54 protein-coding genes (1 of these 54 running past the window's edge) are annotated in these 57671 nt (G+C 67.5%); 15 read left to right on the forward strand and 39 right to left on the reverse strand.

Features of this window, described 5'->3' with window-relative positions; all coding sequences use genetic code 11:
- Positions 1–406 precede the first annotated feature (406 nt).
- The 5 genes from ACFW3F_RS14170 to ACFW3F_RS14190 form a co-directional block, all read right to left on the reverse strand.
- Positions 407–1453, reverse strand: coding sequence for a zinc-binding dehydrogenase (locus ACFW3F_RS14170; RefSeq protein ID WP_388058335.1), 1047 nt, complete (start codon positions 1451–1453; stop codon positions 407–409).
- A 7-nt stretch (positions 1454–1460) separates the two neighbouring features.
- Entirely contained in the window at positions 1461–2438 is a 978-nt protein-coding gene (locus ACFW3F_RS14175; RefSeq protein WP_388058337.1) for a TIGR03621 family F420-dependent LLM class oxidoreductase, read from the reverse strand.
- Entirely contained in the window at positions 2435–3328 is an 894-nt protein-coding gene (locus ACFW3F_RS14180; protein WP_388058339.1) for a sugar phosphate isomerase/epimerase family protein, read from the reverse strand. The genes ACFW3F_RS14175 and ACFW3F_RS14180 overlap by 4 nt, the downstream gene beginning before the upstream one ends.
- A gap of 99 nt (positions 3329–3427) precedes the next feature.
- Positions 3428–3907, reverse strand: coding sequence for a nuclear transport factor 2 family protein (locus tag ACFW3F_RS14185; protein WP_388058341.1), 480 nt, complete (start codon positions 3905–3907; stop codon positions 3428–3430).
- Positions 3908–3954: 47 nt separating this feature from the next.
- Positions 3955–5454, reverse strand: coding sequence for an aldehyde dehydrogenase family protein (locus ACFW3F_RS14190; protein WP_388058342.1), 1500 nt, complete (start codon positions 5452–5454; stop codon positions 3955–3957).
- Between the two features lie 247 nt (positions 5455–5701).
- On the opposite strand from ACFW3F_RS14190, the gene ACFW3F_RS14195 reads away from it, so the two are divergent.
- The 3 genes from ACFW3F_RS14195 to ACFW3F_RS14205 are packed head-to-tail and all read left to right on the forward strand — an operon-like array spanning position 5702 to position 9946.
- Positions 5702–6328, forward strand: a complete 627-nt coding sequence (locus tag ACFW3F_RS14195; protein ID WP_388058344.1) for a hypothetical protein — start codon at positions 5702–5704, stop codon at positions 6326–6328.
- Positions 6325–8868, forward strand: coding sequence for a putative PEP-binding protein (locus tag ACFW3F_RS14200; protein WP_388058346.1), 2544 nt, complete (start codon positions 6325–6327; stop codon positions 8866–8868). The genes ACFW3F_RS14195 and ACFW3F_RS14200 overlap by 4 nt, the downstream gene beginning before the upstream one ends.
- A 10-nt stretch (positions 8869–8878) precedes the next feature.
- On the forward strand, positions 8879–9946 hold the full coding sequence (locus tag ACFW3F_RS14205) for an acyl-CoA dehydrogenase family protein (RefSeq protein WP_388058348.1): 1068 nt from the start codon (positions 8879–8881) through the stop codon (positions 9944–9946).
- A 437-nt stretch (positions 9947–10383) separates the two neighbouring features.
- Here the strand turns inward: ACFW3F_RS14205 and ACFW3F_RS14210 are convergent, their stop codons facing one another.
- From ACFW3F_RS14210 to ACFW3F_RS14235, 6 genes are read right to left on the reverse strand one after another with little or no spacing between them, the layout of a single operon-like run.
- Positions 10384–11646: an acyl-CoA dehydrogenase family protein gene (locus ACFW3F_RS14210; RefSeq protein WP_388058351.1), complete on the reverse strand. Its 1263-nt coding sequence runs from the start codon at positions 11644–11646 to the stop codon at positions 10384–10386.
- Between the two features lie 11 nt (positions 11647–11657).
- Complete coding sequence (locus ACFW3F_RS14215; RefSeq protein WP_388058353.1) at positions 11658–12809, reverse strand: thiolase family protein; 1152 nt, start codon at positions 12807–12809, stop codon at positions 11658–11660.
- Positions 12806–13198: a Zn-ribbon domain-containing OB-fold protein gene (locus tag ACFW3F_RS14220; RefSeq protein ID WP_388058355.1), complete on the reverse strand. Its 393-nt coding sequence runs from the start codon at positions 13196–13198 to the stop codon at positions 12806–12808. Before ACFW3F_RS14220 ends, ACFW3F_RS14215 begins: the two co-directional genes overlap by 4 nt.
- Before the next feature lie 2 nt (positions 13199–13200).
- Positions 13201–14643: a 2-oxo acid dehydrogenase subunit E2 gene (locus tag ACFW3F_RS14225; RefSeq protein WP_388058357.1), complete on the reverse strand. Its 1443-nt coding sequence runs from the start codon at positions 14641–14643 to the stop codon at positions 13201–13203.
- Between the two features lie 2 nt (positions 14644–14645).
- Positions 14646–15686, reverse strand: coding sequence for an alpha-ketoacid dehydrogenase subunit beta (locus tag ACFW3F_RS14230; protein ID WP_388058359.1), 1041 nt, complete (start codon positions 15684–15686; stop codon positions 14646–14648).
- A gap of 18 nt (positions 15687–15704) precedes the next feature.
- Positions 15705–16736: a thiamine pyrophosphate-dependent dehydrogenase E1 component subunit alpha gene (locus ACFW3F_RS14235; RefSeq protein WP_388058361.1), complete on the reverse strand. Its 1032-nt coding sequence runs from the start codon at positions 16734–16736 to the stop codon at positions 15705–15707.
- A gap of 227 nt (positions 16737–16963) precedes the next feature.
- Here ACFW3F_RS14235 and ACFW3F_RS14240 point away from each other — a divergent pair, with 227 nt between their 5' ends.
- The 4 genes from ACFW3F_RS14240 (at position 16964) to ACFW3F_RS14255 (ending at position 20736) form a co-directional block, all read left to right on the forward strand.
- The gene (locus ACFW3F_RS14240; protein WP_388058363.1) at positions 16964–18520 is read left to right on the forward strand and encodes an AMP-binding protein; all 1557 of its coding nucleotides are present in this window, start codon (positions 16964–16966) and stop codon (positions 18518–18520) included.
- An 18-nt stretch (positions 18521–18538) separates the two neighbouring features.
- The gene (locus ACFW3F_RS14245) at positions 18539–19189 is read left to right on the forward strand and encodes a histidine phosphatase family protein (protein ID WP_388058365.1); all 651 of its coding nucleotides are present in this window, start codon (positions 18539–18541) and stop codon (positions 19187–19189) included.
- Positions 19186–19851 (forward strand): histidine phosphatase family protein, encoded by a 666-nt coding sequence (locus ACFW3F_RS14250; protein ID WP_388058367.1) that lies wholly within the window; start codon positions 19186–19188, stop codon positions 19849–19851. Before ACFW3F_RS14245 ends, ACFW3F_RS14250 begins: the two co-directional genes overlap by 4 nt.
- 87 nt (positions 19852–19938) lie before the next feature.
- Positions 19939–20736, forward strand: a complete 798-nt coding sequence (locus ACFW3F_RS14255; protein ID WP_388058369.1) for a maleylpyruvate isomerase family mycothiol-dependent enzyme — start codon at positions 19939–19941, stop codon at positions 20734–20736.
- Between the two features lie 60 nt (positions 20737–20796).
- On the opposite strand, the gene ACFW3F_RS14260 is transcribed toward ACFW3F_RS14255, so the two are convergent.
- Positions 20797–21795, reverse strand: a complete 999-nt coding sequence (locus tag ACFW3F_RS14260; protein ID WP_388058371.1) for a zinc-binding dehydrogenase — start codon at positions 21793–21795, stop codon at positions 20797–20799.
- Positions 21796–21821: 26 nt separating this feature from the next.
- On the reverse strand, positions 21822–23564 hold the full coding sequence (locus ACFW3F_RS14265; protein WP_388058373.1) for a PEP-utilizing enzyme: 1743 nt from the start codon (positions 23562–23564) through the stop codon (positions 21822–21824).
- A 159-nt stretch (positions 23565–23723) separates the two neighbouring features.
- Between ACFW3F_RS14265 and ACFW3F_RS14270 the strand changes: the two genes are divergently transcribed.
- A complete protein-coding gene (locus ACFW3F_RS14270; RefSeq protein WP_388058375.1) occupies positions 23724–24500 on the forward strand; it encodes an SDR family NAD(P)-dependent oxidoreductase in 777 nt (258 codons plus the stop codon).
- A gap of 536 nt (positions 24501–25036) precedes the next feature.
- Here the strand turns inward: ACFW3F_RS14270 and ACFW3F_RS14275 are convergent.
- The 5 genes from ACFW3F_RS14275 to ACFW3F_RS14295 form a co-directional block, all read right to left on the reverse strand.
- A complete protein-coding gene (locus ACFW3F_RS14275) occupies positions 25037–25807 on the reverse strand; it encodes a ThuA domain-containing protein (RefSeq protein ID WP_388058377.1) in 771 nt (256 codons plus the stop codon).
- A 17-nt stretch (positions 25808–25824) separates the two neighbouring features.
- A complete protein-coding gene (gene lpdA, locus ACFW3F_RS14280; RefSeq protein WP_388058379.1) occupies positions 25825–27240 on the reverse strand; it encodes a dihydrolipoyl dehydrogenase in 1416 nt (471 codons plus the stop codon).
- A 1-nt stretch (position 27241) separates the two neighbouring features.
- The gene (locus ACFW3F_RS14285; RefSeq protein ID WP_388058381.1) at positions 27242–28003 is read right to left on the reverse strand and encodes an SDR family NAD(P)-dependent oxidoreductase; all 762 of its coding nucleotides are present in this window, start codon (positions 28001–28003) and stop codon (positions 27242–27244) included.
- 57 nt (positions 28004–28060) lie between these two features.
- Positions 28061–28768, reverse strand: coding sequence for a histidine phosphatase family protein (locus ACFW3F_RS14290; RefSeq protein WP_388058383.1), 708 nt, complete (start codon positions 28766–28768; stop codon positions 28061–28063).
- Between the two features lie 104 nt (positions 28769–28872).
- A complete protein-coding gene (locus ACFW3F_RS14295) occupies positions 28873–29559 on the reverse strand; it encodes a TetR/AcrR family transcriptional regulator (RefSeq protein ID WP_388058385.1) in 687 nt (228 codons plus the stop codon).
- A gap of 112 nt (positions 29560–29671) precedes the next feature.
- On the opposite strand from ACFW3F_RS14295, the gene ACFW3F_RS14300 reads away from it, so the two are divergent.
- The 5 genes from ACFW3F_RS14300 (at position 29672) to ACFW3F_RS14320 (ending at position 33489) form a co-directional block, all read left to right on the forward strand.
- Positions 29672–30514, forward strand: a complete 843-nt coding sequence (locus ACFW3F_RS14300) for a TetR/AcrR family transcriptional regulator (protein ID WP_388058386.1) — start codon at positions 29672–29674, stop codon at positions 30512–30514.
- Positions 30515–30583: 69 nt separating this feature from the next.
- The gene (locus tag ACFW3F_RS14305) at positions 30584–31330 is read left to right on the forward strand and encodes a ThuA domain-containing protein (RefSeq protein ID WP_388058388.1); all 747 of its coding nucleotides are present in this window, start codon (positions 30584–30586) and stop codon (positions 31328–31330) included.
- 108 nt (positions 31331–31438) lie between these two features.
- Positions 31439–31744 (forward strand): hypothetical protein, encoded by a 306-nt coding sequence (locus ACFW3F_RS14310; RefSeq protein ID WP_086536058.1) that lies wholly within the window; start codon positions 31439–31441, stop codon positions 31742–31744.
- Complete coding sequence (locus ACFW3F_RS14315) at positions 31741–33135, forward strand: SRPBCC family protein (protein WP_388058390.1); 1395 nt, start codon at positions 31741–31743, stop codon at positions 33133–33135. Before ACFW3F_RS14310 ends, ACFW3F_RS14315 begins: the two co-directional genes overlap by 4 nt.
- Before the next feature lie 150 nt (positions 33136–33285).
- On the forward strand, positions 33286–33489 hold the full coding sequence (locus ACFW3F_RS14320) for a hypothetical protein (protein WP_388058392.1): 204 nt from the start codon (positions 33286–33288) through the stop codon (positions 33487–33489).
- Positions 33490–33500: 11 nt separating this feature from the next.
- Here ACFW3F_RS14320 and ACFW3F_RS14325 read toward each other — a convergent pair whose 3' ends face one another.
- The 18 genes from ACFW3F_RS14325 to ACFW3F_RS14410 all read right to left on the reverse strand — a co-directional run bounded on the left by ACFW3F_RS14325 (position 33501) and on the right by ACFW3F_RS14410 (position 53151).
- Positions 33501–34376, reverse strand: coding sequence for an SMP-30/gluconolactonase/LRE family protein (locus ACFW3F_RS14325; RefSeq protein WP_388058394.1), 876 nt, complete (start codon positions 34374–34376; stop codon positions 33501–33503).
- A complete protein-coding gene (locus ACFW3F_RS14330; protein ID WP_388058396.1) occupies positions 34373–35335 on the reverse strand; it encodes a sugar kinase in 963 nt (320 codons plus the stop codon). Before ACFW3F_RS14330 ends, ACFW3F_RS14325 begins: the two co-directional genes overlap by 4 nt.
- Entirely contained in the window at positions 35332–35979 is a 648-nt protein-coding gene (locus ACFW3F_RS14335; protein ID WP_388058398.1) for a bifunctional 4-hydroxy-2-oxoglutarate aldolase/2-dehydro-3-deoxy-phosphogluconate aldolase, read from the reverse strand. Before ACFW3F_RS14335 ends, ACFW3F_RS14330 begins: the two co-directional genes overlap by 4 nt.
- Positions 35980–36016: 37 nt before the next feature.
- Positions 36017–37162, reverse strand: a complete 1146-nt coding sequence (dgoD, locus tag ACFW3F_RS14340) for a galactonate dehydratase (RefSeq protein ID WP_388058400.1) — start codon at positions 37160–37162, stop codon at positions 36017–36019.
- A complete protein-coding gene (locus ACFW3F_RS14345; RefSeq protein WP_388058402.1) occupies positions 37159–37893 on the reverse strand; it encodes a FadR/GntR family transcriptional regulator in 735 nt (244 codons plus the stop codon). The genes dgoD and ACFW3F_RS14345 overlap by 4 nt, the downstream gene beginning before the upstream one ends.
- A 36-nt stretch (positions 37894–37929) precedes the next feature.
- Positions 37930–38679 (reverse strand): SDR family NAD(P)-dependent oxidoreductase, encoded by a 750-nt coding sequence (locus tag ACFW3F_RS14350; protein WP_388058404.1) that lies wholly within the window; start codon positions 38677–38679, stop codon positions 37930–37932.
- A complete protein-coding gene (locus tag ACFW3F_RS14355; RefSeq protein WP_388058406.1) occupies positions 38676–39602 on the reverse strand; it encodes a DUF4380 domain-containing protein in 927 nt (308 codons plus the stop codon). Before ACFW3F_RS14355 ends, ACFW3F_RS14350 begins: the two co-directional genes overlap by 4 nt.
- A gap of 62 nt (positions 39603–39664) precedes the next feature.
- On the reverse strand, positions 39665–40735 hold the full coding sequence (locus ACFW3F_RS14360; RefSeq protein ID WP_388058408.1) for a zinc-binding dehydrogenase: 1071 nt from the start codon (positions 40733–40735) through the stop codon (positions 39665–39667).
- Between the two features lie 29 nt (positions 40736–40764).
- Complete coding sequence (locus ACFW3F_RS14365; protein ID WP_388058409.1) at positions 40765–41766, reverse strand: ABC transporter permease; 1002 nt, start codon at positions 41764–41766, stop codon at positions 40765–40767.
- A gap of 14 nt (positions 41767–41780) precedes the next feature.
- Entirely contained in the window at positions 41781–43289 is a 1509-nt protein-coding gene (locus ACFW3F_RS14370; RefSeq protein WP_388058411.1) for a sugar ABC transporter ATP-binding protein, read from the reverse strand.
- Between the two features lie 47 nt (positions 43290–43336).
- Positions 43337–44374 carry a substrate-binding domain-containing protein gene (locus ACFW3F_RS14375; protein WP_388058413.1) on the reverse strand — a complete coding sequence of 346 codons (1038 nt, stop codon included), beginning with the start codon at positions 44372–44374 and terminating at the stop codon, positions 43337–43339.
- Between the two features lie 180 nt (positions 44375–44554).
- Positions 44555–45748 (reverse strand): ABC transporter substrate-binding protein, encoded by a 1194-nt coding sequence (locus ACFW3F_RS14380; RefSeq protein ID WP_388058415.1) that lies wholly within the window; start codon positions 45746–45748, stop codon positions 44555–44557.
- A 49-nt stretch (positions 45749–45797) separates the two neighbouring features.
- The gene (locus tag ACFW3F_RS14385; protein ID WP_388058417.1) at positions 45798–46517 is read right to left on the reverse strand and encodes an ABC transporter ATP-binding protein; all 720 of its coding nucleotides are present in this window, start codon (positions 46515–46517) and stop codon (positions 45798–45800) included.
- Entirely contained in the window at positions 46514–47305 is a 792-nt protein-coding gene (locus ACFW3F_RS14390) for an ABC transporter ATP-binding protein (RefSeq protein WP_388058419.1), read from the reverse strand. Before ACFW3F_RS14390 ends, ACFW3F_RS14385 begins: the two co-directional genes overlap by 4 nt.
- Positions 47292–49232 carry an ABC transporter permease gene (locus ACFW3F_RS14395; RefSeq protein ID WP_388058421.1) on the reverse strand — a complete coding sequence of 647 codons (1941 nt, stop codon included), beginning with the start codon at positions 49230–49232 and terminating at the stop codon, positions 47292–47294. Before ACFW3F_RS14395 ends, ACFW3F_RS14390 begins: the two co-directional genes overlap by 14 nt.
- Positions 49229–50446, reverse strand: coding sequence for an acyl-CoA dehydrogenase family protein (locus ACFW3F_RS14400; protein ID WP_388058423.1), 1218 nt, complete (start codon positions 50444–50446; stop codon positions 49229–49231). Before ACFW3F_RS14400 ends, ACFW3F_RS14395 begins: the two co-directional genes overlap by 4 nt.
- Before the next feature lie 5 nt (positions 50447–50451).
- The gene (locus tag ACFW3F_RS14405) at positions 50452–51840 is read right to left on the reverse strand and encodes an NtaA/DmoA family FMN-dependent monooxygenase (protein WP_388058425.1); all 1389 of its coding nucleotides are present in this window, start codon (positions 51838–51840) and stop codon (positions 50452–50454) included.
- Between the two features lie 192 nt (positions 51841–52032).
- Complete coding sequence (locus ACFW3F_RS14410; protein ID WP_388058427.1) at positions 52033–53151, reverse strand: helix-turn-helix domain-containing protein; 1119 nt, start codon at positions 53149–53151, stop codon at positions 52033–52035.
- A 22-nt stretch (positions 53152–53173) separates the two neighbouring features.
- Between ACFW3F_RS14410 and ACFW3F_RS14415 the strand changes: the two genes are divergently transcribed.
- Positions 53174–53725: an OsmC family protein gene (locus ACFW3F_RS14415; protein ID WP_388058429.1), complete on the forward strand. Its 552-nt coding sequence runs from the start codon at positions 53174–53176 to the stop codon at positions 53723–53725.
- A gap of 150 nt (positions 53726–53875) precedes the next feature.
- On the forward strand, positions 53876–55276 hold the full coding sequence (locus ACFW3F_RS14420; protein WP_388058431.1) for an MFS transporter: 1401 nt from the start codon (positions 53876–53878) through the stop codon (positions 55274–55276).
- A gap of 9 nt (positions 55277–55285) precedes the next feature.
- Here ACFW3F_RS14420 and ACFW3F_RS14425 read toward each other — a convergent pair whose 3' ends face one another.
- The 3 genes from ACFW3F_RS14425 to dnaB form a co-directional block, all read right to left on the reverse strand.
- Positions 55286–56617, reverse strand: a complete 1332-nt coding sequence (locus tag ACFW3F_RS14425) for a nitrate/nitrite transporter (RefSeq protein ID WP_388058433.1) — start codon at positions 56615–56617, stop codon at positions 55286–55288.
- Positions 56618–56846: 229 nt separating this feature from the next.
- Complete coding sequence (locus tag ACFW3F_RS14430; protein WP_388058435.1) at positions 56847–57215, reverse strand: hypothetical protein; 369 nt, start codon at positions 57213–57215, stop codon at positions 56847–56849.
- A gap of 384 nt (positions 57216–57599) precedes the next feature.
- Positions 57600–57671, reverse strand: partial view of a replicative DNA helicase gene (gene dnaB / locus ACFW3F_RS14435; RefSeq protein WP_388058437.1) — the 3' portion only. The gene runs 2160 nt beyond the window's last position; only the last 72 of its 2232 coding nucleotides appear in the window; its start codon lies off the right edge, out of view — the gene reads right to left on this strand; it ends in the stop codon at positions 57600–57602.

Genomic DNA, 57671 nt, shown 5'->3' on the forward strand with positions numbered 1-57671 from the left:
TTCGCTCGCACCTCAGGGAGCATGGATTTCGGACACTCACGAGTGTTCTTTCGTGGTCCACGACGGCCGCTAGGCCGCAGATACTGAGGTGCGAGGAGCGACAAACGTTTTGTTCCCTGAGGAACGATAGCGACGAACGTTTTGCTCCCTGAGGTGCGAGGAGCGATAGCGACGAGCCTCGAAGGGTCTGGCGAGGTATCTCACCAGGACCCTTCGAGGCTCGCTTCGCTCGCACCTCAGGGAGCAGAACGTGCGCTTCGCTCGCACCTCAGGGAGCAGAACGTGCGCTTCGCTCACACCTCAGGGAGCGGGGGCGGGGCTACGCTCACACCTCAGGGAGCGGGGGCTTCGCTCACACCTCAGGGAGCGGGGGCTTCGCTCACACCTCAGGGCGGAGGGCGCGGAATCACCGCCGCGGGTCGACGAGCACCTTGGTGTGCGAGCTGCGCCCCGAATCGAGTTCGGCGAACATCGATTCCAGGTCGCTGAGACCGATGGTCCCGCTGTGCATCGACGCCACGTCGATGCGCCCTTCGGCGACCAGAGTCATCGCGCCGAGGAAGTCGGAGTGCGTGTACGCGAGCGAGCCGATGACGGTCAGCTCGCGGCTCTGCCAGTCCCCATAGCTCACCGACGAGTCGGTGCCGGGATACCCGAGCAGCGCCAATGTCCCACCGCGGCGGACCAGTTCAGCACTGGGTTGGAATAGCGAGGCCACCCCCGAACACTCGAACACAACGTCGGCGCCGAGTCCGGAGGTCAGCTCGTCGAGTCGCTGCTCGAGCTCGGTCGGGTCGACGACATCGGTGAAGCCGAGCGCCGTGGCGGCGTCCCGGCGGGCCTGGGACGGCTCGGACACGACGATGCGGCCGGCGCCCGCCGCTCGTGCGTGCTGCGCGGTGAGCAGGCCGATCGGTCCTGCGCCCTGGATCACCACGTTGGCACCCAGTGGAACTCGTGCTCGACGCACCGCGTGATAGGTGACGGTGGCGGGTTCCATCAGTGCCGCCTCGATGTCCGACAGGTTGTCGGGGACCGGGATCGCGCGGCGCGCGGAGACCCGCAATCGGTCGGCGAAGCCTCCGTGGGCGGCTGCGCCGGGGGAGATCCCGTTGGCCTCGGCGAACGCGAGATCGCAGTTGTCCGCGTGCCCGGCGCGGCATTGCGCACACACACCGCACGCCGGCCCGACACCCGCGACCACACGCTGGCCGATCCGCAGGTGCGAAACCCCCTCGCCCACTGCGGAGACCGTGCCCATCCACTCGTGGCCGAACACCGCGGGAGGAAGACCGGCCGACTGATAACCGTGGGTGTCGGTCGCACAGATGCCGCAATATCCGATGTCGATGATCACCTCGCCTGCACCGGGCGTCGTGTCCGGATCGGTGGTGGTCTCGATCACTCCCGGCTCGGCCACTCGGACATATCGGGGCGCGGTCGTCGTGCTCATCGGTTCCTCATTTCCCTGTCATGCGGGCAACGACCGGGGCGAACTGTTCCAGAGCCCGGTCGCCGATGGTGAAGTAGGAGAACCCGAACTCCTCGCGCCGTTGCTCGAGCTGTTCGCAGATGTCGTCGACCGATCCGACGAGGGCGTGCGGGAACGACCGGAGCTCGGTGGAGGTGAAACCCGTTCGTTCACAGAGTGATTCCTCGGTGACGTCGGTGGCGCCGTCGATCGCGACGAAGTACGCCCCGGTCTCCAGTTCGATGTCGGCCATCCGGTCGCCGGCACCGGCGCGGACCCAGTCGAGCTTCTTGCGGGTCTCGGCGACCGTGGACGTCGCCACGCTGTCGGAGCCGAGCTTGCCCGACCGGTTGTTGAAGTTGATGCTCACGATGTCGGCGGTGGCACCGGCGAGCGTGAGTACGCGTCGGGCGCCGCCACCGATCATGATGGGCGGAGCCGTCTCCGGTACGGGGAGGGGCGCGAACCCGGTGGCGCGCACGCCTCCGCGGTCGACGTCGATCGGTGTACCGAGGAACTGCTGCTGACACAACTCGACGGTCGCAGCCAGACGATCGACGCGGTCACCCGCAGGCGGGAACGGTACGCCCATCGCCTCGTATTCGGCACCGAGCCAACCGGCGCCCAATCCGACCTCGATGCGCCCGGGAGCGAACATCGCGAGCGTCGCAGCCTCTTTCGCCAGAACGACGGGCTCGTGATAGCTGGTGCAGAACATCCGGCACCCGATCACCAGCTCGTCGGTGACCTCCGCGGCGACGGCCATGCTGGTGATCGGCGCCAGGGTGACCGGCCGGTGGGCGGTCGGGTCCAACGCGGGGCCGGGGCCGATGTAGTGATCGGACACGTGCAGCGCCGAGTAGCCGAGGTCCTCGACCATGCGAGCTGTCTCCCGCCACTGCGCACCGGTCTCGGATCGGTACACCTGAGCAGCAAAGCGAAACGGGCGCTTGGGGTGTGAGGTCATGACGGTACTTTCGAATCGTGGTTCCCGGGAGCCGGGTACCGGTGGGACGCGGCGGCGTCGGGGTTCTCGGGCAAGGCGGGTACGCGGGCCAGCAAGCGGCGGGTGGCGGTGCCCAGTTCGATCGCCCAGCGGCGCGGGTCGGCGGCACCGCGGGCCGACGGGACCTCGACACTGACCGACGCGGACGGCCCGATGGCAGCAGCCAGTCGACGCAATGGCAGAGCGCCCGCGCCTGGTGGCAGCCGATTGCCCCGGGCCTCGGTCATCGCCGCAGTGTCGTCGCGCGCCGGACCGGCCATGCGGGCGTCACACAGCTGCCAGTACGGAATCCGCCCGTGCGCGACCTCGGTGTCGAGTCCGTCGACGGTGCCGCCGGCACGCGACCAGTGCAGGGCATCGAGCAGAAGCCCGGCTCCGGTGGCCTCCGATTCGTCGAGCAGTATGCGGCCTGCCCGGAGGTCGCGGACAGCGGTGAAGACCATCGGTTCCAGACAGCAGCGCAGTCCGTACTGCGCGGCCGCCTGCGTCAGTGCGGCGAGATTGTCGCCGGCACGGTCACGATCGTCGTCGAGGACGGTGGCGATCAGATACCGGGCGCCCAGCGCGGCGCCTGCGAACAGGACCGGCTCCCAGTCGGATCGGGACGAACCGGGGTGGATCTTCACGACCTCGACGTCGAGTACGTCCAGACCGTGGTCGTCCAAGGCGAGCAGGGTGTCGGCGAGCAGACGCGATCCCTCGCCGAGCAGGTGTCCGCGTTCCCCCGGTCGATCGGACACCCGAACTCCGACCGCGTCGAATCCACCGGCCGCCGCGTACTCGATGAATCGCGGTGGTGGTACCGCCAACGCGGACAACGACGCGAGCGAGACGAGGCGCGTCGACGACATCTTCCCACCCTCTCCTGTAGTTGCTCGATCCTCTGGCTCTGAACGAAGGTCGCCGCGGCCGCCGATCGATGGGCCGAATGCCGTCGGCGTGCGCGAACTCTAGACTGTCGCGCCGAGCAGTTCGGCCGCCCGCTCACGTGCGAGCGAGAGCACCTGCGGATTGCCCGAATTCCACAGCACGGTCAGCCGTTTCGCACAGATTCGCCACTCCCCGTCCACCAGCGCCACGTCGTCGGTGTAATAACCGCCGATCGTGAACATCGCGTCGCCTCCCGCATTCGGCAGCACATGCTCGGCCCGGACATAGGTGACCACGCGGCCCGTGCCGGTCTCCGAATCGACGGTGATGTCGTGGTTCGACAGGAAGTGCTGGGAAGCCGCAAGTCCGGGGAAGAGCATCCGACCGCGCTGTACCCAGTCGTCGGCGCGGAAGCGGCCGGCGTGGCCCGCCCGGTAGCTCGAGTAGTCGATGTCGATCTCGTCGGTGAAGACCGAACGATAGAGGTCCCAGTCGCGCAGGTCGATCCCGCGCGCGAAGCGAGCCATCAGCGACACGATCGCCTCGTGATCGGTGGTCATAGATCGTTCTCCTCTCGGTGCCCCGGATCCCCTGTGCCCGGTCCCACTCACGCCGGCATCTGCAGCGAGATCTTCTCGAAGTACTCCTCGAGACCGTCGGGCCCGAGTTCACGACCGATGCCCGACTTCTTCATGCCCCCGAACGGGGCCATCGGGTTGAAGCGTCCACCGTTGATCGCGACCTGACCCGTGCGCAACCGTCGCGCGATCGCGACCGCCGCGTCGTCGTCGGCGGCGAAGACCGCTCCGGAGAGCCCATAATCCGAGTCGTTCGCGATCGACACCGCCTCGTCGACATCGGAATACGCCAAGATGGTCAGAACCGGACCGAACACTTCCTCACGGGCTATCTGCGTCGAGTTGTCGACCCCGCTCACGACGGTGGGCCGGACGAAGTATCCCCCGGCCAGCCGGGGCTCGAGGCCCGGTACCGGGCCGGCGCCGCCGGCGAGGACGCGCGCGGCGCCCGGAAGGGACTCGAGGAACCCGAGTACGACGCGTCGCTGGCCGGCCGAGGCCATCGGCCCGACGTCGATCGACGGGTCGAGCGGATCGCCGACCGTCATCGCGTGCACGAGCTCGGCCACCCGTTCCTCCACTCGGGCCAGATCCTCCCGCGACACCAGCAGACGCGTGGTCGCCGCGCAGGTCTGACCGTTGTTGACGAAGCAGCCGCGTACCGCTGCCGCTACGGCGGACTCCAGATCCGCGCCGGGAGCCAGGATGAAGGCCGACTTACCGCCTAGTTCCAGGGCGACTTTCTTGATTCCCGATGCAGCAAGTTCGGCGACTGTGGCACCGGCCGAGGTGGACCCGGTGAGACTCACCAGATCGACACCCGGATTGGTTGCGAGTCGCTGGCCGACTTCGCGGCCCGGACCCGACACCACATTGAGCACGCCGGCCGGGAGTCCGATGAGGTCGGCGATGTCAGCCACGGCGAAGGCCGCCAGCGGCGCGACGCTGCTGGGTTTGACCACCGCGGTGCACCCCGCCGCCAGCGCGGGGGCCACCTTCGCGGCCAGCTGGTACAGCGGATAGTTCCACGGCGTGATGGCGCCGACGACGCCGGCTGGCACCCGCAGGATGCGCGAGTTGCCGCGACGCTCTTCGAGCGGCAAGGCCTCCAGTGCATCGGCCATCGTCCGGAAGACCGCGACTCCGAGACCCACCTGCACGGTGCGCGAACGACTGATCGGGGTACCGACCTCGCGCGTCATGATCCTCGCGAGGTCGTCCTCGCGGGCGGCGAGTTCGTCGGCGAAGCGCCGGAGCACGGCCACCCGGTCCGCCACCGGCACCTGCGACCAGGACTGGAAGGCGACCGATGCCGCCTCGACCGCGGCGTCGCAGTCCGCGGCGTCCCCGTCGGGCACGCGCGCGAGAACCTCACCGGTCGCTGCCTCCCGTACCTCGATCCGGGCGTCGGACGACGACGGCACCCACCGCCCGCCGATGTAGTGCGCGTCGCGATCCAGCGCCCCGACGGCTTCCGGTGTGCCGCCGGTGGCGACCCCCGGGGTCGATCCGGTTGCTGTCCTCGTCATGTCGCGCCTCTCTGCCCGTCGTCCGCGCAGTGGCGGCCGTCACAGGTCAACACTAGCCGTCAATGAGCACTCGCTGTCAAGTAAGTGCGCCTAGCGTCAAACTCTGTTCACAGTTTCGCCAACTTTCTTGACATGCACTACTATTTGGGTAGTTTATGAGCAGCGTCACAGCTGTCCGACCGGCCACTCGCCGGCCGGCACACACCACGCCCCGACCTGGGGCCCGACCATCGCCTGCAGGAGCATCATGAACGACCTAGCGATCAACACCTCGGCGCCGACCACCGCAGCAGACGAGCTGGTCGGACTCGTGATGAAGGGCATGTACCGCGGACCGGTCAGCGCGGAGCTACAGGCTGTCGTCGATGCCGGGCACGCCGTGGCCAAGGGCCCGATGGTCATGCCGACACCGGCCGGCATCGCCGAGGCGAGCCGCCTCGTGCGACTCCCGGAAGGCGGCGAGCAGGAGCAGGCACTGATGGAGTTCCTGCGCGCGTTCCTCCCGGTCAACCGGCGGCTACGTGAGCTGTGCACCGCGTGGCAGTGCCGTCCCGACGGCTCGGCGAACGACCACTCCGATGCCCAGTACGACGCGCGGATCCGTGACCAGCTCGACGACATCCACACCGACGTGTCCAAGCTCCTGCGTCGCGCGGGCAAGTCGACTCCCGAGCTCCTCGACCACCGGGACCGTCTCCGCGTCGCCCTCGAGCGATTCGACGACGGGGACACCGCTTCCCTGACCTCGCCGATGACGGACGGGTACCACACCGTGTGGATGTGGCTCCACCAACATGTTCTGATGCTGCTCGGCGTCACCCGCGCGCAGGACGAGGCCCTCGAAGAGGAGCTCGTCGCGGGCGCCGCAGGATGACCCTCTCCGAGAGTGCGGTCCACACCCTCACCAGGATCGCGGTACCGCACGGCCAGGGCCGGGCGCGGGGTCTCGGCGCCGCCGACCTCGGGGTCCACGGCGAGGAGATGGACAATCTCGTCGGACTGGGCCTGCCTGTCGTCCCCGGCCTGACCATCCCCGTCGGGGCCGGGGAAGAGCTCGCGAACCGCGAGACCGCGGGCGTGGCCATCGACCTCCTCGAGAAACTCGCGGTCCGCGGGATCTGGCCGGCCGTGCGCACCGAGCGCCGGCCGATGCTGATGCATCTGCGGTGCAGCGCACCCGTGCCCGTATCGGCGCTGCCGCCTGCCATCTCGGTGATCGGCCTGTCCACTCGCAACGTCGACGCGCTCGTCGAGGTGATCGGCCGCGACCGCGACATCTTCGACTCGTGGGCCGAGACGCTCCGATTCGTCGCCGAGAACGCCCTGGGTGTCGACCCAGACGACCTCGATGACGTCGTCGACGACCACCACGACAGTCGCGCACGCGTACCCGCACTCCTGGACCTGATCGAGGACTCGACAGGCGTCGCCTACCCTGCCGACCCGTCCGAACAGCTCGGATTGGCGGCACGGGCCATGCTTGCGCGCTGGGCCTCTCCCCGCGGGCAGCGCGCCCGAAAGGCACTCTCCCTGCCCGACGACCTCGGCATCGCACTGCACCTCCGCGCCCTGCGTCTGGGGTCGTGGAATGAATCGGGATACGGATCAGCGACGAGCCGGGATCTCGAGACCGGCAGATATGCGCCGCATGGCGTCTTCCATCTCGGCGTCCGTCGCACCGACCCCGACCCGGGTCCCGCCGAGCCGCTGGGCTCGATGCCGGGCGGGACGGCCATCCTCGACCAGATCTTCGCCACCCTCGAACCTCACCTCCGCGGCGTCGCCCAGGTGGAGTTCGAGGTACGCGACCGCCAACTGGCCCTGCTCAGCGCCGGAGCGGTCGAACATCCCGGGCCGAGGGCCGTCACCACCCTCGCCGTCGACCTGGTCAACGACCACGCGATCGGTCGCCGCGAGGCGGTCGCGATGCTCGATCCGGATCTGATGCAGGATCTACTCCATCCGCAGATCAAGTTGACCGGATCGGAAGAGTTACTCGCACAGGGACTCCCGGCGTCGCCAGGCGCCGCCACCGGCGAGATCGCACTCAGCGCCGACACTGCGCTGCAGTGGGCGGCCGAGGGACGCAACGTGATCCTCGTCGCGGCCGAGACCAGTCCCGCAGATGTCCCCGCGTTGCTGGCGGCCACCGCCGTCCTGACCTCCAACGGCGGACTCGCCTCGCACGCCGCGGTCGTCGCACGCGGCGCCGGTCGTCCGGCGGTCTGCGGCGCCACGTCGCTCCGGATCGACCGGGCCGCCCGCACCGTGACCAACGGTGACCTGACGCTGGCCGAGGGCGAAGTCGTCTCCCTGAACGGTCGCACCGGCCACGTGTACCGAGGCGCCGTGACGATCCGCCCCGCGGAACCGTCCGCCGAACTGGACCGGTTGCTGGGCTGGGCCGATGACATCCGACGACTCGGTGTGCGTGCCAACGCCGACAACGCAGAGGACGCGGCGACCGCGTTCCGCCTCGGTGCGGAGGGAATCGGCCTGTGCCGTACCGAACATCAGTTCCTCGGGGACCAGCTTCCGCTCGTGCAGCGGCTCGTGCTCGCCGACTCGGAGGCCGAGGAGATCGAGGCCATCACCGCGTTGACCGCGGCGCAGGAAGCGGACTTCACCGAGCTGCTGCGCGTCGTCGGCGACCGGCCCATCACGGTGCGACTGCTCGACGCTCCACTGCACGAGTTCCTACCCGCCGACGGCCGGTACCGGAATGAGGAGCAGGCGCGACGCGCCGCCGACACCCACGAGTCCAATCCGATGCTGGGTCTGCGCGGCGTGCGATTCGCGATGATCCAGAAGCGGCTGTACCCGGCCCAGGCCGAGGCGCTGTTCCGCGCCTGGGTCGCTGTTTCCGCCGAAGGACTGAACCCGCAGCTCGAGGTCATGATCCCGCTCGTGTCCCTGCCGGGAGAGTTGGCCCGGGCCATCGCGCAGGTCCACGAGGCGGCCGCCTCGGTCACCGCCGATACCGGTGTGTCGGTGCCCTACAAGGTGGGCAGCATGGTCGAGACTCCACGCGCCGCCCTGTTGGCCGGCTCACTCGCCGACGATGCCGACTTCCTCTCCTTCGGCACCAACGACCTGACCCAGCTCACCTACGGGTTCTCCCGCGATGACGTCGAGAAGACCATGCTCACCCACTACCTAGAGCACGGCCTGCTGACCGACAGCCCCTTCGCCGTCCTCGATCCCGACGGTGTCGGTGCCCTCGTGTCGCGGGCGACACTCCTCGCGCGCAGCACCAAGCCGGAGATCAAGCTCGGCGTGTGTGGCGAACACGGTGGCGACCCGTCGTCGATCGAGTTCTTGAACTCCGTCGGTCTGCACTATGTGTCGTGCTCGCCGCGCCGGGTGCCGGTCGCCCGCCTCGCGGCCGCGCGCGCGGTGCTCAACGCCGACTGAAAGGCTGTTCATGGCAACCGAACTCGACGATCTGCGGCTGGCCGTACGTGACGCCGTCGACTCCCTGGGCGGGCCGGCGGTGTGTCGCGACCTGGATCTCGACGGACCCGGGTGGGATTCGCGGGCGTGGTCGGTGCTCGCCGAGCAGATCGGTGTCGCCGCGATCGGTGTCCCCGAGAGCCTCGGCGGCCTGGGCGGACTAGCCGAGCTGGTCGTCGTCGCGGAGGAACTGGGCGCCGGAGTCCTGCCGGTGCCCTTCCTCTCGACGGTCCTGGCCGCGCAGGTGCTGATCGGCGCGGGGGGCGCCGACGACGCACTCGAGGAGATCGCTGCCGGCGCACCCGCCGCGCTCCTCGGCCTCGACCGACACGGCTGGTACGACGCCGACAGCATCCCGTTCGAGACCACATCGGGCGCCGGTGGCGAGACGGTGAGCGGCGTGACCGCCTCGGCCCTCGGCGCCGCAGGGGCGAGGTGGTTCGTCGTACCCGCCCGGACCCCGGACGGTCCCGCACTGTTCCTCTGCGACGCAACGCATGCGGGGGTTTCGGCGACTCCGCTGCCCACGCTCGACCTGTCTCGTGCACACGCCGCGGTCACACTGTCGCAGGTGCCGGCGCGCCGGCTCCACGTCGCCTCGCCCGAGTCCGTCGTCCTGCCGGCGCTCGACGTCGCGTGCATCGTGCTCGCCGCGGAACAGGTCGGAGGCGCGCAGCGGAGTCTCGACCACACCGTGGACTACGTGAAGGAACGACGGCAGTTCGACCGCGCGATCGGCAGCTTCCAGGCCGTGAAACACACGTTGGCCGATCTCCTCGTCCTGGTCGAGTCGTCACGCTCGGCGGTCACCCGCGCCGTCGATGCCGACGATCTCGCCGAGGCGTCGTCTCTCGCGCGCGCATGGTGCAGCGATGCCTACCGAACCGTCAGCGCGGAAGCGCTACAGCTGCACGGCGGCATCGGATTCACCTGGGAGCACGACTGCCACCTGTACTTCCGCCGCGCACGAGCCGACGCACAGTTGTTGGGAACCAGCAGCTTTCACCGCGAACGACTGGCTGTCACCCTGGGTTGGTGAGCTGCCCTCCCTGAGGAGCGAGCTTCGCAAAAGGGTCTCGCAACCTCAGTCGCCGGACCCTTCGAGGCTCGTCGCTATCGCTCCTCACACCTCAGGGAGCAGAAGGCTCGGTGCCCTCCGCAAGCTCCGGGCGCTCCTCAGGGAGCAGAAGGCTCGGTTTCTGCGGCCTGGCGGCCGTCGTGGACCACGAAAGAACACTTGTGAGTGTCCGAAATCCATGCTCCCTGAGGTGCGAGCGAAGCGAGCCACGAAGGGTCTCACAACGTGTCTCACCAGGCCCTTCGAGGCTCGTCGACCTCGACGCGCTCCTTCATCGCTTGCTCGGCCCGGCGGCTTCCGCTCCTCGCACCTCAGGGAGCAGAGGTTATGCGGTTCTTTCGGATCAGGGAGCAGAAGGCTCGTCGCTTCTTTCGGATCAGGGAGCGGGGTGGCACACCTCAGCGGCGGTCCCGAGCCGAGAACGGCCGATCCTTGTCGACGCGCGGCTCCGGCGGGAGTCCGAGGACTCGTTCCCCGATGATGTTGCGCTGGATCTGATCTGTCCCGCCCGCGAGGCGATAGCCGGGACTGCCCAGCAGATGTTCGGTCCAGGCGAACCGGCCCGGGTCGCAGTCCACCGCAACATCGTTGCCGAGCAGATCGGCGGCGATCTCGCCGATGCGGACCAGCACATCCGACGCCATGAGCTTGCCGACGGATGCGGCCGGACCCGGCGATCGTCCGGCGGCCGCCGCGCGCGCCACCCGGTCGGCAGTGGCCTTGCGCAGCTCTGCCCGGATGTACACGTCGGCGAGCTGCTGGCGGATGACCGGGTCGTCGGAGGACCCCACCTGCTGGGCGAGCTCGACGAGTGCGGCGACGGAGCCGCCCTTCTTCCGGGTGACCGACCCCGAGGCTGTCCGCTCGAACGCCAGTGTGGCACCGGCGATCTTCCAGCCCTGCCCGATGTCGCCCAGACGCGCGGTATCCGGAATGCGTACGTCGTTGAGGAACACCTCGTTGAACGAGGCCCCGCCGCTCATCTGCCGGATCGGCCGGATCTCCACACCCTGCGCATCTAGCGGGATGAGAAAGGCGGTGATGCCCTTGTGTTTGGGGAGGTCGGGGTCGGTGCGCGCGAGCAGCATGCCGAGATCGGCGAAGCGCGCGCCCGACGACCAGACCTTCTGTCCGTCGATTCGCCACCCGTCGCCGTCGCGGACCGCGCGACAGGACAGCGACGCCAGGTCTGATCCCGCGCCCGGTTCGCTGAAGAGCTGACAGGCCAGCAGGTCGGTTCGCAGCAGCGGCGTCGCATACTCCGCGCGCTGGCTCCCGGTACCGAACATGGCAACCGCGGGACCGACGAGTCCTGTCGTGACACTGATCAATTCGGTCGACGGCGGGACCTCGAACTCGAGCTCGGCACGAGCCACCTCGGACGCATACGATGCCGGCAGCCCGCGGCCACCATGCTCCGGCGCCAGGGTCAGGGCGCCGTATCCGGCATCGAACCGTTGGCGTCGATAGCGTCGCGCCGCGTCCAGCAGCTCCCGCTCCTTCTCGTCGGAGAGGTTGCGGAACACCGCCAGGTCGGCGGACCCTTGCGGCGTGACCGATCGCGGCGCGGCGACCGAGGCGAGCCAGTCGCGAACCTCGGCGCGGAACGCCTCCAGCCCCGATTCGTCCGCCCCGATGGCCGTGTGTGCCGGTGCCGACATCGGCATCCTCCTCAAACAGTCAGGACTGTGCACGCCGAGAGTCCCGGCGCGCCATAGACATGTGTGAATCCGACTCGCGGGCCGCCAGGGACTTGCCGACCCTCGGCACGACCCTGCAGCTGGCGTACGACCTCGTGGACCTGCCGCAGACCGGAGGCCCCGATCGGCTCACCGTTGGCGAGACAACCACCATCGGTGTTCACGGGCGTGCGGCCGTCGAAGTCGGTGGCGCCGGAACGGATCATCTCGTTCTGTTCACCGTGACCGCAGAGTCCGGTCTCGGCGAGATGGATGATCTCCGAACCGCTGTCGGTGTCCTGCACCTGCGCGACGTCGACCTCCGCAGGCCCGACTCCCGCGGCCGTGAACGCTGCGCGTGCCGCGTCGATGCTGGGGCTGTGCACCGGCCGTGGGGTCAACCACGGCGAGAACACCTCGAACGACCCGAAGCGTCGTGTCCGCACCTCCGCGGCGGCCAACCGGACGGGCTTGTCGCACAGATCGCGGGCCCGTTCGCCGGAGGCGAGGATGAGCGCGACCCCGCCCTCGCCCGGCGAACAGAACATGTATTGGGTGAGCGGACTGTTGACCGGGGCAGCGGAGAGGATCTCGGCCTCGGACAGCGACTTTCGCCGCCATGCCATCGGGTGGTCGGCGCCGTTCGCGAAGGCGCGTTCGGCGACGGCACCCAACAGCGAGTCGTCGAGGCCGTGTTCGGCGAAGTACCGGCGGGTCTTCATGGCGAAGTACTGGGTGGTGACCATCATCCCGGAACGGGCGTACCAGGGCCCCAGACCGTAGGCGGCCGGGTCGGAGCCGAAGGCACCACGCTCGTGTTTGTCGAAACCGACGACGGCGACGATGTCCGCGCGGCCGGACGTGATCATGTCGGTGGCGGTCGCGAGCGCGACACCGCCCGTGGCACAACCATTCTTGACGGTGACGAACGGGATGCCGGTCAGACCGAGCCGACTCACCAGTGAGTCCGGTTTGCCGGAGACGTTGCTGCCGCCGACGGCGGCATCGACGGCCTCCCAGCCCAGACCGGCATCGACGAGAGCGGAACGCAGGGCGTGTTCGCCCATGTCCATTCCGCTCACGCCGTTGTGCCGGCCGAAGGGATGCATCCCGGCTCCGACGATGTGCACATCCCGGCGAGTCATGCCGCGACCTTCTCGAACGCAAAGGTGGTGCAGTCGTCGAGCGCCGAGAGGCGCAACTCGACCTCGTCACCTATCGCGACCCGGGAGAGCACCCGCGACTCGACCAGGACCACGCCCAGGTCGACGTAGGCGACGACGAACGGTTCGAATCCCGAATCCGAGACCTGGAAGGGCGGTTTCGGCGGGAACGCCTGTTCGGTCCACGTCCACACGGTGCCGCGCCGCGGCAGTGGAACTCGCGACACCGTGGTACCCGAGCACCCGGGACAGCGAGCGGCGGCCGGAAAGACGACGACATCGCAGTCCGCGCAGTCCGAGCCGGCCAGGACCGGTGGATCGAGTTGCGCGAACAGCGATTCGTCGACGAGGGGTGGCGTCGAGGGTTCCACGGTCAGATCCCGGACAGGAGGGTGAGCGGCCGCCCCAGGATCTGCCCGACCGTGCGCAGGTACTCGGCCGCAGGCACTCCGTCGACCGCGCGGTGGTCGAACGTCAGGCTGAGGGTGAGCACCTGCGTGCGCACCGGAGTGTCATCCTCCCACCGGAATCCGTCCTTGACACGGCCCACACCGAGGATCGCCACGTTGCCCGGATTGATGACCGGGGTGAAGAAGTCGATCCCGTGGGCACCGAGGGTGCTGACCGAGAAGGTGGCTCCCTCGAGGTCGTCGAGTCCGAGCGTTCCCCCACGTGCGGCGGTCGCGAGTTCGCGGGTCCGGTCCGCGATCGCGCTGACCGACAGATGATCCGCGTCCCGGACGACCGGAACCAGGAGACCACCGTCGACGGACACGGCCAGACCGACGTCGATGCGTTCGGCGAGAACGATCTGATCGTCGACGATTCCCGCGTTGAGCAGCGGATGCTCGCGTAGGGCGAGGGCGGCGGCCCGGACGACGAAGTCGTTGAGACTCGGTGCGCGGCGCCCGGCTTCGACCGCCTCGACCTTGAGGGCCGCGCGCGTGGCGACCAGTTCGGTGACGTCGACCTCGTACCCGTGGGTGAGCTGAGCCATCGAGTGCAGGCTGTCCATCATGTTCCGGGCGATGGCGCCTCGCATGCCGCGCAGCGGGATCACGTCGCCGGGTCGTGGCCCGTCCGGTGTTCGAGCGCCCCCCGCCGGTGCCGCTGATCGGGTTACAGCCGAATGGGTTTCGCCTGCGGCGCGCTCGACGTCGGAGCGGGTGATGCGTCCGCCGATGCCGCTACCGGTCACGGTCGCGAGATCGACGCCGAGTTCGGCGGCGAGCTTGCGCACCACCGGACCGACGAAACCTGCTGCTGCGCCCGGATTGTCGACCGTCGCCGGCCGCTCGACCTGGGTCTGTTCCGGCTGCGGTCGGGCCAGGAAGTCCTCGACGTCCTCGGATACGATTCGCCCGCCCGGACCGGTGCCGGTCAGCCTGGTCAGATCGACCCCGGCCTCCGCCGCGACGCGTCGTGCATTCGGCGAGGCCTTGAGCCGACCGCCGGCGGCGGCAGCGGTGGCGGAGTCCACTGACACCGCCGGCGCCACCTCGGATGAGGCATCAGTCGGTGAGGGCGTCGCCGGCCCCGCGTCACCGTCGGGCGATGTCGCGCCTTCGGGCACCGATTCGCCGTCGGCGAGCAACCATCCGACCACGGCGCCGACGGGCAACACGGCGCCCGCCTCCACGGCGGTGGCGAGCACTCCTTCACCCTCGGCTTCCACGTCGACGTCGACCTTGTCCGTCTCCACCCGGAACAGGGTGTCGCCCGACGAGACCCGTTGGCCCGGCGCGGCCACCCATCCGCCGATCACACCTTCCTGCATCGTGAGACCGAGTTTGGGCAGGACGATCTGGACGGCCACGATCAGTTCCTTTCCAGGAGTCGACGCGCTCCGGCGACGATCCGATCCGCGTCCGGGACGTAGGACTTCTCGAGCGGGGTGCTGAACGGCACGGGGGTGAACGGCGCACCGATACGCAGCACCGGTGCGTCGAGGTGGTCGAAGGCCTCTTCCTGGATCTGCGCCGCGACCTCGGCCCCGATCCCGCCGAAGGTCACGGCCTCGTGGACCACCAGGATGCGGTTGGTCTTGCGGGCAGATTCGACGATCGCCGCGGTGTCGAGAGGCTGCACCGACCGGGGGTCGATGACCTCCGCGGAGATACCGTGCTCGGCCAGCGCTTCCGCGGCCTTCAGCGCCTCTGCCACCATGCGGCCGAACGCCACGATGGTGACGTCGTCGCCGGCGCGCGGCACGGCTGCCTCGCCGATCGGGATCTCGTAGATCTCCTCCGGGACCTCACCGCGCGATCCGAGCAGCACCTTGTTGAGCATGAAGACGACCGGGTTGTCGTCCCGCACCGCGGACACCAGCAGTCCCTTGGCATCCCGGGCATTCGACGGCATGACGACCTTGAGCCCGGGTGTGTGTGCGAGCCAGGTTTCCAGGCTCTGCGAGTGCTGTGCGCCGGCGCTGACGCCCGCGCCGTAGGCGACGGCGATGACCATGGGCACCTTGACCTCGCCGCCATACATGAACTTCATCTTCGCCGCCTGGTTCACGACCTGATCCAGGGCGACGGCGAGGAAGTCCATGAACATGATGTCGACGATCGGTCGCAGTCCGCGGGCCGCGGCCCCCACGCCCAATCCGATCAAGCCCATCTCGGCGATCGGGGTGTCGACCATGCGTCGCTCCCCGAACTCGGCGAGGAGGCCGTCGTACATGTGGAAGACGCCACCGTAGGCGGCCACGTCCTCACCGATCACGAAGACGTCGTCGTTCTCGCGCATGACCTGCGCGACACCCTCGTTGAAGGCCTTCACATAGGTGGTCGACCGCGCTGCCGGAGCCGCGCTGTCTGCGCCGGATTCAGTTGCGATGGTTTCTGTTGCAGTGGACATGTTCTCGGCTTCTCCGGGTCAGACGCTGTAGACGTTGAGCGCGATGTCGGCGGGGTCGGGATACGGACTGTTCTCGGCGAACGCGACGGATTCGACGACGTCGGCGTCGACCTCGGCCCAGATCTGGGCGAATTCGGCTTCGGTCGCGACGCCTTCGGAGACGGCGCGCGCTTCGAGCAGCTTGATCGCGTCGCGCTCCATCCAGGCTTCGACCTCGTCCTGGGTCCGGTAGGTCTTGCGCAGCCCCTTCACACCCTGGTGGTCGTAGTAGCGGTAGGTCTTGGCCTCCACCAGCGACGGGCCGCCGCCGTTGCGTGCGCGCTCGACGGCCCGTCCGACTGCCGCGCGCACCTCGATCGCGTCCATGCCGTCGCAGATCTCGCTCGGCATCGCGTAGGCCGCAGCGCGGTCGGCCACGTTCTCGAGCTTCATGTGGTTTCTCAGCGCCGTGAACTCGGCGTAACCGTTGTTCTCGCAGACGAACACGACCGGGAGCTCGAGAATGCCGGCCAGGTTTGCGGCTTCGTGGAAGGCGCCGATGTTGCTCGCTCCGTCACCGAAGAACGGGATCGCGACGGAGTCGTCACCGCGGTACTTGGCCGCGAAGGCGGCCCCCACCGCGATCGGGATGCCGCCGCCGACGATGCCGTTGGCGCCGAGCATGCCGATCGACAGGTCATTGATGTGCATCGATCCGCCGCGTCCCTTGCAGTAGCCATCGACGCGCCCGAAGAGTTCGGCGAACATCTGGCGGAACTGGGCGCCCTTGGCGACGGCGTGACCGTGGCCGCGGTGCGTCGAGGAGATCTGATCGTCGTCGCGCAGGTTGCTCATGGCACCGGCCGCGACGGCCTCCTGTCCGACGTAGAGGTGCAGGAAGCCGGGGAGTTTGCCGCCCTCCATCAGCTTCCCGGCCTCGGTCTCGAACTGCCGGATGCGCACCATGCGGCGGTGGAGGTCGAGGACGACGTCCCGTCCGGGCATCGGCTCCGGGGGCCGGGTCGGTCGGTCGGTCGCGACCGCGACGCTGGTCTCGGTGGTGGTCACCATGACACCTCTCTGTGCTGACTGTGCAGGTGGGGCGGCTGTGGAGTGTCGCCGGACCGCAGACTTTGTTGATCGCTTCTGCAGTATGTGTCACTACTGTAGACGATTGTTAGTAGAATCACTATCAAGTTAGTCGCCTACTGCGGCTCACTTCCGACCCTTACTTGACTTGCACTCCAGTTAACCCGACGATGAGTGCGCAGACAACCCGTGCGAAGGAGTGGTGACCGATGCTCGACCGGATCCGAGATCGCGCGGCAACCGACCCCGCCGGCCTCGCCCTGGCCGACGATTCCAATTGCCTCACATGGCAATACACAGCTGAGACACTTGGCCGACTCGCCTCCGCGCTGCGCACGGTGGCTCCCGGACCCGATGATCGGATCGCGATCATCGGCGAGAACCGCGTCGAGACGCTACTGGCCCATGTGGCCGCGATCGGGGCCGGTGTCGGAACCGTCGCGGTCTCTCGTCAACTGACGGCGGGCGAGATGGCTGACCAGTTCAACGACGCCGCATGCGTCGCGGTCGTGACCGGCCCGTCGGGCTTCGACGCGGCGGCGGAGGCCGCCGCCGGGGCTGCCACCACGGTGATCACCCACAACGTCGACGCACCGGTTCGGCTCCCGCAGTCGGTTGCGCACCTCGACTGGCAGGACCTGATCTCGACACCGGCGGCCCTCCCGACCGACCTCGCCGAGCGGCCGGCGCGACCGCCGCTCGTCTACACCTCGGGTACGACGGGGCGGGCGCGCGGCACCGAGGTTCGCTGGTTGCCCGGCTCCGCGCCGAACGCGGCCGCGTTCCAGCAGGCGGTGGCGGCACGGTCCGGCTATCCCGCCGGACCCCATCTCGTCGTCGGTCCCCTCCAGCACAACGGGCCACTCACCTCCATCCGCCATCTGCTGTCGGGCGAACCGGTGGTCGTTCTCGGCCGCTTCGACGCCGAGCGGATCCTGGACCTCATCAGCACTCACAGCGTCGCGTCGACGCTGATGGTCCCCACTCACTTCCAGCGTCTGCTGGCGCTGCCGGCGGAGACCCGGCTGTCCTACGAGGTGGGGTCCCTCCGCTATGTGGCGCACACCGGTTCGGCGTGCCCGGCCGAGGTGAAGCGCGCGATGATCGACTGGTTCGGTCCGGTCCTGATCGAGTCCTATGGCGGCAGCGAGATCGGCACCGTCTGCAAGATCGACTCCCACGAATGGCTTGCCCATCCGAGTTCGGTGGGGCGCGTGGTCGACCCGTTCGAGGTCGTGGTGGTGGGTTCGGACGGCGAAGTCCTGGGGCCCGGCGAGACCGGCGTCCTCGGGTTTCGTACGCCACCGGGCCGCGAGGTCGTCTACCACGGAGATCCGGAGAAGACCGCCAAGGCCTACATCCTCCCCGGCGTCGCCACACTCGGCGACGTCGGGCATGTCGACGAGGACGGCTTCGTCTTCATCACCGACCGGGTGGCCGACATGGTGGTCTCCGGCGGCGTGAACCTGTATCCCGCCGAGAGCGAACAGGTGCTGCGCGGGCACCCCGACGTCGCCGAGGTCGCCGTGATCGGGATACCCGACGCCGATCTCGGCGAGGCGCTGCTGGCACTCATCGTGCCGAGAGCGGGCACCGCACCCGACGTCGAGGCGATCCGCGTCTTCGCCAGGGAGTCGATGGCGTCGTACAAATGTCCGAAAAACTATGTGGTCGTTGATGACCTGCAGAGAAACGCCATGGGCAAGCTCGACAAGAAGGCGCTACGGCGACCCTACTGGGACTCCGACCGGACCATCGCCGGCTGAGCACACCGAGAGGCACACATGATCGAGATCCTGTTCGTCCGGCACGGCCAGCCGGTCTCCGGAATCCGCAATCCCGAACTGGCGCCCGCGGGCATCGCCGACGCCCGGCGACTGGCCACCTGGCTGCAGCACGACGCGATCGACCTGATCGTCGCGAGCCCGTACTCCCGGGCGCTACAGACCGCCCAGGTGATCGCCTCGGAACTCTCCCGCGACATCGACCACGTACTCGACGACCTCCGGGAGTGGGATGACGACATCTCGCCGGAGGACTACACCGCCGTCGAGGACATGGCCGCCGACGACCCACGGCTACTCGCCGTCAGCTCGGGGCGCTACGAGCAGTACGTGCCGTCTCTCGATCTGCCCGCCTTCCGGCGGCGCGCGCGTTCGGCACTCGAGGAGATCCTGGGGCTACGCGACAGTGGCCGGATCGTCGCCGTCGCGCACGGCGGGATCATCAACGCAGCTCTCGCCGACGTGCTGGAGATGCCGAAGACGTTCTGGCACAACCCCGCCTACACGAGCATCGCACGGGTGCGCCGCCTCGACTCCGGGGTCCTCGTCGTCGATTCCGTCAACGACACCGCACACCTGCGCGGCATGCCGTTCGCCTCCGACCCCGATACACTCCCGGCCACCGCGTTCGACGGTGAGCTCGCCCGATGACGGGCATCACGGCCCCCGGCCCCGGGACACGCGATGCTCCCTCGCTCCGGAACGAGATCGTCGACAGTCGCGAGACGGTGGCCGCGGCCAGCAAGATCATCCTGGTCCGACACGGTCTGCCGGGCGGACCGGCCGGCCCGGATCCCGGCCTGGGACCCGAGGGTGTCGACCAGGCCCGTCGGCTCGGCGCCTGGCTGGGTGGGCTCCCCGTCGTGCAGGTGGTCGCGAGCTCGTACATGCGCGCGCACGAGACCGCGCGGCATGCTGCCGAACCACTCGGACTCGAGGTCAGGGTCGACGAGCGGTTGCGCGAATGGGACAGCGATCGCGCTGTCTACGCGACCCCGGAGGCGATCGCCGCCACCGACCGGGGTCGAGCCTTTGCCGAAGGCCGATACGACGACTTCGTCCCCGACTATGACCGCACCGCCACCGCGGCCCGGATGCGTGCGGCGGTACTCGATGCGGCGGCTTCGGCACCGGGCGAGCTGTCGGTACTGGTCTCGCACGGAGGCGTCATCAACACGCTCCTCAGCGACATCCTGCAGACGCCGTCACCGTTCTTCTTCAACCCGGCTTACACGTCGGTTTCCCGTATCGCAGTCACCCTCTCCGGTCGCTTGGTCGTGCAATCGGTCAACGAGACAGCACATCTCGGCTGACTCGCTCTTTCTTGACAGAGAAACCTGTTACTGTTCGGGACATTGGTGATGTGGCCCACATCGCCATCAGTTCCCGAGGAGAGCACCATGAGTCACGCCGGGGTGGTGGCGAGCCGAACACTCGCCGACGAATACTCATCCATCGTCCGAGATCTGGCCCCCTCCGAGTGGTCGGCACCGAGTCGATGCGTGGGCTGGACCGTCAAAGACCTGGTGGCCCACACTGGTTCGAACTTCGCCGCGATCGTCAATCCGACCGAACCTGATCCATCCGTCCCACCCCCGAAGACCGCCGAAGAACTGCAGAACCGTCTCGTCGACGCACGGCGGGACTGGACCCCCACCCAGGTCGCCGACGAGTTCCTGAGCACGGTGGGCCCGGCCATGGATGTGTTGACGGCGATGCAGGACCCCGCGGTCGCATCTGCTCCGATGACTCTCACGGATCTCGGAACCTATGAGACGCATCAACTCTCCGATGCGTTCGCGTTCGACATGTGGTGCCACATGTACGTGGACCTCCTCGCACCGGAGGGTCCGGTGTCCCGTCGGCTCGACGGCGGCCACGAGGCGTTGCTCGACGCGGCGATCGGTTGGATGCTCGCCGGGTTGCCGCAGATGTGCCGGCCGGTCAACGCCGCGCTGGACGGGCGCGCGATCGGGCTGCGCCTCAAGGGACCGGGCGGCGGCGAATGGTCGTTGCAGCCCGGGCCCGACCTGCTCTCGGTGAATCCGGGAATCGATCGGTCCGACACGGTGATCACCTCGTCCGCAGCGGATTTCGTGGTCTGGGGGACAACCCGGTCACCCTGGCGCGAGCACGTGACCATCGACGGAGACGACTCCCACGCCGGGCAGGTCCTCGACACCCTGGACATCGTCTGACACAGCCTCGCCGCGCACACGAAGAAGCCCGGACGCGACCGCGTCCGGGCTTCTTCTCGGTCAGTTCAGTTCGACGAGCATCTTCCCGACGTTGCCACCGTCGAGCATCGCCAGGAACGCCTCGACAGCGTTGTCGATGCCGCGGTGGATCGTGGACTCGGCCACGAGCTCACCTGCGGTCAGCCAGCCGAGCACTCGTTCCTCGAACTCCGGACGGAGATCCTCGTGATCGCGAACGATGAAACCGGTCAACGCGATCCGCTTGAGGATGGCCTGCATCAGATGATCGATCGGCGGCCGGTCGTCGCCGACGGCCGAGATCATCCCGCACAACGCGACCCGTCCGTTCATCCGCAGACTGTGCAGCGCAGCGATCAGATGGTCGCCACCGACATTGTCGAAGTAGAGGTCGATCCCGTCCGTTACCTGTCGTAATCCCTGCGCGACCGGTGCGGCTCGGTAGTCGATCGCCGCATCGAATCCCAGTCGCTCGGTCAGCAGCGCCGCCTTGGTCTGCCCGCCGGCGCTGCCGATGACCCGACTCGCGCCCAACAGTCGCGCGAATTGTCCTGCCGCGCTACCGACCGCACCCGCAGCCGCCGATACGAACACCTCATCGCCGGAGCGGAGCCCGCCCGCCCGCAACAAGCCGCAGTACGCAGTGAACCCCGGCTGTCCGAGGACGCCGAGCCAATGCTGCAGATCCACTCCGCGCGGATCGATGACGGTCGCGGCATCGGCATCGACGACGGCGAGCTCGCGCCAGCCCAGCCGGTGGCGAACGCAGGCGCCGGCGGGAATCCGGTCGTTGCCGCGGACCACCACGCCGATCGCCGAACCGTCGAGTGGTGCGTCCTCGGCAAAACTGGTGGTGTAGTGCATCTCCGAAGTGCCGAGACGCCCTCGCATCGACGGGTCGACACTCATGTAGCGGTTCTCGACGAGGATCTGATCGCCACGCATTGAACCGATGTCGGTCTCGCGGACCTCGAAGTTCTCCGGTCTGGGTACACCGTCGTCGGGACGCTTCCGCAGGAAGACCGCCCGCGTGGTGGTCACGTCGCCCGCCATCGCGGCGCCCCCGCTCACGGCGCCGTCACAGCGGTCGGCAGCTCGAGGATCGTGACCGTACCCATGGAGCCGTCGACCTCGACCAGCGTGCCGTCGGGGATTCGTCGGGTGGCAGCGGGAACGCCCGCAGCGCAGGGAATCCCGAGCTCGCGACTGACGATCATCGCGTGCGACCCCATGGCGCCGACATCGGTGATGGCAGCGGAGGACACCATGAACAGCGGCGTCCACGACGGGTCGGTCTGTGGCGCCACCAGGACCTCATCCACCTCGAAGCTGTCGAGATCGGCCATCGACGTGATGGCGCGGGTCCGGCCGCGCACGACGCCGGGGGACGCCCCGGAGCCCTGCAGGACCTCGCCCGAGACCACCTCGGCCACCTCGACCTGGTCCTTGCGTCGCAAACTCGACAGGGGCGGCAGCGGCTCACGAGTGTCGAGGAAGGTCGGCAGGTCCAGACCGAACAGGCCTTTCCACGCACGATGCCGTTCGGCGAGGGTGTCTGTCAGTGCGGCCGGGTCGCTGGCCAAGAGGTCCAGCTCACCGTCGACCGCCATGAAGACGTGGTCTGCGGAGGCCAGATGCCCCTGCTCCTGAAGCCGTCGCCCGAGCTCCGCCAGCGGCACCCGCGCCTCGTGCAACACTTTGATGCAGTTGGTCTTCGCCCGCTCGCGCCAGGCGGCGAAGCGTCGTGCCGAGGCGAGCGCCGCATCGAGCGTCGCCTGGCCCTCCGCGTCGTCGCCGACGATCTCGCGTGCCCGGTCGAGGGCCGCGTCGGTGTCGCCCCCGTGCTCGGCGAGACGTGCTGCCGGCGAGGCCGAATCGTCTTGCAACCGCAGTCGGTCGATGAGACCGAGTACGAGTTCCGGCTTGGTCTCCCATGACGTGGACCCGAGGTCCCATTCGTTCGGCCCGCGGTAGCCGAACTCGGCGATGAAGTCGGCGAAAGAGGTATCGAACTTGGGATCGATACCGCGCACCCGCGCGGCGATACCGTCGATGCCCTGGTCGAAGGCTTCGGTCAGGCGTTCGTCGGCGCGGACCATCCGCCCCAGTTCCCAGAGCGCGAAGGACGGCAGCGCCGAGTCGACGTCACCCGCCGAACCCACGAGCGTGACGATGAGGGCCTGGTTTTCGGGCCCGAGCAGCTGACCGAGGACCGACGGCCCGACCGCCGCTCCGTTGGTCGCGGCGACCTCACCGCGCCACGCGGCGCGCTCGAGAGGCATGACGGACCGTGCTCGGGCGACGAGCGCGACGGGTGTCAGGCTCGAGAGGTCCGGACGCTCGGTGCGCAGCCGATCGGCCAATTCCCGGTCCTCCTCGAGCTCCGGAAAGGTCTCGGTGGACAGGATCCAGGCGTTGCGAGCGGCCAATCGCGCACTGGCGTCGACGTTCTCGTCGTCGGGATGTCCGACGTATTCGGGGATGTCCGGGTCACCGCCGTAGAACAGCTGGTCGACGAGCTCGACCGACAGCCCGCCGCGAATACCCACGAGCCGCGACATCGACAGGTTGATGTACAGGTGTCCGTAGAAGATTCCCGACGAGGCGGCGACGTCCGGCTTCTCCACGAGCGAGTAGCTGCCGTGGAAGGCGTAGCCGGCGTTCCACCCCGGCAGGATGTTCTGAATCCACCCTAGGTCGGCACCCAGCGGCGTGATCGGATCGGACAGCACATCGCTGGCGTTGAGCCGCGTGTAGATGGGTAGACGTGCACTCGGTTCGGTGTCGACCAACCAGCGCTCTTCGGACATGTCGTTCTCGTCTCTCCTGGGACCGCTCGGATTTCGCGGCCATAGTTTCTTGACAGGCTATACACGTGAGCTGTGATGTGTGACACTCTACCTGCAAGACTGTAGGCGTTGGCAAGTAACTCGTCTCGGTCTCTCGTTCAGGAATCAAGGAGACGTTCGATGAAGTTGCAGGACAAAGTGGTTGCCGTCACCGGCGGGACGCAGGGAATCGGTCGTGGCATCGCCGAAGCGGCGCTCGCCCAGGGTGCGAAGGTGGCTCTCAACGGCCGGTCCAAGGAGAAGGGCGATAAAGCTCTGGCCGATCTCGGCGTCGGCGACCGCGCCGCGTTCTTTCCCGGCGACGTGACCGTGCAAGCCGATGTCGAGGACTTCATCGAGCAGACGGTTGCCACCTTCGGACGCATCGACGTCCTGGTGAACAACGCCGGCGGCGCGAACGATCTGCAGCCCACCGCGCAGCTGTCCGACGAGGAGTGGAGCCTCGTGATGAACTGGAACCTCAACTCGAACTTCTGGGCTACCCGGCGCGCTCTGCAGCACATGATCCCCAACTCCCACGGGCGGATCATCAACATCTCCTCGGTCGAGGGCAAGCAGGGCAAGCCGGTGTTCACCGCGTACGTCGCGGCCAAGCACGCGATCAACGGAATGACGAAATCGATTGCCCGCGAAGTGGGTACGCAGGGCATCACGGTCAACGCGATCTGTCCGGGACTCGTGATCACCGACATCATCAAGAACAACGGCCCGCAGACCGCGGCGGCGATGGGCATGAGCTTCGAGGAGATGGTCGACCTGTTCTCGCAGGAGTCGTCCATCAAGCGCCCCAACACCGTCGAGGAGGTCGCCGCCATGGCGATGCTGCTCGCCTCCGACGAAGGCGCCGGCATCACCGGTGCCATCCTCAGCGTCGACGGCGGTACCGCGTCGTACTGACCTCCTGTTCCTGAGGTGGCGAGGCGCCTCCCCCTGCGCCACCTTCTGCTCCCCAGGTCGGCGAGGCGCCTCCTTCTGCTCCCCAGGTCGGCGAGGCGCCTCCCTCTGCTCCCTGAGGTGCGAGCGAAGCGAGCCTCGAAGGGCCTCGTGAGATACCTCGCCAGACCCTTCGAGGCTCGTCGCTATCGCTCCTCACACCTCAGGGAGCAGGGGGGGGTCGCCTGCCTCCTCACACCTCAGGGAGCAGGGGGGGGGCGCCTGCCTCCTCGCACCTCAGGGAGCAGGGGGGTCGCCTGCCTCCTCGCACCTCAGGGAGCAGGGGGGCGCCTGCCTCCTCACACCTCAGAGAGCAGGGGCGTCGCTGTGGCCTACAGAAGCGCTACTTCGGCATCATCTGCGCTACTCGGAACTAGCGCAGATCGATGCAGATAGCGCGGCTGCTGTGCCGCCTCGCCGGCCGGCCCTGACCAGTGGTTCGGCGGTTCTTTCGGATCAGGAATCGGAAAGCGTTCGGAGATTGGTACTCTCGGCGACCGTCAGAACGTCCCGCGCACCGCCCACGCAACACAGCGCCCCAGGATCGTGCGGTACTCCGGCACGTCCCAGCTCCCGCGGTCGACTCGACCGAGGTCGTCGATACCCAGATCCTGGACGTCGAACCTGCCCCGGCAATGACCGAGCGTGAAGTAGCAGACGGTCCCGGGTTCATGTCTCTTCAGATAGAGCACCGGGAGCGGGCCGTCGGAGGTGGTGTGACCCTCCGCGAAACCCGTTGACTCGCCGACGAACCGCGTGTGTGCGAGTACTTCTATCGGCTCGAAGAGTTCGCTGACGTAGAGCTCGTCGACGGCCTGGAAGGCCTGGACGCCGGCCACGAGCGGATGGCCGGGGTCGGTGATCTCGACCCGGTAGGGCGCGATCGGCGGGTGCCCCAGGAACTGGCTGCCGACGAGTTGCGGCACCACGCCCATCGTGCGTGGGGTGACGTACTTGCTCGACGATCCCGGCGGCGTCGGCTCGATCGCGGAGTTGGTGGCGTGCAATGCCAGCCACCGGCCACCGCGCGCCAACAAGTCAACGAGCGCCTGCTGCGCGACCTCGTCCGGGATCCGGTTGCACGTGTAGGTGATGAGCAGATCCGCGTCGTCGATGGCGGCGGACGCACCCGCGTAGTCGTCGAAGACCCTGGTGCGGACGGTCTCGTACTCGGCCAGGAGCGTGAGGAGCTGCAGTCTGGCGTAGTCGAAGTCGTGCCACTGCCCACCGCAGATGACGACCGCGTCGAGGCGGCCGGCGGGTCCGGACATGCCCCTCCTTCAGAGTCTCAGGCGTGCGCGTGCAGGGGCTTGCCGGCGAGCGCGAGATGCGCTTCGCCCAGCGCCTCGGCCTGGGTCGGGTGTGCGTGCACCAGGTTCGCGACATCGTCGGCGGTCGCCTCCCAGTTGTAGATGAGCTGCGCTTCGCCGATCAGCTCGCCGACACGGTCACCGACGAGGTGGATGCCCACGACGGGTCCGTCTGTTCCGGCTCGAATGAGCTTCACCCCGCCCGACGTCTGCAAGATGCGACTCTTGCCATTCCCGCCCAGGTCGTAGATCGCGGTGGTGACCTCGCCGTGACGGTCGGCGGCCTCGGCCTCGGTCAGCCCGATCGACGCCACTTCGGGGTGCGAATAGGTGACACGGGGAATTCCGCTGTCGGCGACCGGTACACAGTCGAGGCCGGCCAGTTGCTCGGCGACGAAGATGCCGTTCGCGAAACCGCGATGGGCGAGCTGCGGACCCGGCACGATGTCGCCGACCGCGTAGACACCCGGCACGCTGGTCTGCAACGCGTCGTCGACGGCGACGAATCCGCGGTCGAGGCGGATACCCGCCTCCTCGAACCCGAGGCCGGTCGTCCGCGGGCCGCGCCCCACCGCCACCAGCAACACGTCGGCGTGCAACGGCTCCGATTCGTCGGCGAGATCGACGGTGACGCCATCCTCGGCGACTCGTGCCGCGGACAGCGCGGTCCCGGTCCGGATGGTGATGCCGCGCTTGCGAAAAGCCCGCGTCAGCTGCTTCGACGACCATTCGTCTTCGGTCGGGAGCAGTCGCGGCGCAGCCTCCACGACGGTGACCTCGACGCCGAGGGACGCCCACAGGCTGGCGAACTCGCAGCCGATCACACCGCCCCCCAGGACGATCGCCGATTCGGGTATCGAATCCATCTCCAGCGCGGCGTCGCTGGTCATGATCGGGCCGCCGATGTCGAGGCCCGGCAGGGTCCGCGACTGTGATCCGGTGGCGAGCACGAGGGCCTCGCCCCGGTGGTGCGACGTTCCCCCGTCTGCGAGATCGACTGCGACCATTCGTTCTCCGACCACGCGGCCATGACCCCGCACCACGCGGATCTGCCGAGAGGCGATCAACCCTTCGAGCCCCCGGTACAGGCCGTCGACGACCTTCTGCTTGTACGCGTGCACCGCGGTGATGTCGACGCCGTCGAAAGAGGCCTTGATTCCGAAATCAGCTGCGGATCGCACGGATTCGACGACCTCGGCGGCATGCAGGAGTGCCTTGGTCGGGATGCAGCCGTTGTGTAGGCAGGTACCGCCGAGCTTGCCGGACTCCACGAGGACGACCGACATGCCGAGCTGCGCGGCGCGCAGGGCACAGGAGTAACCGCCCGAACCGCCGCCCAGGACGACGACGTCGGCGGTCTCGATGGAGTCGGTGTCGACGGAGCTCGGGCTCATCTCAGAAGTCGAATCGGTTGGTGAAGCCGCCGTCGACGACCAGATTGGTTCCGGTGACGTGACCGGCGGCCGGTGATGCCAGGAAGGTCACGGCTTTGGCGACGTCCTGGGCGGCGGCCAGCTTGCCCAGCGAGGCCGACGCGAGTGCTGCGTCGTAGAGCTGCGGGCGCTGCTCTTTGATGGTGTCCCACGGGCCACCCTCGAAGTACACCGGTCCCGGTGATACCGCGTTCACCCGAATGCCTTTCGGCCCAAGAGCTCGTGCCTGCGCCGAGGAGTGTTGCAGCACTGCTGCTTTGAGTGCGCCGTAGCTGTTGGCCGTGGTGATGGGCCCGGCCTCGATAGCCGACGTCGTGCTGATCGTGACAACTGAAGCCGCCGAACTCTTCTCCAGATACGGGGTCGCCGACTCGATGAAGCCGACGAGGCTCATCAGGTCGACGTTGAAGCTGTTCTCCCAGGCCTCGCGACCCTTGCCCGACATCGCCGATGCGTTGACGATGACGATGTCGACCCCGCCGAGCGCTTCGGCCGCGTCATCGACAAAGGACGTCACCGCCGCCGAGTCGCCGACGTCGACGGACTTCCAGAACACCGTCCCGGATTCCGACAGTTCGTCGGCCACGGTCTTGAGCTGAGCTTCACCGCGGGCGCAGATGCCCACGGACGCACCCTCGGCGAGGAGGGTCTTGGCGATGGCGAGGCCGATGCCCTTGCTCGCGCCGCTGATGAGGGCGCGCTTTCCGGTGAGGTCGAGATCCATGTCGGGTCCTTCTTTTCGGGTCGTTCTGGCGGGTCGGGCTGTGATCGGGAGGGTCGGCTAGAGGTTCATCGCGCCGACGGAAGTCTGGAAGTCGAGTACATGCGTGAAGTCGTTGACCGACTGGACCGCACGCCTGGTGTCGGCGCCACGCAACACGCTCACCGAGGTGTGGTGGACGCGCACCGGCATGTCGAAACCGCTGCCGAGCGCATCGGCGAGTACGGCGTTGATGACCCCGCTGTGGCAGGTGACCACCACTCGCTCGCCGAGGTGCGCGTCGACGATCCGTCCGATCTCGCCGAGCACCCGCGCACGGAACACCACCGGGTCCTCCGCGTATGGAAACGGCTCGTAACTCCGGGTCCTGATGTGCTCTCGGAAGATCCGTGAGATCTCATCGTGTGGGAGCGTCTCGAACGGCGACGCGTCGGCCGGAAAGGCCTGCCACGGCTCGTACTCGGTCAGTGTGTCGCGGACGACCGGTTCCAGACCGTGATGCCCGGCGATGGCCCGACCGGTGTCGAGCGCCCGGCGCAGCGGCGAACTGTAGACGGCATCGATGGTGTGGGTCGAGAGCCGATCGGCCACGGCACGCACCTGTCGCAGGCCGAGGTCGGACAGCGGCGGATCGACTGTCTGCGCCGCGCTGAGTTCTTTGCTCAACGCCTGCTCGCCGTGCCGGACGAGTACCAGCTCGCACAGTCCGGCCAGCGGCGCGAACGGATTGTCGAGGTCGATCGAGCGCGCACGGGTCTGGTTGGGCACGGCTCCAGTGAACCACAAACTGACTTCGCTATAAAGATACTCCGCCGAAACCCCAGTTCAGCTCGAGCGCATGCCGGTCAATCTATAGGCAGCAAGCGTTCACATCACACGCTGGAGATGTCGGCGGCGAGCTCACGCACCTCGTCGGAGAAGCGCCGACGCCCCAGGTTGGCCAGTACGACGTCCTCGGTGAGCCACGACGACGCGGAGACCTCGAGCAGGCTGGACAGCGCCGTTGCCGCCGCTGCCTGCTTGGCCTTCGAGGTGATGCGGTTGCGCACCCGCAATTCGGCCGAGAAGATCGCGAGCATCTCCAGACGCACTTCCCGCCGAAGCGCCTCGATCGACAGGCTCCAGCCGGGCGACCGCACGAAGTAGACCAGTGATGCCGCGCGGTGGGCGTCGGTCCACTCGAGCACCGAGATGATGACGTCGCCGAGCGAGGAGTCGGGATCGGCGTCGATCTCCGCGCGAAGTTGCGTGAGCATCTGCTCGGCGAAGATGCGCAGGCCGCCGAGGAGCACCTCCTCCTTGGAGGGATAGTGGTAATACACTGCCGCCGAGGTCATTTGGGCCTCAGCGGCGATGTCGGCCACCGTGACGTCCTCGATCGACCGCATGGAGTAGAGGTGCATCGCCGCCTCGACCACGACATCACGCCGGGAGGGGCGGTGCGCGGCACGCTTGGTACCGCCGGCACCGGTCGGTGCGCTCGCCGGTGCGCGTCCGGCGCCGCGTCGGCCGGAAGCGCTTCGTCCTGAGGGATTCTTGCCCGCCATGCGATAGATCATGACAGCATCGGGAGCTGTCCCTGGCTGTGCCATCCTGTTGGCACGCCGTGGTCGGAGCCGGGAGGTGCACGACCCGACGGGTTTGCGACAGGGAATTCGGCGAGGAGGACGCATGGCGAGAGCGAAACGTGAGACGGCCCGGCCGGCCGGCCGCACGTCGGAGTCCGATGCCGACTGGCTCGGCTGGGATTCCACACCCGCCGCCGACGACGTCGCACTCGCGGGTGAACCGGACGACGTAGACGACCTCGATCACGCCGACGCGCCCGGTGGCGACACGCCCGAGAGCGACCCGGACGCCACCGAGGACGCTGCGCCGATCGCGACCGCGCCGAGCACCGGCACGACCGCGCATCGTCCGTCACGACGACATCTCATCGTCAAGGCCGCGGTCCGCGTCTTCTCGCGGAAGGGTTTCGCCGAGGCCTCCATCCAGGAGATCGCCACCGAGGCGGGGATGGTCCCGACCGCGGTCTACTACCACTTCGCCAGCAAAGAAGAACTCTTCGAGAGCGCGCTCGGTTACGCGATGGACGCGAGTTCGGCCGCGGCGCAGTCGGCTCGCCCCGATGATGTGTCCGCGAGCGCGGACTCCTTCAAGGACGTCGTCTCGGCGGTGTGGGACTGGACCGCCGAGCATCCCAATTCGGCCCGCATGCTGTTCCTGCAGATGGCCGGCGGCGCGACTCCCGGCACCCGGCTGCTCACCAAGGAGTACGAGGAACGCCATATCCGGCGCGCGTTCGACTACTTCCCGGCCGGGGAGGATCCGCCCAACCGGCGAGCGGCCACCGCGCAGCACGCGGCACGCACACTGCGGGTCCGGACGATGATCGCGATGACCATCGCCATCCAGCCCCTTCGCATCGAGGGTGGGCCGTTGTCGGACATCCCCGTCCCCAACCTCCGCACCGCCACGACCGACGTCTGCACGAAGATGATCGAAGGACGCTGAGCCGAATCCGCCGCCGCTCGAGTAACTTGAGTTCAGAAACAGTTACTTCGATGCAGGTTGGACTCGAACATGCGCATCCTCGCGATCACCGGCGGCCACTCCTTCGATCGGGCAGCTTTCGCCGATCTCCTCGACGCGCTCCCCGGTGAGGTGACGTGGCGCGAGCATCCCGACGCCGACATCGGTCCGGGGGATCTGGCCGACCACGACGTGTCCCTGCATTACGACATGCCCGGTACCCTGCCCGAGCCGTATGCGCCGTCCGACTCGTTCCGGGAAGGCCTGCGCACCGCCCGCGAGACCGGGCACGGTTACGTCGTGCTGCATCATGCGATCGCGAGCTGGGCGAACTGGGACGAATGGGCCGAGTTCGTCGGCGGTCGCTACCTCTACTGGCCCGGAACCGTACGTGGGACGCTCCGCCCCGACTCCGGCTATCGCCATGCGGTCGAGCAACGGATCACGGTCGAGGACAGCGCGCACCCGGTGACGGCCGGGCTGCCTGCGTATCTCGATCTCGTCGACGAGACCTACCTGTGCGAGGTCTTCGAGGATTCGGTGACCCCGCTCCTGCGTACGGACGCACAGATGACCGACGACGTGCACTTCTCCACAGCACTGGCCATGTCCGGTCGGCGGGACGAACGCGCTGGTTGGCAGCATGCCGAGGGGTCGTCGCTGGTCGGCTGGTATCGCACCAACGGCACGTCGCGGCTGGTCTACCTGCAACCCGGTGACACCGCCGCGACCCTCTCCCATCCGGCCTACCGGTCCCTGATCGCCAACTCCCTCACGTGGGCAGCCCGCCGATCCTGACCCTTTTTTGACATCGAATACAGTTCGATGTGTTGCCGCTCACTCCCGGTGCTACAGTTAGTGCATACGTTGCCAAGTAAGAGGCGCCAGCCCACCGAGGAGAACCCGATGCGTCAGATCCAGCATCCGATGAGTCGAGCCATCTACGAATTCGACGAGGACTTCAACGTGCTCGTCACCACCAAGGACGGCAAGACCGGAACCTTCGACCCCGAAGGCCGGTATCTACACGGCGAAGTGAAATCCGTCGATCCGGAAATGGCGCGCTGGGTCGGTCTCGGACCGCGCGAGCCGGTGCCCATCACCCAGAACCGTCGCTTCATGGGCGCCGCGAAGCTCCTGGAGAAGATGCAGGCGGACCGACTCGCCGAGGAAGCCCGTAGCAACCGCCTGGCCGAAGGAGGCAAATTGTGACCGAGATCGACACGCGCACAACCGGATCGTCGACATCCGACGACGAGCATGCCGACTATGTCGCCAGCTACCAACGGCTGCTCGACACCGATACCCACCCGGTCCCGCAGGTATTGCGCGAGGAGACCCACGACAACTTCGAAGATCAGAATTTCGTCCCGGTCTCGCGCTACATCAGCCGCAAATATCACGAGCTCGAACGAGATCGTATGTGGTACAAGGTCTGGCAGATGGCGTGCCGCGAAGAGGAGATCCCCGAGCCCGGCGACACGCACGTCTATGAGATCTGCGAGAAGTCGATCCTCGTCGTGCGCGGCAAGGACATGTCGATCCGCGCCTTCTACAACTCCTGCCTCCACCGTGGCCGGACCCTCCGCGAGGAGAGCGGCCCCGCGGGGCAGGACCTGCGCTGCCCGTTCCACGGCTTCTGCTGGAACCTCGACGGATCGCTGAAGTCCATGACGTGCGAATGGGATTTCCCCCACGTCGACAAGGACGCGATGAACCTCCCGCAGGTCAAGGTCGACACCTGGGGCGGCTTCGTCTTCATCAACATGGACCCGGCCTCGGAGTCACTCGCCAGCTTCCTCGGCGACCTGGGCAAGCATTTCGAGGCCTGGCCGCTCGAGGACCGCTACATCCAGGCGCACGTCGCGAAGGTCATCGACGCGAACTGGAAGATCGCCCAGGAGGCGTTCTCGGAGGCGTTTCACGTCATCACCACCCACCCGCAACGCGTTGTGGGAACCGGGGATTCGAACAGTCAGTACGACTCCTGGGGCAACTTCAACCGTGGGATCACCGCGAACGGCGTGCCCAGCCCGCACATCAAGTTCACCCCGAGCGAGCAGGAGATGTTCGACTCGATGGTGGATGCGCGCATCGACGAGGATCCGATGGTCACCCTGCCCGACGGTGTCACCGCGCGCGAGATGTCCGGTCTGCTGGCTCGCGAGGGCCTCCGCGAGGTCATCGGTGATGTCAAGGCGGACAACATGTCCGACGCCGAGTCACTCGACAGCATCTACTACACGGTGTTCCCCAACTTCCACCCGTGGGGCGCCTACCAGCGCATCGTCTACCGGTTCCGGCCGAACGGCGACGACCACAACACCTCCATCATGGACGTCTACCTGCTCGCGCCGTTCACCGGGCCGCGCCCGCCGGCGGCGAAGGTGGAGTGGCTGACGCCCGAACAGACCTGGATCGACGCCACCGTCCTCGGCAGCTCGGCCCGCGTGTTCGATCAAGATGCGTACAACATGCCGAAGGTGCACCGCGGCCTCAAGACCACCACCCAGAAGTACCTGCCGATGGCGGCGTATCAAGAGCTCAAGATCCGGCACATGCACCACCTGCTCGCGAAGTGGGTGGGCGAGGACGTCGACTGACCCCCTCATCGGCGCGAACTCGCTTCGGCGCTGCGACTTCGAAGGAAGCCGCAGCGCCGAATTCGTTCCTCAACCGTCGACTGTGCATCTCAGCTGGTTGACTGTGCACCTCCCGCTGGTTGAGCTTGTCGAAACCACTCCTGCGGCACAATGAACACCGTGTTGATGTTGACGCTGGTGATCCTCGTCGGGGCCTCGGCTGCCGGGTGCGCGATGACGGCGGCCTTCGTCTATCTACGGCCCGGTGACGACCATGTGCGTGCCGAACGGCTTGCGCGGCGCTGGCTGGTCGCGACCGCGGTCCTCGGTGTCACGGCGCTCTGCCTACGATTCGGGTGGCTGCTGCTGAGCTGAGTCGGGGATGTTCACCGAGTCGTGTGGCCCGTCCCCTGTCTCGGCCGGAACGTCTCGGTGGGTAACCCGGCGACGTCGCAGCGGGCGATGTGGATGAGACCGTCCGCAGGTCGCGCCGCCGGCCCGAGACCGTACGCCGCAGTGGTGACGACGATGTGCCCGGGGACGAACGCGATGCTCGTCGGCTGCGCCGCGGGCAGTTCGTACCGGCCGGCCAACCGGCCCGATCGATCGTAACGGTGTATCGCCGATGTACCCCAGATCGCCGACCAGACATAACCTTCCGTGTCGACGGCCATCCCGTCCGGTGAGCCGTCGACGCGCGCGAACACCTCACGATCGACCACGTTGCCACCCGGATCGAGCCGGCACCGGTAGATCGTGCCGGCGACGCTGTCCGCGATGAACATCTCGAGGCCATCGGCACTGAACACCGGGCCGTTCGGGACCGTCAGGTCGTCGAGCACCTCGGTGACGGCGAAGTCGGTGTCGAGGCGGTACAGCGAGCCGTCCGACCCGGAGGTGTCGTAGGCCATCGAGGTGAACCAGAACCTACCTGCCGGGTCGGACCGGGCATCGTTGACACGCATCGGGGTCGGCGCGTCGTCCGCCGGTCGGGCGATCCAGGTCAGGGCGTCGCCGGTGAGCAGTGCGACCCCGGTTCCCACTGCTGCGATCCACTCCGACGGTCGACCCTCGATCGGGGCCACCGCGCCGAGCGGTAGACCGACGGAGGCGAGTGTGTCCACGGTGTCCCCCACGCGGTAGAGGACACCGTCGAGCAGGTCGACGACGACGCAGGTGTCGCCGACCGCGCGGGCCCCTTCCCCCAGGGTCATCGGTGCGTGCTCGAAGCTGCGCCAAGGGCCGAGCGTCGCCGTACTCACCTCATCACCGATCCGCCCGCGGAGCCGATCAGGTCCAGCTCTGCCCGAGTCGGGAGTCCCTCCCAGTCTCCGACCGAGGAGACCGCGAAGGCCCCGACCTTGTGCGCGCGGCGCAGACGTTCGTCCAGCGCGGCGCCATCGAGCAAGGCCGACAGGTAGCCGGCAACGAACCCGTCGCCGGCACCGATCGGGTCGACCTCCTCGACGCGCAGTGCGGGCTGCTCCGCGCGTTCCGAACCGGTGACGACGAAGGCGGATTCGGCGCCGTTCTTGACGACGACCTCACGAACGCCGGCGACGATCAGTTCGGCGGCCACCGACTCCGCATCCTGTGTGCCAGCGGCCTCGGCACCGGAACCGGAACCGAACAGTGCCAGTTCATCCGGGGACGCGATGACGACGTCCGCGCCTCGGACGAACGGCTCCAGGACGGCGCGAGCCCGCTCCTTCGACCAGAGCCGGGCACGATAGTTGATGTCGAAGCTGATCCAGGCCCCCCGACGGCGCGCCTGCGCGAAGGCCTCCTGCACGGCAGCGCCGGCGCTCTCGCTGAGGGCCGGGGTCACTCCCGAGACGTGGACACCCGCTACCCCGTCGTCGAGGTCGATGTCCGCCGGCGAGAGTGCGGAACCGGCCGATCCGGTCCGCGCGTAGGCCACACGCGAGACGGCGGGCAAACGCCGATCGAACAAGATCATTCCGGTTCCGGCCGAATCCCGCTGTGCTCCTGACACATCGACGCCCTCGGCGCGCAGCGCCTTCAGCACCACGTCCCCCGGGGCATCGGAACCCACCCGCCCGATCCAGGAAACGGGGTGTCCCAGCCTCGACAATCCGATGGCGACATTCGACTCGGCGCCGGCGATGCTCGTCGTGAGCGTGGCGTTGAGTGCCAGCTGTCCCGCGGAACGCAGGGCGAGCATCGTCTCACCGATCACTGCCACGCGCGCCGGACTCACCGCGAGGCCTCCGCGGCCGCGACGAACGCACGAGCGCGATCACGCAGAAGCGTCAGATCCCCGCCGTTCGGTGCGTCCCCGCACAAGGGCGAACCGATGCCCAGGCCGATGGCGCCGTGGGCGAAATACCGGGGGACGTCCTCGAGCCCGACGCCTCCGACCGGCAAAAGATCGATCCCCGGGAACGGTTGGCGCAGGTCGGCGATGTAGCGATGCGGGAAAGCGTTGGCCGGAAAGACTTTCACCGCCGCAGCACCCAGTTGCGCCGCGGCGTGGACCTCGGTGGGGGTCAGTGCGCCCGGGATGACCGGCAATCCCAGTTCCACGGCCTCGTCGACGCCTTCGGAGAGGGCGGGGGTCAGGATGAAGCCGGCGCCGGCGTCGGCGGCCCGACGCACGGACTCCCGCGACAACGCCGTCCCCGCGCCGAGAAGACAGGTTGAATCGGTGGCCCGGGCGATCTCCTCGATGACCGCAAAGGCATCGACGGTGGTCAGGCTGACCTCGATGATCCGGATGCCCTCGTCGAACAGGGTCAGGGCGGTACGGACCGAGGCCCCGGGATCGGTGCCGCGCACGATGCCCAGCAATCGATGGGCGGCCAACTGGCTGCGAAGTGTCTCGGTCGACGGAGTGGGGTTCATGATTCCTCGTGTTCGGTTCGAAGGTGGCTCTCGCCGTTCACCATTCGGCGAAACTACCGTCCGGATGACGCCATACCGGCGGGCGCCAGTCGGGGGACCGGCCGTCGGCGCGTCGTACCGCGGATTCGTCGATGTCGACTCCGAGACCCGGTGCCTCCCATCGTTCGATCGAGCCGTTGACGAAGGTCATCGGTGTGGTGTCGATCAGGTAATCCAGCATCTCTGCCGTGGTGTTGTAGTGAATCCCCATGCTCTGTTCCTGGATCAGGAAGTTCGGCGTCGAGAACGCGACCTGCAGGCTCGACGCGAGAGCGATCGGTCCCAGTGGACAGTGCGGGGCGAGCATGGCACCGAAAACCTCTGCCAGCGAGGCGATCCTGCGTACCTCGGAGATCCCGCCCGCATGGGAGAGATCCGGTTGCGCGACGGCGACGCCCTGTGTGAGTGCGGGGAGAAAATCCGCTCTGGAGAAGAGGCGTTCGCCACAGGCGATCGGCACCGTGGTACTGCCGATGACCTCCCCGACCCGATGCTGGAGTTCCGGAAGTACCGGCTCCTCGATGAAGAGCGGCCGGAGTGGCGCGAGTTGCTCAGCGAGCTGACGTGCCGCGGCGACGCCGACGCGTCCGTGGAAGTCCACGGCGACGTCGTTGTCGTCGCCGATCACTTCCCGGACAGTGGCGACCCGGGAGAGGATCGCGTCCATCTCGCGGGGCGTCGGCATCGGCGACAGCCGACCGCTCGCGTTCATCTTGATCGCGGTGAGTCCGGCCTCTATCTGCGCCCCGGCCGCCTCGGCGACCTCGGCGGGTTCGTCACCACCGACCCACCCGTAGACGCGGACCCGGTCACGCACCGCACCGCCGAGGAGCTGGTGCACGGGCACGCCCAGAGACTTGCCCAGGATGTCCCACAGCGCCTGATCGATACCGGCTACGGCACTGGACAACACCGGGCCACCGCGATAGAACGCGGCCTTTGTCATGAGCTGCCACAGATCTTCGATGCGGCGAGGGTCTCTGCCGATGAGGAGTTCGGTCAGCTCGGCCACCGCCGCCCGCGTGGTACTGGCCCGTCCTTCCACGACGGGCTCACCCCAGCCGACCACCCCCGTGTCGGTCTCGATGCGGCAGAAGACCCATCTCGGGGCGACCGAGAAGGTCTCTACTCGGCTGATCTTCATCGTTGCGCTCGACCTCCCGGGTCGTTGTCGTCGTGTGGTCCGAGTGCAGCTGCCAGGTCCTCGGTCGCCTTGGCGATGAGGGCCGTGGCCGCCTCGGCCGCGCGTTCGGGATCGCCGGCCTTCACCGCGTCGGTGACGAGTTCGTGGCTCGGAACAGGGTCGTCGTCGCTGTGTCCGTGGACCACCGCGTCCCGGAACTGGTGTGCCGGAGCGATGACGGCTTCCAACTGCACCAGCATCTGGTTGTGGGTGGCACTGAGCAGGGCCCGATGCCAGCGGAGGTCGGCCTCGATGGCCTGCTCCGCGGTACCGTCGACCGCTGCCCGCATGTCCGACAGCGCGTCGTCGAGTTCGGCGATGTCGGCGTCGGTGCGTCGAAGGGCAGCCAACGAGGCGGCCCCCGGTTCGATGATGGCGCGCACCTCGGCCAGGTCGGCCAGGACCGCGGAGGCACGGCCACCCGTCTCATGCCACCGGATGACGTCGCTGTCCAGGATGTTCCACGTCGCCCGCTCGGTGACGAAGGTGCCCTTGCGTTGCCGCGCATCGACCAGCCCCTTGGACGTCAGCACCTTCAGTGCCTCGCGCAGAGCGGTCTTGCTGACGTCGAGCTCGGTGCCGATCTCGTTGAGATCCAAGACATCTCCCGGCTGCAACGAACCGCCGACGATACGGGAGCCGAGGAACTCCACGGTCGAACCGTGGACGCCCCTACCGGAGTATCCGGCCATCGTCGGTCCTTCCTGTCAGAGGTGACCCGGTACGCATCACGAGGAGTCCTTGCTGATCGTCCACCCGCCGTCGACGGGCAACGAGACACCGGTGATGTAGGAGGCGTCGCGCGAGACCAGGAACGAGATCGCCGACGCCACTTCATCGGGCTGCCCCAGGCGGCCCGCCGCGGTGGCGGATGCACTCGTGCGGCGGTCCTGCTCGGAGACATCATCCCAGAGCGCCGTCAGGATCGGCCCGGGCAGAACCGTGTTGACCCGGACCTCACCGCCGTACTCGACGGCCAGTTGCCTTCCGAGCCCGGCCAATCCCGCCTTGGCGGTCGCGTAGGCGGGACGTTCGGGCAGGCCGAACCAGGCGTGCACGGATGACACCAGCACGATCGATCCGTTCCCGACCGAGCGGAGATCATCGATGAACGTACGCACCCCGAGGAACGTCCCGGTCAGGGTGATCTCGAGCTGACGGTGCCAGCTGTCGGTCGAGGTCCGGTGCAGGGGGGCGAGATCCACCGCGACGGCGTTGGAGATCAGCGCGGACACCGGACCCATCCGGTCGGTCACCATCGAGGCGAGCTGCGTCCATTCGGCTTCGTCGGTGACGTCGAACGTCACCCCGACAGCGGTGTTCCCCTCGGAGTCGAGGCCGGCGGCGACGTCGTGAACGGTTGCCGACAGATCCGTGAGGACCACCCGGAAGCCGTCGCGATGCAGCCTCGCCGCCGTCGCCGCGCCGATGCCCCCGGCCGCGCCGGTGACCACTGCCACGGGCGAGTCGCTGTTCATGTCGCCTCCCCGCCGTTGACCGTCAGCTCCGTCAGCACGGAAAGACGCACACTCTCGCCCGGCTGTATGCGAGTCATCGGACTGAGCACCTCACACTCGACTATGCGGTCCGGGGGGTTGAGTCCGCCCAGGTGATCCAGCGGTGCGGACAGGGGATACTCCATCCACACCTCGGTCCTGGACCCGCCGTCAGGGTAATCCGCAGACGAGTCGACGTCGTGCATCCAGGTCACCGTGAGGTCGTTCCGCGTATACGACATCGTCCCGGTCGCGCGGGTGAACCCGAGCTTGCCGACGACGTCCTGCCCCGGCACCCGCACCGTCGACTCGCCGGCCGGTTGCCACTGCGGTGCATGCGTTCCGACGGCCAGTTCGACCGGTTCGACCGTCATGTCGTCCACCGCGACCAGCACGTCGCCCCCGCCCGGTAGCTGGGTGACGTTCCACAGCGACCACTGCACCGGTTCACAACCGGTGTTGGTGCCGGTGAGATCGACGACGAAGCGGTTGCCTTCGGCGACGGACACCGTCCTTGACATCGTCAAACCCGTTCGCGGGTCGTGCTCACTCGTCATGGTGAGCGTCACGCGGTCGCCGGTGGTCGATGACATGAATTCGTAGGGACCGGAGTCGAGTACCGGGTCCGGCGGACCTGCCCACTCCTGTGGCCCGGACCAACCCTGGGGCGCAGGCCAGGTCTTGTCACCGCCGTAGTTCCGCCAGTCGGCCAGCTGCCCGCTGACCGGCGCGGGCTGGTGGCCGGGCACCGGGAGCAGGTCCTCACCGAGGAGTTCTGGGTTGCGCCACAATGCTTCCCGATCACCCACACGCGCACTGAGAATGCGACCGCCCAGAGCGGGCACGACACCGAGTGTGATGGCGTCGTTGCCCATCCAGACAACCGGGTAGGAGCTGCCGTCCACGACATCGACCCACGCTCTGTCCCTGGCTGCGCTCGACCGCGGCGGTCCCTGCCGCGCTGCGGTCATGATTCGTCCGGGACGAGGACGACTTTTCCTTTGCTGTTCCCGGCGGCAAGTGCGTAGGCCTCGTCCGCCTTCGACAGTGGGAGGCAATCACTCACGACATCCTGCGGTTTCAGACCCCAGCGCACGAGGTTCGTCGCGAGCTCGCTCATAGCCGGCAACGAGGTCACCCACGACGTGTGGATCGTGAGCTGCTTGTGCAGAAGGGTGTCGGAGACCTCGGTGACGAGATCGCCGCCCTCGCCGACCAGGCTGATGTTTCCCCACTCGGCGGCCGACTCGAGAGCCAGCGATCGCCCGGCTCGGCTACCGGAACAATCGATGGTCACCCCGGCTCCGCCCGGGATCAGCTCGGCGATCGCCTCCAGGGCGCCGTCGGCGGGGAGTGTCGCATCGAACACCCCGAGCTGATCCGCCCACTCGCGGCGGGCCGACGATGGTTCCACGCCGATGACCTTGCCGGCCCCCATCCCTCGACCGATCATCCCGGCGGCCAGCCCCACGGGACCGAGGCCGACCACGATCAGATCGGAGTCGCCGTTGAGTCGGGTACGTCGCAGACCTTCGTACGCGGTTCCGAACCCGCACGCGACCAGCGCACCGTCGACATACGAGAGTTCGTCGGGCAGCGGGATGCACGTCCGCTCCTCGGCCAGGATGTACGGGGCATGGCCGCCGTCGCGCTGCCAGCCGTAGGACGCTCTGGTGCGCGTGCAACTGATGTAGAACCCGCGACGACAGTTGTCGCACAATCCGCATCCGACGATGTGGTAGAGCAGGACTCGGTCCCCGACGGCGAACCGGTCGACGTCCTCACCCACGGCGACGATGCGCCCGGACGGTTCGTGACCGGCGATCACTCCGCGATAGGCGGGGCCGTCGATCCCGCGATACCCCTTGTACTCGCGGTAGATGAAACCGATGTCGCTGCCGCAGATCCCCGATGCCCCCATCTCCAGGAGAACCTGATGCGGACCGGGAAGAGGTACCGGCACCGGACGGAGTTCGGCCGTCGAATTGCCGGGCAGATACACACCCGACATGGTCGACGGTGTGGCGGAGTCACCCATGGTGGTTCCCTTCCGAGTAGACGCGGCTGTCACGCGGTTCTCGTGTTGTCTCGGCGGCGGCTGATGATCACGTTGATGAGTACGGCGCCCACGATGATGACGCCGCGGACGACGTTCTGGAGGAACGAGTTGACTCCGAGGAGGACCAGCCCGTTGGCGATCACGGTGATGAACACGACGCCGAGGAGCGTGCCGAGCATGGTCCCGCGTCCGCCGGCCAGGAGCGTCCCGCCGATGACCACGGCGGCGATCACGTCGAACTCGAGACCCGATGCGGCGCCGCCGTTACCGGACCCGAGCCGGGCGGCGACGAGGATTCCCGTCAGGGCCGACAGCACGCCGGTCGTCGCGAAGAGGATCACGCGGACCTTCTTGAGGTCGATACCGGAGAGCATCGCGGCCGCCGGGTTGCCACCGACCGCGTACACCGATCGCCCGTAGGCGGTGTAGCGGGCGACGTAGGCGAAGACCGCGAAGAGGACCAGCATGATGATCGCCGACGTCGGTATGCCCAGGATGTCGCCGCCGAGGACGTTGAAGAAGCTGCTCGTCGGCAGGACGACCGGGAGGGCGTTGGTGAGGTAGAGGGCGAGCCCACCCAGGATGCTCCACAATCCCAGTGTCGCGATGAACGACGGCACGTTGTACTGCGCTCGGAGGAAACCGGCCAGACCACCCCATACGGCGCCGAGCGCCAGCGTGAGGAGCACCGCGCCGACCACTCCCAGACCCCACTCGGCGACGCCCTTGGCCACGATGACCGACGCGAAGGCCACCGCCGGACCGATGCTGATGTCGATCTCGCCGGCGATGATCACGAGTGTGACGCCCCAGGCGGCGATACCGACGGTGGCGGCATCACGCAGAATCCCCAACTGGTTGTCGAGGCTGAAAAAGCCTGCAGCAGTGGCAGTCAAGACGATGTAAAGAACGATGATCGCGAAGAACAAGCCGATCTCGTTGAGCTGGTATGAGCGGAATCGCGACCGCGATACCGGCGCGGCACCTGCCACGGCGTTGGTGGTTGTCATGATCCTTCGTACTCCTAAGCTTCAGCTGCCATCGCTGCGGAAAGGATGGCGTCGACCGTAATTTCCTCACCGGTGAACTCGGCACTCACGCGCCCACCGTGAAGGCAGATCACCCGGTCACACACAAGGGGAAGTTCCTCGAGCTCTCCGGACACGAAGATCACGGATTTTCCGTCGTCGGCGAGCTCGCGGGCCAGTTGGTAGATTCCGGCTTTGGCCTCGACATCGACGCCGCGTGTCGGTTCGTCGAGCAGCAACACCCGAGCATCGGCATGCAGCCAACGGCCGACCACCGCCTTCTGCTGATTTCCGCCACTCAGGTTGACGATCGGGGTCTTCGGGGTCGCGGTCGCTATCGAGAGCCGATCGATGATCGGCACCGCGCGATCACGAATTCTGTCCGGCAACAACGTGATCCCCGACCGAACCTTGCCGAAGTCGGACAGGACGATGTTCTCGTCCACCCCCATCATCGGCACGATCGCATCGTTCTTGCGGTCCTCGGGAGTGATACCGACGCCCAGCTTCTTCATCGTCCTGGGCCGTGACGCGGGTACCTCGTTCCCATCGAGGGACACCGAACCGTGTGTGCGCTTGTCGAATCCGGCGACCGCGCGCAGCAGCTCGGTCTTACCGGCGCCCATCAGTCCCGCGATCCCGAGGACCTCGCCACGGAAGAGATCGAAATCGACTGCCTCGATCTTCGGCGGCACCGTCAGGCCTTTGACCGACAGCACGGGCGGCGACGTGCGGTCGACGACGCGCAGGGATGGCCGTTCGGCGGCCCGGAACTCGGCACCGACCATCATGGTGACCAGGGTGCTCGTCTTCGTGCCCGCCATCTCGACGGTGTCGATGACGTGGCCGTCCCTCATGACGGTGGCGGAGTGGGCGATGCGCCGGATCTCGTCGAGCCGGTGACTGACGTACACGACCGCGACTCCGGTGTCGGAGATCTTCTGCACCGCATCGAGAACCACGGAGACCTCGGCCGCCGCCAGGGCGGAGGTCGGCTCGTCGAGGATGAGAACCCGTGGATTGCGCCGAACGGCTCGGCAGATCTCCACGAGTTGCTGTGCGGCCAGGGACAACCCGGACACCCGCGCATCCGGGTCGATGTCGATGCCGAGCCGGTCGAGCACGGCCACCGTCTCCCGACGCATCAGGTCGTGGTCGACAGAGCCGAGCCCCCGCGTGGGCCATGAACCGATGAAGAGATTCTCGGCCACGGTGAGCTCGGGTACGAGACTCAGTTCCTGGTAGACGGTTTCGACCCCGAGATGACTCGCCGCGCGCACGCTACCCGGCTGCAGTTCGCTGCCGTCGATGGTGATCCGCCCGCTGTCGGCTCGTTCGACGCCCGACAGGATGCGGATCAGCGTCGACTTGCCCGCGCCGTTCCGGCCGAGCAGTGCACGCACCTCGCCCTCGTTGATCGTGAGCGTCGCGTCCGTCAGCGCGGCCACACCCGTGTAGTGCTTGCTGACCTCGGAGATCGACAGCAGTTCGGCTTTGTCGGACACGCCAAGCCCTTCCTCGGAGATACGGTGACGGTCGTTCCTCGGATTCATCACGGAATCCCGTCGGGATGGGCTGCGAGCCACCGCTCGCCGTCCTGCGGACCGAGGTAGGCGTCCACGGGTGCGGGGATGATGAGCTCGTCGGGTCTGTTGCCCGCCAGCACATCCAGGGTGGCCTGCGCGGTCAGCTCGCCGACCTTGATCCCGGAGATGTCGGCGACACCTTTCAGAACCGATCCGTCTCGGAGCATCTCGGCAACCTGGGTCGACATGTCACCGCCGAAGACCGCGATCTTGCCCGCCAGTTTGCGGGCCTCGACGGCCCGGACAGCACCCACCGTCTGCGAACCGGCCTCACCGTAGAAGGCGTCCAGGTCGGGATTGGCGGTGATCATCTGACCGCCGCGTTCGACCGCCTCGTCCACCATCAGCGCTTGCTGATTGGCGACGATTTCCGCACCCGGGACCAACGCGCGCAGGGCCTCCTCGAAACCGACGCGCCGTTCGATGCACACCTCGAACTGCTCGCAGTTGATGATCCCGACCTTTGGGTCGGTGACGCCGCGGGCCTGGAAGTACTCGCCCATCTGCCGGCCGCTGATCGCACCGAACTCGCGGGGAGAGCCCAGGACCCAGGCGTCGACGAACTCCGCCGTGGCCTCGTCGGTCAAGCAGGTGTTGTAACAGATGACCGGGATTCCGCTGTCGTGCGCGAGTCGCACGGCTGGGATCGACGCCTCTGCCGACGTCGGGGACAGGATCAGGGCATTGACGCCGGCCGAGCTCACGGTGTCGATGAACGTGCTCTCCTGAGACGGGTCGGACTGGGCATTCGTCTCGACCACCTGCGGCGAATCGGGAAGTTCCCGCAGAGACGACTGCAGTCCCTCTTTCACACCCGCGTAGTAACCCTCGGCGTTCAGGTACACGACCGCGATCCGGCCGTTGGCGCCGATCCGGTCTCCGCACGCTGTCACCAGCATGACCGCCACCGCGAGCAGTGCCGTCACCGCCAGCGCACTGCGCGCCAACCGGAGTCGCCTATGAGGCATCGTCGGCGATGACCTCTTGTTCGTCGTCTTCCACACGCCAGTGAACGTAACCCCGGTCACACGGCAGTGTCAAGAATAAATACTAATTAATGTCTAGTCGCCAGCTGTCCGCTCGAGACGAGCTCCAACCCCACCCGCAGACGCACGAAGACCCGCCGGCCCATGGCCGACAGGTCTCCGTGCCGTGACGATGCCGAGTGGACGCTCAGTCCCCCATCAACTGACCGGCGTCTTCAGGAACGCACTGTAGGGCTCCTTGCTGTCGACGACGATCTTCCCGTCGGCGATGTGTCCCGGGAAGGCCCACAGGTTGGCCTGACGCGGCGCGGTCAGCACCGGACCATCGGTGATCGTGAAGTCGATGGGGTGCAACACGTCGGTCTGGAAGTCGGTCAACCCGGTGGTGTGTTCGCGGAAGGTCTCGGCGTTGACGACGTCGAGCTTGCGGGCTTCCTGGGCGAAGGTCCAGACCGCCAGCCAGTCGGTGGTCACACTGCCGTCGTGCGGGGTCTTGATCTCACCCTGCGGGTCGTACTTGGCGAGCTGCTCCTCGTACTGCTTCCACGTGGGGAACTGCTCGGCGTCCTCCCCCTTCTCCAGCGCCACGGAGTTCGGGATTCCCGATTGCGAGACCAGTTCGATGGTCGCATCCTCCATCACGTTGTTACTCAGCACCAACGGGATTCGCAGGTTCTGGTCGATCGCCGCGCGGATGAGCGAGGTCAGCTTCTCGGGCGTGTAGATCATACCGCCCCAGACGTCCGGGTTCTGCGCCTTGACCTGGGCGATGATGGGCGCGAAATCGGTTGTCTCCGGCGGCACCTCGACGATCGCGACGTCGTCCACACCCGCGTTGCGGTAACCGAGCTTCGCGTTCTCGATGTAGGGCGTGTTGCCGGCGAACGCGACGTAGACGGCCTTGCGCGGCTTGAATCGCGTACCGCCGAGGTAGGTCCCCTGTCCCGCACCCGCGCAGTTGAGCGCCGCGATCATGGACAGTTCGTTGGCGACATCGGCTGCAGCGCAACCCATCGGGAACCAGTTCACGACACCGGCCCGCTTGCCGATCTCGGCCAGTCCGTCGTTGCTGTTCCCACCGATGAACGCGACGACCTTGTCCTCGTTCACCAGCTTGCGGGCACCCGCGACCACGTTGGCCGGTTGGCCCTTGGTGTCATAGACGATGACGTTGAGCTTCTTGCCGCTGATGCCGCCCTGGTCGTTGACGGCCTTCTCGGCGACCTTTGCGGCCAGTGCCGGATCCTGGAACGCCGAGGGCGACGACGACAGCGGCGCGACAAAGCCGACATTGATCGTGTCGGAGGTGTCCTCCGACGAGCACGCCGTCAGCAGGCCCGCGGCGACGGCCAGGGACGCCACTGCGGCGACGGGGAGTTTGATTCTGAACATGGTTGTGCCACTGCTACTTTCTCGAAGAGGGACGCACCGGCGAGTGCGTTCAGGGATGGAGATGAGTGTTCTCGACCACGCCGGTCTGCGCGGCGAGCTCGTCAGTACTCAGATCGAGCACCGTCCGGCCCTCGGACAGCACGAGCGTGCGGTCGGCGATGGCCAGCGCTGTCTCGACGTGTTGTTCGACGACCACGACGGCAAGCTGCCGACGGGTTGCCTCCTCACGCACGACCCGGGCGATCAGTGCGCGGACGGCGGGGCTCAGACCGAAGGTCAGTTCGTCGAGGAGCACCACCCGGACGTCGCGCAGCAGGGCGCGGCCGACTGCTGCCAACTGCTGCTGGCCGCCGCTGAGGCTGCCCGCCACAACGTCCCGGCGTGATCGCAGCTGGGGGAACAGGCCGAAGAACTCGTCGGCGTCGATCTTGGCAAGCGCGAGATTCTCGGCGAGTGTGAGACTCCCGAACAACGATCGGCCCTTCACCACCAGCGACACGTGTTCACGGCAACGCCGGTACGGCGCGCCCGACAGCTGCGTGCCATCGACCTCGACGGTGCCCCCGTTGGGCGTCACGAACCCGGAGATACCCAGCAGTGCACTCGATTTCCCAGCTCCGTTGCGCCCGATCACGCAAGTGACCTCACCGGGGCGTACGCGTAGATCGAAGTCCCACAACCCCGAGCCGTTGCCGTAGTCCACGGTCAGCCTCGACACGCTCAACCCACCGGCTCGGACCGACGTCGACGCGTCGGCCGTGGCGGTCATACCGTGACCCCCGCGGTCTCGAGTTCCACGTCGTCGGGTTGCTCGCCGAAGTAGATGGTGCGGACCTCGTCGCTGTCCAGCACATCGGCCGTCGGACCGGAGGCCACCACCTTGCCGTCCTCCAGGATGTAGACGAGATCGCAGACGGCGCTGACCACGTCCAGGTTGTGCTCGACGAGCAGGATCGGCAGGCCGTCCTGATCGCGTAGCGTCGCGATCGTCTCGACCACGGCGTGACGGGCGTCGAGACTCAGCGCGGCGGCCGGCTCGTCGAGGAGGAGAACTCGCGGGCTCTGAGCCGCCGCCCGGGCCAGGTTGACACGGGCGTGCCAGCCGAGGGACAACTGCTCGACGCGAGTCGTCCGATGTTTCGTCAATCCGTGTGCCGCGATGACGCGTTCGACCGTGTCCAGCGCGGCGGCCGACGGCCGGCCGAACCGGAACAGGTCGCGAACCAGGATCTTCCGCACGCCGATCTCCGCCGCGCACAACAGGTTCTCCTCGACGGTCAGATCCTCGAACAGGAGGTAGTCCTGGAACGTGCGGGTGATCCCGGCCCGTGCCCGGCGAGCCGCCCCGAAGCGGTCGACGGTACGGCCGTCGACGGAGATCGAGCCGGCGACTGTCTTCTGGTAGCCGGAGATCGCATCGATCGTGGTGCTCTTTCCCGCTCCGTTGGCGCCGAGCAGTCCCACAACCGTTCGCGGCGGGACGGTCAGCGACACGTCGGAGAGGATGCGATGCCCGCCGATCTCGACCGACAGATCCCGAACTTCAAGCTGTGGCATCGACTGTCCTGTTCTCTCGGTCCGGACCGCCGTCGGCGGTGGTCGATTCGGGCACATCGGCCCGAGCACGGTTGCGTCGCAGACGGTCCCGGATGCGGAGGTACTGTCCGACCACCCCGTCGGGCTCGGTGGTGAGTATCCAGATCATGTTGGCCGCGAAGAACAGCGACAGCCAGTCGTTGATGTCCGGGGTGAACGACAGCAGATTCGACAGCAACCCACCCGGGGCGAATGCTCCAGCCAGTACCGCGCCGGTCAGATGGCCTGCCCCGGCAAGGATAACGAAGGCGATGAGCGCCAGGGATTCCGAGTAGCCGAAACCTTCCAGCCGGATGTCGCCCTTGGAGATGAAGCCGCGCTGGATGGCGAACAGCACCCCGGCGAGTCCCCACAGCGTCGAGGACACGACCAGGCCGATCAGCTTGGACCTGGCCGAGACGATGCCCAGCGCGGCCGGGAGCCGCTCATCCTGTCGCACCGACAACACGTAGCGGCCGGTGGCCGACGAACGGAGGTTGGCGACGAGGACCAGCGCGACCAGCAAGACGATCCAGGCGACGACCGCGAACGCATGGGGATCGGTGATGTTGCTGATCTCGATGCCGAACAGCGTCGTGTCACCGATGGTCCAACCCGTTCGCCCGTTGAAGAACCAGTCGACGGAGAAGACGACCGTCTGCAGGATCGAGGCCACCGCGAGTGAACCGATCGTGACCTCGTAGACCTTGGCATTGACGAACAGCACGCTCAGTGCAAGCGCGACCACGATCGCCGTGGCAAGTGCCGCGAGGGCCGAGAGATACAGCGACGCACCAGAGTGACTGACCGCGCCGAAGACGATCATCGTCACTCCCGCGACACCGAGCGGCAGCGCATTGACCTGGCCGGTGTAACCGGTGGATACGACGATGCCGAGTGCGACGAGGCCGAAGATCGCGGTGAGGCTGAGCGCGTCGACCACGGTTCCGGCGGCGGTGAAGATCGTCACCAGGACCAGGACCGCACCGATTCCGAGCCAGGGCCAGCGAATGCGTCCGCTGCCGACATGGAACACCGCCTTGACCTCACGGGTCCCCCGCGCCATGTCGGTCCGCGCGATCAGCAACAGCACGGCCAGGGTGACCACGAACGGGATGGCCCGCGCGACCTGTGCGTTGACGAGGCCGGTCACCAGTCCCTCCAGGATCCCGGCGCCGACCCCGACCGCCAGCGCGACCGGGAAGCTCGTGAAGCGCGCGGCCAGAGCAGCTCCCAGGGCGGGCACGAGCAGCGTGGTCAGCGATGTCGGGGACAGCTGGGTGATCGGCAGCACCAGGATGGCGCTGGTCGCGGCGAGGACACCGGCCAGACCCCACGCCACCGACCCCCACAGCCGGGGATTGAGACCGATCGACTGGGCACCGAGGTCGGTGTCCCGAAGCGCAGTCGTGATGTGCCCGAACGGGGTTCTCGTGAAGAGCAGATGCAGGCCGATGGTCGCCAGCACAGCCACCGCCGCCAGCAGGAGACTGATCGACTGGATCCGGACGCCCGCCAGCTCGAAACCGCCGCCGACGAGGAACGGCTCGACGGTCTCCTGGTGGTTGGTCCAGATGATCCGGACGATCGCCTCCAGGACGAGCATCAACCCGATGGTGATGAGGATCTTCGTGATGGCCGGCGCATGAGCCAGGCGTCGGCCGATGAGGGCGAAGAAGGCGATCGCGATGCCCGCACTCACCACCAGACCGAGCACGATGGCGAATCCCAACGGAATCCCGGCGTCCTGGTAGGACTTCCAGAAGATGTAGGCCCCGAACATGCCGAGCGCACCCTGAGCGAAGTTGATGACTCCGGTTCCGCGGTAGGCGGCGACCAGCCCGAGTGCCACCAGGGCGTAGGCACCGCCGGTCGAGAGCCCGAGCGAGGCGTAGGTCAGCAGGTTCATCCTCGGCCTCGCAGGTCGATGCCGCTCAGCCAGGTCCGGTAGGGCGAGGTGCCGTTCAGGTCGTGGTCGCCGATGCTCACGAGACGGTTCGGCGTGGGGTTGTGACTCGCCAGTGTCCGGGCGTTGCGCCAGTGGCGATCCCACCCGTGAGACCGGCCGAGTGCCGATGCGCCGCCGACGTCGAAGACCCGGTTCGCGGCGGTCAGGACCGTGTCGACGACACTGACCTGCGCGCGGTAGACCTCGATCTCGACCGCGTCGTAGTCCTCGTCGGTGGCGTTACCCGCGACGATCGCGGCATCGAGGTCGGCCAGCACGGCGGCGATCTGACGGGTGATGGTGTCCGCGACGTAGCGGGCCGAACTGACTTCCCCGACCACGGATTGGACGACCGCGTCGTCGCGCGGCAACGCCCCACTGCCCTGGCTGAAGTACCGCTTGCGGCCTCGCACGTACTCGACGACATCGCGATGCAGGGCCCGGGCGATGCCGTCCAGTGCGGCGATGTGCCAGAACTGTGCCAGTGAAGTCCCATAACTGCCCGGCACGACGTCGGCGGGCAGCGTCGGGGAGTCGGTGATGTCGACGTCGCGGAACCGCGTGGTACCGCTGGCGGTCAGCCGCTGACCGAAGCCGTCCCAGTCGTCGACGAGTTCGAGACCGTCGGCCGCGGCCGGAAGCACCACCGTCTCGATTCCCTCCGGCCCCTCACCCGTGGTGATGATCCAGTCGGCGTACAGCGAACCGGTGCTGTAGTACTTCTCACCGTTGACCACACGCCGCCCGCGACCGTCGATCTCGATGGTCGTGGCGAAGTGGGTCTGGTTGGAGGCCGTCTTCTCGGTGTACGCACCACCGAACAGCTCGCCGTTACCGATGCGCCGCAGCCAGTCCGACCGGGACTCCGACGCGGGGGCATGGATCAGCGACTCGGTGTAGAGGAAATGCGCACGAAGTAGTTGCACGAAGTTCGGGTCCGCGGTCGCCAGGTCGACGACGAGTTCGGCTAGCTCGCCCACGCCGATCCCGTCACCACCGAACTCGGGAGGCACGCGCAGCGCGCCGAAACCGGCTTGGGTCAGCTCGCGAACGAGATCGTGCGGGACACGGCGTTCCGCGTCGCGTTCGGCTGCTCCGACGGCGACCCGTGTCAGGATCGCGTCGAAGCGCCCGGCCACCGGACCGCGTGCGGTGGTGGTGTCCTCGGTGATCACCTGTCTCACACCCCCGCCGACGCGAGACCGACCTGATGTACGCGATGCCCGGCGTCGATCCGGTCTCCGTTGCCGAAGATCTTGTCGCGCAGGGTTCCCGGCGCGTACTCGCGCTGTGCCAATCCGCGCTCCTGCAGGACCGGAACCACGTGGTCGACCCACTCGTCCCACCAGCCGAGGGTGGTGATGGGTACGACGTTGAACCCGTCGGCGCCCACGGCGACCCACTCCGCGACGTGATCGGCGATCTGCTCCGGAGTGCCGGCGAACTTGCCCGGGAGAAGGCCGTTGGTGAGCAGGTAGTCACGCCACGACACGGTCGAGGCGTCGTCAGTCGCGTCGGCAGCGGCACGGAAGATCGACTGCACGTGATCGCCGAGCTGAACACGGCGGGCCAACTCGGCGAGCGGGGTGTCGGGATCGACCGCGGACAGGTCGATCCCACTGCCGCCGCTCCAGAATGCCTGCAGCGCCTCGAAATCGATGTTCTCCCGGAAGTACTCCTGCTTGCGGCGTGCCTCCTCCTCGGTCGAGCCGATGACGGTGGACAGCGCCACGATCTTCTTCAGCGCTTCCGGCGTCCGCCCCACCGAACGGAGGTGGTCGTCGAGGATGGCGATATCGTCGAGCGCGGTGGCCGGACTCATCGACGGCAGGAAGGTCACCTCGGCATTTCTCGCGGCGAAATCTCTTCCGGCGGGCGAGTTCCCGGCTTGGAACAACACCGGGGTCCGCTGCGGTGAGGGTTCGACGAGATGAGGCCCCTGCACCTTGTACCAGCGGCCCTCGTGATCGATGGTGTGGATGCGGTCAGGGTCGAAGAAGCGCCCGGTCTCGACGTCGTGGAGGACCGCGCCGTCCTCCCAGGAGTGCTCCCACAGCTTGTAGGTGACGTCTACGTACTCCTGCGCCCAGGCGTAGCGCTCGTCGTGGCCGACGATGGTGTCGTAGCCGTAGTTGCGGAAACCGTTGCTCAGGTACGACGTGACGATGTTCCAGGCCACGCGGCCGTTCGTGAAGTGGTCCAGCGACGACAACCGGCGCGCGAACGAGAACGGGTGGTCCTGAATGATGTTGCTGGTCACCGCGATTCCGAGATCGCTGGTGACATGGCCGAGCGCGGAGACGATGGTGATCGGATCATTCTCGGGGAACTGGGAGCCGGCCCGGATGGTCGTCGAGCCGTCGCCGAAGTCCAGGTCGTACACGCCGACGACGTCGGCGATGAACAGTGTGTCGATGCGGCCGCGCTCCAGGGTGCGGACCACGTCGATGTAGGGATCGAGATCCTTGTATCCGTATTGCACGCGACCCTCAGGAGTGCGCCAGAACCCATGACTGTGGTGGTTCGGGGTCAGATGGAGGAACGCGTTGTAGATGGGCGGTCTGGACACGGAGGAACCTTCTCTCACGAACATGGTCGAAGCTCGAGGCAGCGGTGCCACATGGCGGCACCCGCACATCGCTGCGGCCAGTATCGGAGCGCAAAGGCGATACTTACAAGTTGGCGGCTGTTTCCCCGGGACTATTAATCATCACTTCTCGTAAGTCGAGCCGAAGCCGTTACAAGTGCTAACGATCCCCACTCAGGCCGAGGTGAACACCACGGCGGGCGCAGCGCCCACGTTCGTCACCGCACACCCGATGGCCCGGTCGATCGCGACGATGTCACCGGCACGGACCAGCGTCCGCTGCGGTGACCGCTCAACACGCAGCACACCGCTGCCCACCAGAAGCGTCAGTCGCCCGGACGCCGACACCGGCGGGATGAGCGTGCCACCCGGGACCACGATGTTGCTCCGCAGCGGCAGGCGAGGCAGCGCATCCGCTGACGATTCCCGACCCGAAGGTGATCGGTCGCCGGTGATCCCGGGTCGTTCTTCGACGACGATGTGGTTGGTACCGGGTCCGCGGAGCAACTCGTCGAAGGCGACGCCCAGCCGGTCGGCGACCTCGATCGCGGTCTCCAGCGACAAGCCGAGTCGGCCCCGCTCCATCTGCGAGATCGCGCTCGCGCTCACCCCGACGCGTCGTCCCAACTCCGCCTGACTCCAACCGAGTTCGGCACGGGCGGCACGGATACCCCGGCCCAGGTGGCCGGCTCTGATCGAGGCACGCCGGCTCGCGCCGATGCCCTCGGTTGGTCCGATCTGGACCACCGAGTCCGCCGCTCGCCGCCCGTCCGCGCGGTGGACGACCACTTCGTCGGCGTCCACCGACATCACACACTGGACCGTCCAGAGCCAGTCGGCGCTGTCGAGCTGATCGCGGTCGAGCAACCAGTGACAGATCGATTCCGAACCGAACACGTCGCGCACCGCCTCGCCGATCCCGGCGGACGATCGAACGAGATCTGCGGCCGCGACCTGCGTGAGGTCCACGACCCACACGCCCGCGGTCTCGGCGGATTCGCCCGGGGGCAGTTGGTCGAGATCCCCGGAGCGTACCCGGGCGCCGGCGCCTGACGTCACCTGACAGACGAGGGCGTCTCGACATCCGGGGGCGATTCCCCAGACGACGTTCTCCCCCGGCACCAGCGGACCGAGTATGTGATCCAGTTCGGCTATGCCGCAACCGGTCTGCTCCGACCGTGCGGGGCCCGACCCCAGTTCCATCCAGTCCGCCATTTCCCCGAGATCCGGGTCGACGATGACTCTCGCCCGTAGCCGCCGGAGAGCACTCCGAGCGACGGTGGGCCGCAGCACCGTCGACCATTACGCTGGTCCCGTGACCGGAGTACAGGACTCAGACGACGATTCGCTGAACGGTATCAGCGCGGCACATCGTCGTGAACTCTCCGCTCGGTTGGGGGACCGGGAGCGGGTGACGGGCTTCAGCGGCCCCTGGCAGGTCGATGCAATCTGGCGAGGCGGTTTCCGCGTCGACGCGACGGCGCGCGGTCACGCGATCGAATTCGACGAACCAGCCGATCTCACCGCCCAGGACTCGGCGCCGACGCCGCACGAATACGTGCTCTCGGCCGTCGCCGCATGTATCACCGACGGCGTCGTGCTGCATGCGACGACGCAGGGGATCCGCATCGACAGCCTCGAGGTGCGAGTGAACGGGACGTTCGAGAACATTTTGCGTTGGGCAGGACTGGCGACCGACGGCAATCCGGGCTTCGGCGCGCTGCAGGTGTCGGGACGCATCTCCGGCGACGCAGACGCGTCGACGCTGACCGACCTGTGGAACCGCTCGATAGCGGGATCACCGGTGGCACAGACGATCAGCCGACCGACAGCGATCACGTCACAGCTGCACGTCGACCCTCGCTGACGGTGGTTCTGGTGGAACCGATCTCGGGACAGGACGGGCGATGCCGGACTTCGGCGGTGAGCTGACTCTGCTGCGCGTCGGTCGTGACAGGCATCCGTTCGATGACAGAGGTTTGCGTTACATCCACACCGTCTTGACCGGAACCGCGCGGTGACCGAATCCGACGTTCCGCCGACTTCTGGCGAGGCCCGGGCCGATCGAACGGTCCGTAGGCGGGAGGCGCTACTGCTGACCGCGACCACCTCGACGATGGTCCTGCTGGTCCTCGACTCCAGCATCCTCGGCGTCATGCTGCCCACCATGATGCGCGACCTGGACCTCAGCGTGAGCCAGGCATCGTGGCTGGTGTCGGTCTATCTGCTGATGCTCGCGGTGTTCGCTCCGGTGGGCGGCCGACTCGCCGACGCCCGCGGCGCGGCGGCGATGTTCCGCATCGGGATGATCGGCTTCGCCGCGGCGTCGTCGCTGATCGCCGTGGTGCCGTCCTTCGAAGCGGTCGTGGCCGGTCGCGCGCTGGCCGGCATCGCCGGTGCCGTGCTCATGCCCGCGACCCTCGCGTTGCTGATCCAGGCCGTCGACGAGACGCGCCGGGCGTCCGCGATGGCGGTGTACACCGGTGCCGGTCAGGGTTTCGCACTCATCGGGCCAGCTGTGGGCGGGGTGTGCGCCCAGCTCCTGACCTGGCAGGTGGGCTTCCTCGTCAACGTCCCGGTCGGTATCGCCGCCGTGGTCCTCAGTTACCTGGCACACCCGCCGTCCGGCACGCGCATCTCGCAACCGTGGGATCTGCCCGGGCTGACGTTGCTGGTGACGGGGCTCGGCGCGGTCGTCGCCGCGATGCTGCAGGGACCCTCGTGGGGGTGGGGATCACCGGCAGTGATCGTCCTGTTCGCCGTGGGTGGCGTGGCACTGGTGGCGTTCCCGGCGGCGACACGACGCGCAGCCGTCCCCGCTCTCGACATCGGCCTGCTCCGGGACCGGGACTTCGCAGTCCACACCGCGGCTCTCGCCGCGATCGGTTTCGCCATGACCGCCGCGACGGTCTACGGTGCGGTCGCACTGCAGGAGGCCATGCACCTGGAACCCGTCGAGTCCGGGCTGGCCCTGTTGCCGCTCGTGGTTCCGCTCCTGGTCGCCACCCGCGTTGTCGGCGCGCGCTACGAGCGCTACGGCCTGCGGCGCGTCGTCGTCGCCGGGAGTCTGTGCCTGGCTTCCGGAATGCTCACGGTGGCACTCGGTTTCGGGGTGTCCTCGGTGGCGCTCGTTGCCATCGGACTCGCCCCCGTCGGCGTCGGGATCGGTGCGCTGCTCAGTCCGCTGACCACCGCGACCGTCGCCGCGGTGCCGGCCGCACAGCGAGGTCAGGCGTCCGGGGTCATCACGACGAGTCGTCAGCTGGGCGCGATTCTGGGCGTCGCGGTGTTCGCGGGCCTTCTCACGGCGCACCCGGGTCGCCTGGGGACCACGATCGGGTTCCTCGTCACCGCTGCGTTACTCGTCACCGTCGCGATCGTCGCAGCGGTCGGAACGACGAACAGCACCGCACAGTGAGGTTCGGCCTCAGGCAGCGCCGCGCGGACCGTCGCCTCCACCGCGCATCGAGCGGCCGGACTGATGCGACCATCGCTCGGGATCGTCACGCAACAGACGTGCACGTCCCTTGCGGCGATAGCGGACGATCTGGATCCCCCCGATTCCCCAGAGCAGGAACTGTGCCGACATCGCCCAGGTGAAGGCCTCTGCGGGATACCCCTCGACACCGTCCGGGGTTCGCCAGTCGAGTATGAGACCGATCAGCCCGGCGAGGATCAGGCTCGCGATGAACCCCGCCTGATTGATGATCCCGGTGGCGGTGCCGGCCCGGGAGGCCGGATTGGATGTGCGGCCGAGATCGAAACCGATCATCGACGCCGGACCACCCATCCCACAGATCACCACCAGGACGACGAGGAGCCAGAAGGGTGCGCCCCCGGGCCAGGCCAGCACCACCGTCCAGGCGACGGCGATGCTCCCGATCACCAGCAGCACCACCGTCGACCTGTGCCACGGCCACCGGGTGATCAGCCACGCGAACGTCGGCCCGAAACCGATGATGGCGAAGACCATGATCGTGAGGAGCAGGCCCGCCGCACCGGAGCTCATTCCCTGTCCCTCCACGAAGAACGGATAGCCCCACAGCAGCCCCAGGACGGTCGCGCTGAAATGCGTCGTGAAATGCGTCCAGAACCCGAGGCGGGTGCCGGGATGCTCCCAGGACTCGCCGAGGCTGCGCCGGATGCCGGCGACCCCGAGCATCGGACCCGACACCGACCGGACGACCGCGGAATCTCGCACGACGAGCAGGATGGTCACGATCAGGACTACGCCGATCCCGGCGGTTGCCATGTACGCCCGACTCCACCCCCAGGCCGACAGCGCCCAGGTCATCGGTATCGCGGCGGCGACCGCGCCGAGCTGCCCGAGCACCCCGGTGAGCTGGGTCAGCAACGGAACACGTTGCGCCGGGAACCAACTCGTCACCAGTCGCAGGACACAGACGAAGGTCATGGCGTCGCCGACCCCGACGAAGAACCGAGACGACACAGCCCACGCGTAGTTGTCCGCGAAGGCGAAACCGAGCTGCGCCAGCGTGAGGATCAGCGTGCCGGTCAGAAGAACCCGACGCGGACCGAACCGGTCGACGAGAAGTCCGACCGGCACCTGCATCAGCGCGTACACGAGCAGCTGCAGCACGACGAATGTGGACAGCTGCGACGCGCTGATCTCGAACCGTTCGGCCGCCAGCAGACCGGCGACGGCCAACGACGAGCGGTGCAGCACCGCAACGAAGTAGACCGCGACGCCCACGACCCAGATCGCCACCGCCTGCCGCGAGCCGAACGGAGCGGTCATCGGCACGCCTCACCGCCCGGCCGTACCGGAGCAACTCTTTCGATCACCTAACCATTGTCCCGGCACGGCGCGCACAGTCGCGAGTGCCCCACAAGTCACACACTGCGCCCGTCAACGCTGCCGGCGGATGTCGAGATGGAGCCGAGATTGGCGAGACACGCCCCGCAACTGTGTGACAAATCCCGGGCCCGTCGCCTGCCCTCGCCAATCTGTGTGCGTGACATCAGCCTCATCGCGGGTCGCGGGCATGGGCAGGTATGCGGGCGTGTAGCTCGTCGGGTAGCAGTTCGGCCGGCAGCAGGATCTGGGCTTTCGGGCTGGCGATGGTGAGCACGGCGATCCCGCGACGCACTCGCACCGCGATGACTCGGTGCCAGGGGATGACGACGCGGTTCAGGTCGGATTCGATGATCAGCCCGTAATCGTCACTGCCGGTGGCCATGTGCTGGCCGGGGCTGACTACATGCACGTGGGTTCGCCGAATCGACCAGTAGCTCAGTGCCGTCACCACGACGATATCTGCGGGCACGAGCGCCACCAACCACCACGACTCCAACGCCACCGCCGCCACGATGATCAGCGCCGTGATGGCGGCCACCGCCACCACAACCCTCCGGGTACGCATTCGCAGCCGCACTGCTTCGGCGGTGTAGCGGTGCAGGTCCCCAGGACGAAACACCGCCCGGTAGGGCGGCGCAGACGATTGTGGCTGTCCTACATTGTCGTTGGTTGGCATCGCTGATCGCTCTCCCCGGGAGGTTATGTACTGTCCGGCGTCGATGAGCGCCCCTGATCAGCCACGGTTGGCGCGAGGCATCACGCCGAGTTTCCCGACAGCGGCCGGACCCACGATACGGTGACCGCCCGTCGCCGTACTGCGTCCGTGTGAGCGCTGATCAGCGTAGGCCCGCCGCGCTGACCAAGCTTGTTGAACAAGCCGGGCAGTTCTGTTGATCTTCGCCGCATCTCGACAGCGGACGAACTACCCCCGCGCCATGTCCACGAACCGCGACAGATGTAGCTGGTGCGCAACGGTAATGGTTGCAGTGGGCCC

Source organism: Gordonia sp. NPDC058843, from assembly GCF_042743165.1.
GTDB lineage: Bacteria > Actinomycetota > Actinomycetes > Mycobacteriales > Mycobacteriaceae > Gordonia.

Coding starts and splice junctions, on each gene's coding strand:
- ACFW3F_RS14310 (WP_086536058.1), top strand. CDS start 31,439: ATGCGTCAGATCCAGCATCCGATGAGTCGAGCCATCTACGAATTCGAC.
- ACFW3F_RS14335 (WP_388058398.1), bottom strand. CDS start 35,979: ATGAACCCCACTCCGTCGACCGAGACACTTCGCAGCCAGTTGGCCGCC.
- ACFW3F_RS14300 (WP_388058386.1), top strand. CDS start 29,672: ATGGCGAGAGCGAAACGTGAGACGGCCCGGCCGGCCGGCCGCACGTCG.
- ACFW3F_RS14195 (WP_388058344.1), top strand. CDS start 5,702: ATGAACGACCTAGCGATCAACACCTCGGCGCCGACCACCGCAGCAGAC.
- ACFW3F_RS14210 (WP_388058351.1), bottom strand. CDS start 11,646: ATGTCGGCACCGGCACACACGGCCATCGGGGCGGACGAATCGGGGCTG.
- ACFW3F_RS14345 (WP_388058402.1), bottom strand. CDS start 37,893: ATGGCCGGATACTCCGGTAGGGGCGTCCACGGTTCGACCGTGGAGTTC.
- ACFW3F_RS14180 (WP_388058339.1), bottom strand. CDS start 3,328: ATGTCGTCGACGCGCCTCGTCTCGCTCGCGTCGTTGTCCGCGTTGGCG.
- ACFW3F_RS14385 (WP_388058417.1), bottom strand. CDS start 46,517: ATGACCGCCACGGCCGACGCGTCGACGTCGGTCCGAGCCGGTGGGTTG.
- ACFW3F_RS14230 (WP_388058359.1), bottom strand. CDS start 15,686: ATGTCCACTGCAACAGAAACCATCGCAACTGAATCCGGCGCAGACAGC.
- ACFW3F_RS14265 (WP_388058373.1), bottom strand. CDS start 23,564: ATGTCCGAAGAGCGCTGGTTGGTCGACACCGAACCGAGTGCACGTCTA.
- ACFW3F_RS14295 (WP_388058385.1), bottom strand. CDS start 29,559: ATGATCTATCGCATGGCGGGCAAGAATCCCTCAGGACGAAGCGCTTCC.
- ACFW3F_RS14175 (WP_388058337.1), bottom strand. CDS start 2,438: ATGACCTCACACCCCAAGCGCCCGTTTCGCTTTGCTGCTCAGGTGTAC.
- ACFW3F_RS14380 (WP_388058415.1), bottom strand. CDS start 45,748: ATGTTCAGAATCAAACTCCCCGTCGCCGCAGTGGCGTCCCTGGCCGTC.
- ACFW3F_RS14190 (WP_388058342.1), bottom strand. CDS start 5,454: ATGACGAGGACAGCAACCGGATCGACCCCGGGGGTCGCCACCGGCGGC.
- ACFW3F_RS14390 (WP_388058419.1), bottom strand. CDS start 47,305: ATGCCACAGCTTGAAGTTCGGGATCTGTCGGTCGAGATCGGCGGGCAT.
- lpdA (WP_388058379.1), bottom strand. CDS start 27,240: ATGAGCCCGAGCTCCGTCGACACCGACTCCATCGAGACCGCCGACGTC.
- ACFW3F_RS14215 (WP_388058353.1), bottom strand. CDS start 12,809: ATGACTCGCCGGGATGTGCACATCGTCGGAGCCGGGATGCATCCCTTC.
- ACFW3F_RS14245 (WP_388058365.1), top strand. CDS start 18,539: ATGATCGAGATCCTGTTCGTCCGGCACGGCCAGCCGGTCTCCGGAATC.
- ACFW3F_RS14365 (WP_388058409.1), bottom strand. CDS start 41,766: ATGACAACCACCAACGCCGTGGCAGGTGCCGCGCCGGTATCGCGGTCG.
- ACFW3F_RS14395 (WP_388058421.1), bottom strand. CDS start 49,232: ATGAACCTGCTGACCTACGCCTCGCTCGGGCTCTCGACCGGCGGTGCC.
- ACFW3F_RS14235 (WP_388058361.1), bottom strand. CDS start 16,736: ATGGTGACCACCACCGAGACCAGCGTCGCGGTCGCGACCGACCGACCG.
- ACFW3F_RS14250 (WP_388058367.1), top strand. CDS start 19,186: ATGACGGGCATCACGGCCCCCGGCCCCGGGACACGCGATGCTCCCTCG.
- ACFW3F_RS14425 (WP_388058433.1), bottom strand. CDS start 56,617: ATGACCGCTCCGTTCGGCTCGCGGCAGGCGGTGGCGATCTGGGTCGTG.
- ACFW3F_RS14185 (WP_388058341.1), bottom strand. CDS start 3,907: ATGACCACCGATCACGAGGCGATCGTGTCGCTGATGGCTCGCTTCGCG.
- ACFW3F_RS14270 (WP_388058375.1), top strand. CDS start 23,724: ATGAAGTTGCAGGACAAAGTGGTTGCCGTCACCGGCGGGACGCAGGGA.
- ACFW3F_RS14320 (WP_388058392.1), top strand. CDS start 33,286: ATGAACACCGTGTTGATGTTGACGCTGGTGATCCTCGTCGGGGCCTCG.
- ACFW3F_RS14360 (WP_388058408.1), bottom strand. CDS start 40,735: ATGGGTGACTCCGCCACACCGTCGACCATGTCGGGTGTGTATCTGCCC.
- ACFW3F_RS14285 (WP_388058381.1), bottom strand. CDS start 28,003: ATGGATCTCGACCTCACCGGAAAGCGCGCCCTCATCAGCGGCGCGAGC.
- ACFW3F_RS14170 (WP_388058335.1), bottom strand. CDS start 1,453: ATGAGCACGACGACCGCGCCCCGATATGTCCGAGTGGCCGAGCCGGGA.
- ACFW3F_RS14200 (WP_388058346.1), top strand. CDS start 6,325: ATGACCCTCTCCGAGAGTGCGGTCCACACCCTCACCAGGATCGCGGTA.
- ACFW3F_RS14205 (WP_388058348.1), top strand. CDS start 8,879: ATGGCAACCGAACTCGACGATCTGCGGCTGGCCGTACGTGACGCCGTC.
- ACFW3F_RS14255 (WP_388058369.1), top strand. CDS start 19,939: ATGAGTCACGCCGGGGTGGTGGCGAGCCGAACACTCGCCGACGAATAC.
- ACFW3F_RS14275 (WP_388058377.1), bottom strand. CDS start 25,807: ATGTCCGGACCCGCCGGCCGCCTCGACGCGGTCGTCATCTGCGGTGGG.
- ACFW3F_RS14305 (WP_388058388.1), top strand. CDS start 30,584: ATGCGCATCCTCGCGATCACCGGCGGCCACTCCTTCGATCGGGCAGCT.
- dgoD (WP_388058400.1), bottom strand. CDS start 37,162: ATGAAGATCAGCCGAGTAGAGACCTTCTCGGTCGCCCCGAGATGGGTC.
- ACFW3F_RS14240 (WP_388058363.1), top strand. CDS start 16,964: ATGCTCGACCGGATCCGAGATCGCGCGGCAACCGACCCCGCCGGCCTC.
- ACFW3F_RS14350 (WP_388058404.1), bottom strand. CDS start 38,679: ATGAACAGCGACTCGCCCGTGGCAGTGGTCACCGGCGCGGCCGGGGGC.